Origin of the sequence: Ramlibacter lithotrophicus, assembly GCF_012184415.1 — a bacterium.
GTDB lineage: Bacteria > Pseudomonadota > Gammaproteobacteria > Burkholderiales > Burkholderiaceae_C > Ramlibacter > Ramlibacter lithotrophicus.
Map to the genome: position 1 here is coordinate 836,701 of NZ_VTOX01000001.1, position 55,563 is coordinate 892,263.

Sequence of the window (55,563 nt, forward strand, 5' to 3'; positions counted from 1 at the left end):
CGGGCACCAACGGGTCGCTGGCGAGCGCCAACGCCTTCATCGGCATGGGCTCGGTCGCCGTCGAATCGGTCCGGATGATCAAGGGCAACGACGGCACCACGCTGGCGCTGGATTGACCCGCGCATCGGCACGTAAACCGGACGCCGTCGCACCGGCGGCGTCCTTCCGAGGAGTCGGAGATGCAAACGAGCCGGAACATTCTGTCGCGCGCGTGGACCCTGGCGGCCGTCGCCGCCGTCATGGGATGTGGTGGCGGCGGTGACGACGAAGGACGCCACGCCGTGCCCGGTGCGGCGCCGCCGGCGACCCAGGCCCGCGCCGCAGCGACCGCCGCCCTGCCGCGCCCCATCGACGATCGCGCACTCGCCCCCGCAGCGTCCTCCCCTGCCGGCGGCGGGCCAGCCGCGCACGGCGCCACCCTGCTCGACCCGCTGGTGGCGAACCGGGTCCAGGCCGAGCTCGACGCGGTGGAACGGGGCCTGCAGGTCGTGCCCGAGACGGATCCCAGCAAGTTCGAAGCGCTGGAGGTGATCCGTGACTTGCGCAGGGAGCTGGACAAGGACCGGCCGAACCGGCTGAAGGTGCGGGGGCTGCTGGGCGGGCTGGCCCAGGGGATCCCGTCACTGGAGGGCTGGAAAGGCGCAGGCAAGTTTCTGCCGCAACTCATTCCCCTCGTGTGATTGCGGGCCCACGGAGCAGCACCAGCACGCGCGCAGCCCGACAGCTCTTTTGAATGGGTGGACGCCATGGATACCAGCCGCTCGGCCCAAGACACCGACGCGGGAGCGCTCGAGGCCGCCGCAGCCGAGGAGCAGCGCCTCTGGCTCCTGATCGCCGATCCGCACACGCCCCCGACCGAGCGCGTGAAAGCGTATGCCGGCTGGCTGCGAATCACCGGCGTCCTGCGCGAGCTTGGCGCCGCTCCCGAATACCCGAAACGCCCGGGCAGTTCCGCATGAGGACGCCCGACAAGGCTCCGGCGCGCATCAGCGCCGCCCGCTGCAGGTGGCGGCGCCTGGCCGCCACCTGGAAAGCGCGGGACATTTGTCACCTGCCATTTGCGAGGCTTGCCCCTTGCCCGGGACACGGCCAGCGCATACGGTGGGGAGTACAAATGGGAGAAGCAATGAGAACTGCCAGCGCGCCGTGGTCCTCACTCGAACGGGCGGCCGAGGGGGTCGTCGCCCACGTCCCGGCGGCACGCCACGAAGATGCGCGAGCCGCCGAAGCCGGCGCCGCCGCCACGGCCGACGCTGCCGCCGCCCCGGCCGGCTGCGCGAGCGCGCCGCTCTGGCCCTGCTTCATGGCCGGCCAGATCGAGAAGCCAGTGCGCGTGATCGTGGTCGACGACGATGCACACATCCGGCGGGTGATCGCGCAGGAACTGATGTGCGATCGCCGGACCATCCTCGTTGCAGAGGCCCCGTCGCTGCGCGAGGGAAAGCGGGTGGTGCGCGAGCATGACTTCGACGTGCTCCTGGTGGACCTCAACCTCGGCGACGGACGGGGTTATGACCTCATCGCCTACGCCAAGGAGCTGCGCAGCAGCGTGGAGGCGGTGGTCGTGTCCGTGCTCGAAGCCGACGACGACGTGATGCGTGCCTTCGAACTCGGGGCCTCCGGTTTCCTCGTGAAGAACTCGTGGTTCGGCGGATTCGCCCAGGCCGTGCTGCAGGTCGCCAACGGCGGCGCCTCGATCACGCCCAGCCTGGCGCGGCGGATGCTGCTTCGATTCGACCGCGGAGGCGTGCTTCGGAACCTCACTTCCGGGGCACGGACCCGCGGGAGACTGAGCGAGCGCGAACGCGAGGTCCTGCGGATGATCTCCAGCGGCATGACGAGCGCGGAAATCGGAACGATGCTGGGCATCAGCCATCTCACCGTGAACACCCACGTGAGGAAGATCTACAGCAAGCTCCAGGTACGCAACCGCGCGCAGGCCGTCCGTTTCGCGACCGCGTCGGGGCTGCTCTGATGAGGGAGCTGCACCGAAGCGGGTACCTCCAGAATGACTTGGACCTGGTCGAAATGGCTGTTCGGCGCCGGCATCAGTCTCGTGGTGTGCCGCGCGTTGATCGAGCTGGTGTCGCGACTGGACCCGTGCATCCACGTCGGCACGGCGATCGGCCTCCTGATCGAATCCACGCTGCTGGCCTTGCTCGTGATGGGCTTTGCCACGCAGCTTGCGGGGGACCAGCGGGTGATGCGCGCGGAACGGGCGCGGATCGCCAGCGACCTTCACGACGGCCTGGGATTCCACCTCACCACCGCCCTCTCGCTGGCCGGCGAGGCGCGCAAGGCGAACTCCGAGCCGTGGCTGATCGTGGAACTCGCGCTGCTGGAGCTGCACTCGGTGATCCACTTCGCGCACTCCGGCGGCGAGTCGGTCGTGCAGTCGCTGGGCAGCCTGCGGTATCGGCTGCAGAAGGTGGTCGAGCGCGAGGGCGTCGACCTGGTGTGGCAAGTCCGCCACGACATTCCGGACGACGTCCTCGCCGGCGCGCCCGCCTATCACTTCATCAAGATCGTGCAGGAGGCGCTGAGCAACGTGCTGCAGCATGCGCGTGCGACGCGCCTGATCGTCCAGGTCGGCTCGCCTCCGCCGGGCAGGATGTTGACGCTGAGGATCGTCGACAACGGCCGCGGCATCACGCAGCGCGACCTGACCAGTCACGGCCGCGGGATGGACGGCATGTCCCGGCGCGCGCGGCTGCTCGGGGCCAAGCTGACGATCGCGCCCATGCCGGAAGGCGGCACCTGCGTCCACCTCTCGGTCCCATTGCCCTGCCGCGCGTGCGATCCATAGCCGGACGTCCGCGCCGAACCGGCCCGGTGCGCTTCTTCACCGAAGCAAGTGAAAAAGGGCCGACGCTTTCGCGTCGGCCCTTGTCTTCGGTGCGAATCTGGTGGGTGATACATGGATCGAACATGTGACCCCTGCCGTGTGAAGGCAGTGCTCTACCGCTGAGCTAATCACCCCTTGTTTTTCCGTTTCCGGAAAGCCCTGGATTATGCCACAGGTCGAGCGCGGTCCTGCCGCCAGAGCGTCTTGCCGCCGCTCGCCTTATCGAGCAGCTTCAGCACTTCCTCGTGCGCCGCCGTCTCCTGGTCGCTCGCGAGCAGCACCGGCAGCGTGAACTGGCGCAGGTCCACCCGCGTCGTGATCGCGCCGATGGCGTCGGCCGCATCGACGTCGATCAGCAGCGCCTCCTGGCCGCGCGTGAGGTTGATGTACACATCGGCGAGCAACTCGGCGTCGAGCAAGGCGCCGTGCAGCGTCCGGCTGGAGTTGTCGACGCCGAGGCGGTCGCACAGCGCGTCCAGGCTGTTGCGCTTGCCGGGATACATCTCCTTGGCCATCGCCAGCGTGTCGGTGATGCGACCGACGAAACTGGTGAACCCCGGCTTGCCGAGCAGGTCCAGTTCCTTGTCGAGGAACGCGACGTCGAAGGCGGCGTTGTGGATGATGATCTCGGCGCCGGCGAGGTACTCCACCAGTTCGTCGGCGATCGCGGCGAACTTGGGCTTGTCGCGCAGGAATTCGTTGCTGATGCCGTGGACCTTGAGCGCGTCCTCGTGGCTGTCGCGCTCGGGGTTCAGGTAGAAATGCCGGTTGTTGCCGGTCAGCTTGCGCGACACGAGCTCGACGCAGCCGATTTCGATGATACGGTCGCCGGCTTCGGCCGACAGGCCCGTGGTTTCGGTGTCGAGGACGATCTGGCGCATGGCTGGCGATTATGCTTGAGGGCTGCGATCCAACGGGAGCAAGACATGTTCGATCTGACGGGCAAGGTGGCGCTGGTCACCGGGGGCAATGGCGGCATCGGGCTGGGCATGGCGACGGGCCTCGCCGAAGCGGGCGCCACCGTGGTGCTGGCCGGGCGCAACGCCGTGAAATCGGGCGCGGCCGTCACCGCCTTGCGCGCGCGCGACAGGCTCGCCGATTCCATCGAGTGCGACGTCACCCGCGAGAGCGAGGTCGCGGCCCTGTTCCAGGAAGTCATGCTGCGCCACCTGCGGCTGGACATCCTCGTGAACAACGCCGGCACGACGGTGCGCAAGCCGCCGCACGAACTGGGCCTGGACGAATGGAACCGGGTGATGGACACCAACCTCACCAGCGCGTTCCTCTGCTGCCGGGCGGCGCACGCGCTCATGAAGGAAGGCGGCGGCGGCAAGATCATCAACATCGGCTCGATGCTGTCCATCTTCGGCGCGCCGTACGCGGCGGTGTACGGCGCCAGCAAGGGCGGCATCGTCCAGTTCACGAAATCGATCGCGACGGCGTGGGCCGCCGACAACATCCAGGCCAACGCGGTGCTGCCCGGATGGATCGACACCGAACTCACCCGCGGCGCGCGAGCGCAGGTGCCGGGTCTGAACGAGCGGGTGCTGGCCCGCACGCCGGCGGGGCGCTGGGGGGCGGCCTCCGACCTCGCGGGCATCGCCGTGTTCCTCGCGAGCAGCGCGTCCGACTTCATCACCGGCACCGCGATCCCGGTCGACGGCGGGTACTCGATCACCTGAGCGGCATGGCGGACGCGCTCGGCTGGTGGCTGGCGGCGATCACGGTCGCCGTCCTGCTCGCCTACCAGGTCCTGCTCGCGGCGGCGGGGCGGCGGCGGCCGCAGCGGCTGGCGCGCGCGGCCCATGCCACCTTGCGCGAACAATGGTTCGTCGCCGTCTCGGCGCAGAAGGGCTCGGAAGTGCTGGGCGTGCAGACCCTGCGCAACTCCCTCATGTCGGCGACCATGACCGCTTCGACGTCGGTGCTGGCCCTCATGGGGACGGTCACGCTCGCGGCGCCGTCGCTGGACGCGACCTTCAGGGGCACGGGTCTGCCGCAGTTCACGCCGCGGCTCGCGATGGAACTGGTCCTCATCGCGCTTCTGTTCGCCTCGCTGGTCGCTTCCGTGATGGCGGTGCGCTACTACCACCATGCCGGCTTCATCGTCGGCATGCCGGTTGAATCGCAGGCGCGGCGCGAGTGGTCGGAGGCGGGGGTTGCGTACCTCGGCAAGGCCGGCCGGCTCTATGGCTGGAGCCTGCGCTACCTGCTGCTGGTGGTCCCGGTCGTGGCCTTCATCCTGCACCCCGTGACGGGGCCGGTGGCGGCCGTGCTGGTCGCCGGCGTGCTGTACGGCTTCGACCGGTTTTCGCCGGCCGCGATCCGCTAACGCCGCGCGCCGGTCCGTCCGTCAGCCGGCCGACCGGCCCTTCTGGTACAGCGCGGCCGAACGGCGACCGGTGCGGCAGAACGCCAGCACCGGCTTCGGCAGGCTGTCCACCAGATCCGCCATCCGCCGCGCGTCGGCGTCGGAATGGCCGGACGGCGGCACCGGCAGGTGCCGGTAATGGAGGCCGGCCGCCCGCGCCGCGGCCTCGAGCTCGGCGCTGCGGGGCTGCGCGCGCCCGCCCTCGAAGTCGGGACGATTGTTGACGATGCTGCGATAGCCCGCTGCCGCGGCGGCGTGCATGTCGTCGGCGCCCAGTTGCGGCGTGATCGACAGTGCCTCGTCGACGCGCTCCACCGGAAGATGTACTGCATGAGTGTCCATGCCGCATGAGAGCACACGGCGGGCGGCCGCCGTGTCGGAAAGCGCCGGATCCGGTGTCGGCGCGATCAGGCAAACGGCATCAGCCGCGCTTTTCCTTCGCCAGGTTGATGGTGTAGCGCGGAATCTCCACCACCAGGTCCTGCTGGGCCACGATCGCCTGGCACGACAGCCGGGAGTCGGGCTCGAGGCCCCAGGCACGATCGAGCAGGTCTTCCTCGTTCTCGTCCATCTCGTTGAGGGACTTGAAGCCCTCGCGAACCACCACGTGGCAGGTGGTGCACGCGCAGCTCATGTCGCAGGCGTGCTCGATCTCGATGTCGTTGTCCAGCAGCGCCTCGCAGATCGAGGTGCCCGGCGTCACCTGCAACTCGGCGCCCTCGGGGCAGATTTCGGGGTGCGGCAGGACCTTGATCTTCGTCATAGCGTTTCCACGTTCTTGCCTGCCAGCGCCTGCTGGATGCTGTGATTCATGCGCGCGGCGGCGAAGCCTTCCGTGCCCTTGGCCAAGGCCCCGGTCGCCGCCTCGATCGCACCCGCGTCATGGCTCGACTGCGCGACCCGCCGCAACTGCTCCACGAGCTCGTCGATGTGCGCGCGCTCCTGCGCCCCCAGCAGCGTGCCGTCGGCGTCCAGCGCGCTGCGCGTCGCCAGCAGCATGCGGTCGGCCTCGACCCGCGCTTCGGCCAGGGCCCGCGCCTTCATGTCCTGTTCGGCCGTGGTGAAGCTCTCCTGGAGCATCCTGGCGATCTGTTCGTCCGACAGTCCATAGGACGGCTTGACGTCGATGCGCGCCTCGACGCCGCTGCCCTGCTCACGGGCGCTGACGTTCAGCAGGCCGTCGGCGTCCACGGTGAAGGTGACGCGGATGCGGGCCGCGCCGGCCGCCATGGCGGGAATGCCGCGCAGCTCGAAGCGTGCGAGGCTGCGGCAGTCCTGCACCAGGTCGCGCTCGCCCTGCACCACGTGCAGCGCCATCGCCGTCTGGCCGTCCTTGTAGGTCGTGAAGTCCTGCGCCTTGGCGGTCGGGATCGTCTCGTTGCGCGGCACGATCCGCTCGACCAGCCCGCCCATGGTCTCGATTCCCAGCGACAGCGGGATCACGTCGAGCAGCAGCAGGTCGCCCGCGGTGTTGTTGCCGGCGAGCTGGTTTGCCTGGACCGCGGCCCCCAGCGCCACCACCTCGTCGGGGTCCAGGTTGACGAGCGGTTCGGTGCCGAAGAACCCGGCCACGGCCCCGCGCACCTGCGGCATCCGGGTCGAGCCACCGACCATCACCACGCCCTTGACTTCATCGCGAGCCAGCTTCGCGTCGCGCAGCGCCTTGCGAACCGCGGCCATGGTGCGGGCAGTCAGGTCGGCCGTCACCGCTTCGAAGTCCTGCCGCGTCACGGGCACCTGGATCACGCGGCCTTCGAGTTCCACCCGCGCCACCGTGCGATCTGCCGCCGACAGCTGCTCCTTCGCCGTGCGCGCCGTCATCTTTACGGCCGCCTTGGCCGCCGGGCTGGCCGCCATGACCGCTGCCTTGCCGAGGATCCAGTCGGCGAGCGCACGGTCGTAGTCGTCGCCGCCGAGCGCCGAGTCGCCGCCGGTCGCGATCACCTCGAACACGCCGCGGGCCAGGCGCAGGATCGAGATGTCGAAGGTGCCGCCGCCGAGGTCGTAGACGGCGTAGATGCCCTCGCTCGCGTTGTCCAGTCCGTACGCGATCGCCGCCGCCGTCGGCTCGTTGATCAGCCGCAGCACGTTGATGCCGGCGAGCTTCGCCGCGTCCTTGGTAGCCTGCCGCTGGGCGTCGTCGAAATAGGCCGGCACCGTGATCACTGCGCCGTACAGGTCCGCATTGAAAGTGTCTTCGGCCCGGTAGCGCAGTGTCGCCAGGATTTCGGCGCTGATCTCCACCGGCGACTTGGTGCCGGCGCGCGTTTCCAGCGACACCATGCCGTGCGCGCCCCCTTCGGAGAAGCGGTGCGGCAGCTTCTCGCGATTGGCGATGTCGGCCAGGCCCCGGCCCATGAAACGCTTGACGGAAGCAACGGTGTTTTCGGGATCCTCGGCCTGGGCCGCGTGCGCGTCGTGCCCGATCTGCCGCCCGCCGCCCTGCAGGTAGCGCACCACCGAAGGCAGGAGCACCCGGCCCTGCCCGTCGGGCAGGCACTCGGCGACACCGTTGCGCACCGCCGCCACCAGGGAGTGCGTCGTGCCGAGGTCGATGCCGACGGCGATGCGCCGCTGGTGGGGATCGGGGGTCTGCCCGGGTTCGGAGATCTGCAGCAATGCCATGGGCCTGACTTTACCGTCCCAGTTGTTCAAAGCGGTCCTGCACGTCCTGGCCGAAGCGCTCGATGAACATGAGCGCTCTGACCTGCCCGGCGGCCGCGGCGGCGGCGTTGTCCCGATCGAGCAGCTGCTCGATGTCGCGCAGCACCTCCTGGCGCGACTGGCGCAACTGCACCTCCAGCCGCTCCAGCGCTTCCTCGTCCTGCGCTTCCTCCAGGGCTTCGCGCCATTCCATCTGCTCGATCAGGAATTTCGACGGCATGGCGGTGTTGTCCTGCGCGTTGATGGGCGCGCCGCGCAACTCGCACAGGTAGGCGGCGCGCTGCAACGGGTCCTTCAGGCGCTTGTAGGCCTCGTTGATGCGCACCGACCACTGCATCGCGACGCGCTGCGCCGCGGCGCCTTCGGCCGCGAACCGGTCCGGATGGGCCTGGCGCTGCAGTTCCTTCCATCTCGCGTCGATGGCGGCGCCGTCCTGCGCGAACCGCTCTGGCAGCCCGAACAGCTCGAAGTCGCTGGATTGCAGGTGAAGGTTCATGGTCGTCTGATGAAAAAGACCGCCGGCACCGGGGATGCGGGGGCGGTCTCTCGGGATCCGGGATGGGTCAGACGCGGAAGCTTTCCCCGCACCCGCAGCGGTCGCGCTCGTTGGGGTTGCTGAACTTGAATCCCTCGTTGAGCCCCTCGCGCACGAAGTCGAGCTGCGTGCCGTCGATGTACGCGAGGCTCTTGGGATCGATCAGCACCTTGACGCCGTGCTGCTCGAACACGATGTCCTCGGGGGCGAACTCGTCCACGTATTCGAGCTTGTACGACAGCCCGGAACAGCCGGTGGTCTTCACGCCCAGCCGCACGCCCACGCCCTTGCCCCGCTTCGCGAGATAGCGGGTGACGTGGCGAGCGGCGGCCTCGGTCAGGGTGATCGCCATTGCGCTTGTTTCCCCCGCCTAGTGCGTGTGCTTCTTCTTGTAGTCCTGGACGGCCGCCTTGATGGCGTCCTCGGCCAGGATCGAGCAGTGGATCTTCACCGGCGGCAGCGCCAGCTCTTCGGCGATCTCGCTGTTCTTCAGCGCGGCCGCCTGCTCGAGGGTCTTGCCCTTCACCCATTCGGTGACCAGCGAGCTCGACGCGATGGCCGAGCCGCAGCCGTAGGTCTTGAAGCGCGCGTCCTCGATGACGCCGGTCGCAGGGTTCACCTTGATCTGCAGCTTCATCACGTCGCCGCAGGCGGGCGCGCCCACCATGCCGGTGCCGACGCTGTCGTCGCCCTTGTCGAAGGAGCCGACGTTGCGCGGGTTCTCGTAGTGGTCGACGACTTTCTCGGAATAGGCCATTTCTCTCTCCTGTCTTGGTCAGGCGGACGCCGGTCCGCGTGCCTGGATGCCGGGTGACTCCGGAATCGCAGGGCCCGTGTTCTTCAGTGCGCGCTCCACTGGATGGTGGAGAGGTCGACGCCGTCCTGGTACATCTCCCACAGCGGACTCAGCTCGCGCAGCCGCGAGACGTTCTGCTTGATGGTGGCGACGGCGTAGTCGATTTCTTCCTCGGTCGTGAAGCGGCCGATCGTCATGCGCAGGCTGCTGTGCGCCAGCTCGTCGCTGCGGCCGAGCGCGCGCAGGACGTAGCTCGGCTCCAGCGAGGCCGAGGTGCAGGCCGAGCCGGACGAGACGGCCAGGCCCTTGATGCCCATGATCAGCGACTCGCCTTCGACGTAGTTGAAGCTGATGTTCAGGTTCTGGGCCACGCGTCGCTCGAGGCTGCCGTTGATGAACACCTGCTCGACGTCCTTCAGGCCGTCCAGCAGCCGCTGCTGGAGCACGCGCGCCTTCTCGTTGTCGCGCGCCATCTCGACCTTCGCGATGCGGAACGCCTCGCCCATGCCGACGATCTGGTGCGTGGGCAGCGTGCCCGAACGCATCCCGCGCTCGTGGCCGCCACCGTGCATCTGCGCCTCCAGCCGCACCCGCGGCTTGCGGCAGACGTACAGCGCCCCTATGCCTTTCGGGCCGTAGGTCTTGTGCGAGGCCAGGCTCATCAGGTCGACCGGCAGCTGCTTCACGTCGATGTCGACCTTGCCCGTCGCCTGCGCCGCATCCACGTGGAAGATGATGCCCTTCTCGCGGCACAGGGCGCCGAGCGCCGGGATGTCCTGGACCACGCCGATCTCGTTGTTCACGAACATCACGCTGGCCAGGATCGTGTCGGGCCGCAGCGCGGCCTTGAACGCATCGAAGTCGACCAGGCCGTCCTCCCGCACGTCGAGGTAGGTCACCTCGAAGCCCTGGCGCTCCAGTTCGCGCATCGGGTCCAGCACCGCCTTGTGCTCGGTCTTCACCGTGATCAGGTGCTTGCCGCGGCCCTTGTAGAAGTGCGCGGCGCCCTTGATGGCCAGGTTGTTGGACTCGGTCGCGCCGGACGTCCACACGATCTCTCGCGGGTCGGCGCCGATCAGGTCGGCCACCTGGCCGCGCGCCTTCTCGACCGCCTCCTCCGCTTCCCAGCCCCAGGCATGGCTGCGCGACGCCGGGTTGCCGAAGTGCTCGCGCAACCAGGGAATCATCGCGTCCACGACGCGCTGGTCCACCGGCGTCGTCGCGCCGTAATCCATGTAGATCGGGAAATGCGGGGTGGTATCCATGGTGACTTGGCGAGGGATGATGTCTTCAGCGGACCGGTCCGGCCTTGCGCATGCGCAAGCCGGAACCACTCGCTACGACTTGGCGAACGTGTTCCCCAGGGCGAACACCGAGTTCGGCGCGTTGACGCGGATCGGCTTGACCACGGGCTGGCTGGAGATCGCGCGCTTGACGGCCGGCTTGTCCTCGACCTGCACCCCCTTGGCGAGCTGCTCGTCGACCAGCTTCTGCAGGGTCACCGAGTCCAGGAACTCCACCATCCGCTGGTTCAGCGCGGCCCACAGTTCGTGGGTCATGCAGCGGCCGCCGTCGCCCTGGCAGTTTTCCTTGCCGCCGCATTGCGTCGCGTCCAGGGGCTCGTCCACCGACACGATGATGTCGGCCACGGTGATGTCGGCCGCCTTGCGCCCGAGGCTGTAGCCGCCGCCCGGACCGCGGGTCGACTCCACCAGTTCGTGGCGACGCAGCTTGCCGAACAGCTGTTCGAGGTAGGACAGCGAGATCTGCTGGCGCTGGCTGATCGCTGCCAGCGTGACGGGGCCGTTGTTCTGGCGCAGGGCCAGGTCGATCATCGCAGTGACCGCAAAGCGGCCTTTGGTTGTGAGACGCATCGCAAGCTCCTTCTGCTTGGGCCGTTCCTTCATTCGCCCCACGACGCCGCTGGCGCCCGGAGCCCGTCTCCGCCCTTTCGTCCGGCTTCCCCACCGGATTCCCGCCGCTCGTGCCAGCGAGTCCTTGGACTGTTCTTGAGTGTTTCGATCAAGTTTACCAGAAAACCCGCCGAGGCGCTCAGGTAATCGGGAAATAGATCGTCGGCTGCCGCCGAGGTTCCCGGCCCCAGGCGCGGCGGGCGCCGACGCCTCCTACGTCCGCTTCGCCGACGGCAGGACGACCACGTTGTCGTGCACGACCGCGCCGAACGCCTGCTGCTTCAGCACCGCCAGCCGGTCGCGGGTGGCGGCAGCCTTCTCGAACTCCAGGTTGCGGGCGTGCTCCAGCATCTGCTTTTCCAGCCGCTTGATCTCCTTGGCGATGTCCTTCTCGGACATGTCCTCCACCATCGCCCGCTGCAGTTCCTGCTTCTCCTTTTCCTTGCTGGCCTTCTCGCTGTAAACGCCGTCGATGAGGTCGCGCACCTGCTTGACGATGCTGCGCGGCGTGATGCCGTGCTCCTCGTTGTAGGCGATCTGTTTCGCCCGGCGACGCTCGGTCTCGCCGATGGCCTTCCTCATCGACTCGGTCATCTGGTCGGCATAGAGGATGGCCTTGCCGTTCAGGTTGCGGGCGGCCCGGCCGATGGTCTGGATCAGCGACCGCTCGGCCCGCAGGAAGCCTTCCTTGTCGGCGTCGAGGATGGCCACCAGCGAGACCTCGGGAATGTCCAGGCCCTCGCGCAGCAGGTTGATGCCGACCAGCACGTCGAAGGTGCCCAGCCGCAGGTCGCGCAGGATCTCGACCCGCTCCACCGTGTCGATGTCGCTGTGCAGGTAGCGCACCTTCACGCCGTTGTCGCCGAGGTAGTCGGTCAACTGCTCGGCCATGCGCTTGGTCAGCGTCGTGATCAGCACCCGCTCGTTCTTTTCGGTGCGCAGCCGGATCTCCTGCAGCACGTCGTCCACCTGGTGGGTCGCCGGGCGCACTTCCACCTCGGGGTCGACCAGCCCGGTGGGCCGCACGAGCTGCTCCACCACCTGCCCGGCATGCTCCTGCTCGTAGGCGGCGGGCGTCGCCGACACGAAGACCACCTGCCGCATGCGCGCCTCGAACTCCTCGAACTTGAGCGGCCGGTTGTCCAGCGCGGATGGCAGGCGGAACCCGTATTCGACCAGCGTCAGCTTGCGCGCCCGGTCACCGTTGTACATGGCGCCCAGCTGCCCGATCATCTGGTGGCTCTCGTCCAGGAACATCAGGGAGTCCTTGGGCAGGTAATCCGTGAGCGTGGACGGCGGCGCTCCCGGCGGCGCGCCGGACAGATGCCGGGTGTAGTTCTCGATGCCCTTGCAGTGACCGATCTCGCTGAGCATCTCCAGGTCGAAGCGGGTGCGCTGCTCCAGCCGCTGGGCCTCCACCAGCTTGCCGTCGGCGACCAGTTCCTTCAGCCGCTGGTCCAGCTCGATCTTGATCGACTCGACGGCCGACACCACCTTTTCGCGCGGGGTGACGTAGTGGCTCGACGGATAGACCGTGAAGCGCGGCACCTTCTGCCGGATGCGCCCGGTGAGCGGATCGAACAGCTGCAGCGATTCGATCTCGTCGTCGAACAGCTCGATGCGGATCGCCAGCTCGCTGTGTTCCGCCGGAAAGATGTCGATGGTGTCGCCGCGCACCCGGAACGTGCCGCGCGAGAAGTCCTGCTCGTTGCGCGTGTACTGCATCCGGATCAGTTGCGAAATGACGTCGCGCTGGCCGATCCTGTCGCCCACCCGCGTGATGAACCGCATCTGGGTGTAGTCCTCGGGGGCGCCGATGCCGTAGATGGCGCTCACCGTGGCGACGATCACGGTGTCCCGCCGCTCGAGGACGCTCTTGGTGGCCGACAGGCGCATCTGCTCGATGTGCTCGTTGATCGAGCTGTCCTTCTCGATGAACAGGTCGCGCTGCGGCACGTACGCTTCCGGCTGGTAGTAGTCGTAGTAGCTGACGAAGTACTCGACGGCGTTCTTCGGGAAGAACTCCCGGAACTCGGAATACAACTGCGCCGCCAGCGTCTTGTTCGGCGCGAAGACGATCGCCGGCCTGCCCAGCCGGGCGATCACGTTCGCCATGGTGAACGTCTTGCCGGAGCCGGTCACGCCCAGCAGGGTCTGGAACACCTCGCCGTCGCGCACGCCTTCGACCAGCTTTTCGATCGCCACCGGCTGGTCGCCGGCGGGCGGATACGGGAGGTACAACTCGAAGGGCGAGCCGGGGAACGTGACGAACTCGCCCCGCTTCTGCTCGGGAATGACTTCTGGAATCGCGGACATCTGTATTGAATGACCTGTATCAAGGCTCGCCGCCGCGGCGCGGGTGCCAGCGGTGCGGCCGCTAAAATCGAGGGTTGCCGGACAGGGTACCGCAAGCGCGCCCGCCGTGCCCACCACTCTTTCCAAGGATCCACATGTCTCTGTTCAACGCCGTCGAAATGGCCCCGCGCGACCCCATCCTGGGCCTCAACGAACAGTTCAATGCCGATTCGAACCCCGACAAGGTCAACCTGGGCGTCGGCGTGTACTACGACGACAACGGCAAGCTGCCCCTGCTGGAGTGCGTGAAGACCGCCGAGAAGCAGATGATGGAAGCGCCCAAGGCGCGCGGCTACCTGCCGATCGACGGCATCGCGGCGTACGACAGCGCCGTGAAGAACCTGGTATTTGGGGCCGGCAGCGACGCCGTCAAGTCCGGCCGCGTGGCCACGGTCCAGGCGCTGGGCGGCACCGGCGGACTGAAGGTCGGCGCCGACTTCCTGAAGCGGCTGAGCCCGAACGCCAAGGTGCTGATCAGCGACCCGAGCTGGGAGAACCACCGGGCGCTGTTCACGAACGCCGGCTTCGTCGTCGAGGCGTATCCCTATTACGACGCCGCCCGCCGCGGCATCAACTTCGACGGCATGCTCACGGCGCTGAACGCGGCGCCGGCCGGCACGATCGTCCTGCTGCACGCCTGCTGCCACAACCCGACCGGCTACGACCTGACGGCCGGCCAGTGGGACCAGGTGGTCGCCGTGACCAAGGCAAGGCAGCTGGTGCCGTTCCTGGACATGGCGTACCAGGGTTTCGGCGCCGGCATCGCCGAGGACGGCGCCGTCATCGGCAAGTTCGTGGCGTCGGGCCAGGATTTCTTCGTGTCCACCTCGTTCTCCAAGAGCTTCAGTCTCTACGGCGAGCGCGTCGGCGCGCTGTCGGTGCTGTGCTCGAACAAGGAAGAGGCCGACCGCGTGCTGTCGCAGCTGAAGATCGTCATCCGCACCAACTACAGCAACCCGCCGACCCACGGCGGCCAGGTGGTGGCCACCGTCCTCAACACGCCCGAACTGCGCGCCTTGTGGGAGAAGGAGCTCGCCGCCATGCGCGTGCGGATCAAGCAGATGCGCACCGCGATGGTGCAAAAGCTCAAGGCGGCCGGCGTGAAGCAGGACATGAGCTTCATCGAACAGCAGGTCGGCATGTTCAGCTATTCGGGCCTCACCAAGGACCAGATGGTGCGCCTGCGCAGCGAGTTCTCGGTCTACGGGACCGACACCGGGCGCATGTGCGTCGCCGCGCTCAACAGCAGGAACATCGACTACGTCTGCGCCTGCATCGCGAAGGTGGTCGGCTGAGCGGAGCTGGCCAGTCCGGCACGTAGGCCCAGCCGCACGGCGGTATCAGCGGGAATGCCGATGGCGCCGCCCGGTCGGGGTGCTATATTGCACCGCAACAAGAGAGGGCCGAGCCATGCTGTACCACATCTACGAAGCGCAGCGAAACGTCATGGAGCCGTTCGCGGATTTCGCGCAGGCGGCCTCCAAGCTGTACAGCAATCCACTCTCGCCATTCGGCCAGAACCCCTTCGCCCAGCGGGTGTCGGCGAGCTACGACCTCATGTACCGGCTCTGGAAGGACTACGAGAAGCCGGAGTTCGGCATCACGACGGTGGACGTCGACGGCACGCCCGTCGCCATCCATGAGCGCGTCGAGCTGGACAAGCCCTTCTGCGAACTGCGCCGGTTCAAGCGCTTCTCCGACGACCCGGCGACGCTCGCCAGGCTGAAACAGCAGCCGGCCGTGCTGATCGTCGCGCCGCTGTCGGGGCATTACGCGACGCTGCTGCGCGACACGGTGCGCACCATGCTGCAGGACCACAAGGTCTACATCACCGACTGGAAGAACGCCCGCCTGGTGCCGCTGGACCAGGGCGAGTTCCACCTGGACGACTATGTCGGCTACGTGCAGGAGTTCATCCGCCATCTGCAGGCCAGCTACGGCAACTGCCACGTGATCAGCGTCTGCCAGCCCACCGTGCCGGTGCTGGCGGCGGTGTCGCTGATGGCGTCGCGCGGCGAGGTGACGCCGCTGACGATGACCATGATGGGCGGCCCGATCGACGCGCGCAAGTCGCCGACGGCCGTCAACAACCTGGCCATGAACAAGAGCTACGAGTGGTTCGAGAACAACGTGATCTACCGCGTGCCGACCACTTTTCCCGGCGCCGGGCGGCGGGTCTACCCCGGCTTCCTGCAGCACACGGGCTTCGTCGCGATGAACCCGGACCGCCACCTGTCGAGCCATTACGACTACTTCCGCAACCTGATCCAGGGCGACGACGCGAGCACCGAGGCCCACCGCAAGTTCTACGACGAGTACAACGCGGTGCTGGACATGGACGCCGATTACTACCTGGACACGATCCGCGTCGTATTCCAGGAGTTCGCGCTGGTGAACGGCACCTGGGACGTGATCAACGACGAAGGCGAACTGGAGCGCGTGCGTCCCGAGGACATCAGGACGACGGCGCACTTCACGATCGAGGGCGAGCTCGACGACATTTCCGGATCGGGCCAGACCGAGGCCGCCCACGCCCTTTGCTGCAACGTGCCGAAGTCGCGCCAGAAGCACCTCGAGGTGAAGGGCGCCGGCCACTACGGCATCTTCAGCGGCCGCCGCTGGCGCGAGGTGGTGTACCCGCAGGTGCGCGACTTCATCCTGCAGTTCAATGAAGGCCCGTCGGTGCCGGTGCGCGGGCGCAACGGCGCGGCGGCCGACGCGGCGCCGGCCGCGAAGAAGGCACGCCGCGCCGCCGCCGCCTGAAGTGAGCCCGCAGGCCAGGCGGCTGCATGCCGCCCTGCCCCAGACCCAGTGCACCCGCTGCGGCTATCCGGATTGCGCCGGGTATGCCGAGGCGATCGCCGCCGGTGGGGCTGCGGTCAACCAGTGTCCGCCCGGCGGCGCCGAGGGCGTCGCGCGGCTGGCGGCGCTCACCGGGCAGCCGGTCCTGCCGCTGAATCCCGCGCACGGGAGCGAAGGGCCGCGCACCGTCGCCGTCATCGACGAGAACTGGTGCATCGGCTGCACCTTGTGCATCAAGGCCTGCCCGACCGACGCGATCCTCGGCAGCAACAAGCGGATGCACACCGTCATCGAGCGCTATTGCACCGGCTGCGAGTTGTGCGTGCCGGTCTGCCCCGTCGACTGCATCGCGCTCGAGAACGTCACGGGCGAGCGCACCGGCTGGCAGGCCTGGTCGCAGGCGCAGGCCGACGAGGCCTTGCGACGGTACGAAGCGCGCCTGGCCAGGCTGGCCCGCGAGGGCGAGGAACATGCGGCGCACCTCGAAGCGAAGGCCGAGGCGAAACTGGCGGACCTCCCGGCCCAGACGCACGGCGCCGAAGGCGGCGAACTCGATCGCAAGCGAGCGGTGATCGAAGCCGCCCTGGCGAAAGCCCGCTCGCGCCGGCCTCCGGGCCCCTAGCCTCCGGCCCCTACCCCAGCGCGTCGTTCACCTGCTCGCGAAACTCGGCAAGCCCCATGGCGTTGTCGATCTCGCGCGGCAACGCGTCGCGGGCGCTGAAGACCCCGAGCAGCTTGTCGCCGGGGCCCACCACCGGCAGGTGGCGAAAGCCCCGCTCCAGCATGATCAGCACCGCCTCCGCCACCGGCTTCTCGGGCGGCACGCACAAGGGGTTGGGCGTCATGATGTCGGCCAGGCGCGTCGCCTGCGGATCACGCGCCTTCGCCAGCACCCGCGTCATGAGATCGCGCTCGGTGACGATGCCCACCAGCGTGGCCGGCGGCTCCGTCACCAGCACGCTGGTGCAATTGCCGCCGGTCATGATGCAGGCGGCCTCGTAGACGCTCGCCTGCGGTCCGAGGCTCACCACGTGCTTCTGCGTCATCGACTGGAATACCGTGCGTTCGGCCATGGTGCAGCCTCCGTTCCGTGTGAGGCGCCGCTAGCGCAGCGACGCGTTGATCTGCTCCAGCGCCCCGGCGCCGGGACACAGCTGCGGGGCCTCCAGCAGGTTGAGCGGGGTTTCGCTCGTGTTCAGCGCGTTGTGCAGGTCGGTCGCCAGCGGGTCCACGTACAGCAAACCCGTGACGACCTCGCCGCGCGCCTGGTGCGTCTGCATGTAGTTCATCGCCGCGTTGCGGTCCGTCGGGTTGTAGTCCGAGTGGAGCTTGCGCAGGCGCAGCAGCGACCCGTCGTGCTGGCGCACTTCCACCAGTTCGCCGGGGGCGTACTCGGTCGTGATCTCGCTGCGCGGCGTGATGAAATCGATGCGGCTCACCGCATCGTTGTGCTGGCGGATGTAGTCGTAGCTCTTGGTGCTGCCGGCGTGGTTGTTGAAGGTCACGCAAGGGCTGATGACGTCGACGAACGCGGCGCCACCGTGCGACATGGCGCCCTTGATCAGCGGCACCAGCTGCGCCTTGTCGCCAGAGAAGCTGCGCGCGACGTAGGTGGCGCCCAGTTGCAGGGCCAGCGCCACCAGGTCCACCGGGCTGTCGCTGTTGACCACGCCCTTCTTGCTCTTCGAGCCGCGGTCGGCCGTGGCCGAGAACTGGCCCTTGGTCAGGCCGTACACGCCGTTGTTCTCGACGATGTAGGCCATGCACACGCCCCTCCGCATGGCGTTGGCGAACTGGCCCAGGCCGATCGACGCCGAGTCGCCGTCGCCGGAGACGCCCAGGTACAGCAGGTCGCGGTTGGCCAGGCTCGCGCCGGTCAGCACCGACGGCATGCGGCCGTGCACGGTGTTGAAGCCGTGCGACGCGCCCAGGAAATAGTCCGGCGTCTTCGAACTGCAACCGATCCCGGACAGCTTGGCCACCCGGTGCGGCTCGATGTCCAGCTCCCAGCAGGCCTCCACGATGGCCGCGGAGATCGAGTCGTGCCCGCAGCCGGCGCACAGCGTCGAGACGCGGCCTTCGTAGTCGCGGCGGGTGTAGCCGACCTTGTTGCGGGTCAGCGAGGGATGGTGCAATCGGGGTTTGGCGATGTAGGTCACACGAGCTCCTTGCGGCGCGGCTGGCCGGCGGCGGGGGCGTTGGTTTTCTCGACGTGCTGGCGGATGGCGCGCGTGATGAAGCGCGCCGTGATCGGCGTGCCGTCGTAGTGCAGCACCTTGACCAGCCGCGCCGGATCGATTTCCAGCTCGTTGACCAGCATCTGGCGCATCTGCGCGTCGCGGTTCTGCTCCACCACGAACACCTTGTCGTGCTCGGCGATGAAGCGGTCGACCGACTCGGGGAAGGGAAACGCCTGCAGGCGCATCGCATCGAGATGGACGCCTTCCTGCTCCAGCACGTCCAGCGCCTCCTGCATGGCGGGGCTGGTCGAGCCGTAGTAGATGACGCCCAGCGAGGCCTTCTTCGACGCCTGGCGCACGATCGGCTGCGGCACCAGGTCGGCGGCCGTCTTGAACTTGCGCAGCAGCCGCTCCATGTTGTACATGTAGTCCGGACCGCGCTCGGAGTAGCGGGCGTACGGGTCGCGCGTGGTGCCGCGGGTGAAGTAGGCGCCCTTGGTCGGGTGGGTGCCCGGCAGCGTGCGCCAGGGGATGCCGTCGCCGTCCACGTCCTTGTAGCGCCCGAAGTCCTTGCCGGCTTCCAGCTCCTCGGCCGTCATGACCTTGCCGCGATCGTAGCTGCGCCCTTCCTCCCACGCGAACGGCTTGCACAGCCGCTGGTTCATTCCGATGTCGAGGTCGGTCATCACGAACACCGGCGTCTGCAGGCGGTCCGCGAGGTCCAGCGCCGCGGCCGAGTGCGTGAAGCACTCGTGCGGATCCTCCGGCAGCAGCAGCACGTGCTTGGTGTCGCCGTGCGAGGCGTACGCGCAGGCGAGCAGGTCGGACTGCTGGGTGCGCGTGGGCATGCCGGTCGACGGCCCGCCGCGCTGCACGTCGATGATGGTCACCGGGATCTCGGCGAAGTACGCGAGGCCGATGAACTCCGTCATCAGCGAGATACCGGGTCCCGACGTGGCCGTGAAGGCGCGGGCGCCGTTCCAGCCGGCGCCGACGACCATGCCGATCGAAGCCAGTTCGTCCTCGGCCTGCACGATCGCGAAGTTGTTGCGGCCGGTCGCGGAGTCCACGCGGTACTTGTCGCAGTACTTCTGGAACGCCTCGGGCACCGACGACGAAGGCGTGATCGGGTACCAGGCAGCGACCGTGGCGCCACCGTAGACGCAGCCCAGCGCAGCCGCGCTGTTGCCGTCGACGAAGATGCGGTCGCCCACGTTGTCGCAGCGGCGCACCTTGATGCCCAGGGGCTGCAGGTGTTCGGTCGCGAACTCGCGGCCCAGTTGCAGGGCGCGGATGTTGGAGTCCAGCAGCCGCTCCTTGCCCTTGTACTGCTCGGCGAAGAGCTTCTCGAACACGCCGCCTTCCATCTCCAGCAGCACCGACAGCGCGCCGACGTAGATGATGTTCTTGAACAGCTGGCGCTGCCGCGGGTCCGAATACACGGCGTTGGTGATCTCGGTCAGCGGCATGCCGATGACGTGCAGGTCCTCGCGGAACTTCGACGGCGGCAAGGGCCGTGTGCTGTCGTAGAACAGGTAGCCGCCCGGATCCACCTCGGCGACGTCGGCATCCCAGGTCTGCGGGTTCATCGCCACCATCATGTCGACGCCGCCGCGACGGCCGGCGTAGCCCTTCTCGCACACCCGGGCCTCGTACCACGTGGGCAGACCCTGGATGTTGCTCGGGAAGATGTTGCGCGGGCTGACCGGCACGCCCATGCGCATCACCGCCTTGACGAACAGCTCGTTGGCGGAGGCCGACCCCGAGCCGTTGACGTTGGCGAACTTGATGACGAAATCGTTGACCGCTTCGATCCGTTTCATGCGGCCTCCCGTGCCGGCTCGCGCTGGTCCCGGCAGCCGGGTCCAGCCTTTGTCATGTTCAACAGGAACTTCTGCATGTCCCACGCCCCCGTGGGACAGCGCTCGGCGCAGAGCCCGCAGTGCAGGCACACGTCCTCGTCCTTCACCATCACCCGGCCGGTCTTGAGCCCGCCGGAGACGTACAGGGGCTGCGACTTGTTGAGGGCCGGCGCCTTCAGGCGCTGTCGCAGGTCGGCCTCCTCGCCGTTCACGGTGAACGTCAGGCTGTCCATCGGGCAGATGTCCACGCAGGCGTCGCACTCGATGCAGGCCGACTCGGTGAACACCGTCTGCACGTCGCAGTTGAGGCAGCGCGCGGCCTCCTTGACGGCGGTCGCCACGTCGAAGCCGAGCTCCACCTCGATCTTGATGCTGGCCAGCGCCTGTTCGGCCTTGGCCCACGGCACCTTGAACCGGTTGTCGGTCGAGGTGTCGTTGTCGTAGCTCCACTCGTGGATGCCCATCTTCTGGGACACGAGGTTCACCGTCGGGGGCGGCCGCACCGCCACGTCCTCGCCGTGCAGCAGCCGGTCGATCGAGACCGCGGCCTCGTGGCCATGCGCCACGGCGGTGATGATGTTCTTGGGACCGAAGGCCGCGTCGCCGCCGAAGAAGACGGTGGGAACCGTGGACTGCAGCGTGTCCTTGTTCAGGACCGGCAGGCCCCACTCGTCGAACGCGATGCCGCAGTCGCGCTCGATCCAGGGGAAGGAATTCTCCTGTCCGACGGCCACCAGCACATCGTCGCATTCGAAGAACGCGTCCGGCTGCCCGGTCGGCACCAGGCTGCGCCGCCCCTTCTCGTCGTAGACCGCCTTGACGATCTCGAACGTCATGCCCTTCAGCTTGCCGCCCTCGTGGACGAAGGCCTTCGGCACGTGGTAGTTGATGATCGGGATGCCTTCGTGCATCGCGTCTTCCTTCTCCCAGGGCGACGCCTTCATCTCCTCGAAGCCGCTGCGCACGATCACCTTGACGTCGCTGCCGCCGAGCCGGCGCGCCGACCGGCAGCAGTCCATGGCGGTATTGCCGCCGCCCAGGACGATCACGCGCTTGCCGATGGTCTTGACGTGCCCGAACGAGACTGACGCGAGCCAGTCGATGCCGATGTGGACGTGCAGCGCCGCCTCGGTACGGCCGGGGATCTGCAGGTCGCGCCCGCGCGGCGCGCCGCAGCCGACGAAGATCGCGTCGTAACCTTCGGCCATCAGCGCCTTCATCGATTCGATGCGCTGGTTGTTGCGGAAGTGCACGCCCATGTTGAGGACGTAGCCGGTCTCTTCGTCGAGCACGGCCTCGGGCAGGCGAAAGCGCGGGATCTGCGTGCGCATGAAGCCGCCGGCCTTGGGCTCGCCGTCGAAGACCGTGATGTCGTAGCCGAGCGGCGCCAGGTCACGCGCCACCGTGAGCGAGGCCGGGCCCGCCCCGACACACGCGATGCGCTTGCCGTTCTTCGGCGCCACCCTGGGCATGCGCCCGGCGACGTCTTCCTTCATGTCGGCGGCGACGCGCTTCAGGCGGCAGATCGCCACCGGCTCCGGATGCTCGCCGTTGTTCTCCTCCACCCGGCCGCGCCGGCACGCCGGCTCGCAAGGACGATCGCAGGTGCGCCCCAGCACGCCCGGAAAGACGTTCGACGTCCAGTTGATCATGTAGGCATCGCTGTAGCGACCCTGCGCGATCAGGCGGATGTATTCGGGGACCGGGGTGTGCGCGGGACAGGCCCACTGGCAATCGACGACTTTGTGGAAATACGCGGGATTGGCGATATCTGTTCGGTGCAAACTGACCTCCTAGCCGTGTCCACGCTGCCCGGGAGCCGGGCCTGGGTGTGCGCGGACAGTCTACGCGACACGTGCAGGACTGGACGCTCGGGGTCAACCCCAAGCGCAATGTGGGAGGTCAGTTCGTGTCGTGCAATGCCGCCTCCCATGGGCTGGCATTTGACCTTCGGCTGTCCATGGGCGCATTGACACTCATCAAGTGCCCCGGGCCCCTGCGCATCAGTTGCGCGAACCGCCTTGCGCGAGGGCGGTGAAAGCGCGGATCACCTCCGGCGGCGCCTGCACCAGTTCGATCAGCACGCCTTCGCCGCCGACCGGAAACTGCTCGTTGCCCCTGGGGTGCACGAAGCAGATGTCGAAGCCGGAGCCGCCGCGGCGGATGCCGCCCGGGGCGAAGCGCACGCCCTGGGCCTGCAGCCACGCCACGGCGCGCGGCAGGTCGTCGATCCAGAGGCCGACGTGGTTCAGCGGCGGCTGGTGCACGGCCGGCTTCGCGTCCGGGTCGAGCGGCTGCATCAGGTCGACCTCGACCCGCAGCGGCCCCTCGCCCATCTGGCAGATGTCCTCGTCGACGTTCTCGCGCGCACTCCTGTACGTGCCGGCGACTTCCAGGCCGAGCAGGTCGACCCACAGCGCGCGCAGCGCCTGCTTGTCCGGCCCGCCGACGGCGATCTGCTGGATCCCAAGCACCTTGAACGGACGGTCGGTCATGATGGTCCTCCTTGAACCGGCCGGGGCCTGGTGCCGGCCGTCGATGCCCATGATGCAGGCATGGTTGTCCGTCGTGCCTTCGCTTTCATGCGAACTCGATGATCGGCTGGTCGACGGCCAGGCTCTCGCCCCTGCCGGCCAGCACCTTGCCGACGACGCCGTCGGCCGCCGCGAACAGCACGTTCTCCATCTTCATCGCCTCGATGACGGCGAGCCGCTCCCCGGCCTGCACCTTCTGGCCCGGCTGCACCGCCACGTCCACCAGCAGCCCGGGCATCGGCGACAGCAGGAAGCGGCTCATGTCGGGCGGCGCCTTGTAGGGCATCAGCGCATGCAGTTCGGCGGCCCGCGGCCCGAGCACCATCGCGTCCACCCGGGCGCCGTTGTGCGCCACCCGGATCGCCAGCGGGTTCTGGCCGACGCCGCGCTCCACCTGCGCGGTGAACGGCTGCCCGTTGACGGTGCCGCGGAGGCGGTATCCGCCGAGGTGCCAGTTGCTGCAGATGTCGTAGCGGCGTCCGCCGATCGTGACCGCGCTGGAACCCGACGTGGCCTGGAAATCGTGGACCCGCGCCGGCAGGCGGCGGTGCTTGCCCTCGGCATCGAGCAGGACGACCACGAACTCCTCGCCGACCTCGACCTCGTGCCCCGGCATCTGGCCGCTGATGCCGGCCGCGCGCTGAAAGACCCTGCGTTGCACGTACGCCGCCAGCGCCGCGAGGAAGTCGGGGTCCTCGTGCGGCACGTCCTCGGCCCGGAAGCCGTGGGCGTAGTGCTCGCCGATGAAGCCCGTGTTGAAGTCGCCCGCCACGAAGCGCGGATGCGCCAGCAGGGCCGCCTGGAACGGAATGTTGCTGGAGATCCCGCGTATCACGAAGCCGTTGAGTGCCTCGCGCATCTTCGCGATCGCCTCGTGCCGGGTCGCCGCGTGGACGATGAGCTTGGCGATCATCGAGTCGTAGTACATCGGGATCTCCCCGCCGTCCTGCACGCCCGTGTCCACGCGCACGCCCATCAGGTGCTCCGTGTCGCCGGCCCACATCGTCTCCCTGGGCGGCTGGAACCGCACCAGCCGGCCCGTGCTGGGAAGGAAGTTGCGGAACGGGTCCTCGGCATTGATGCGGCACTCGATCGCCCAGCCGTCGCGCCGGACGTCGGCCTGCGCGATCGGCAGCTTCTCGCCGGCGGCGACCCGGATCATGAGTTCGACCAGGTCCAACCCGGTGATGCACTCGGTCACCGGGTGCTCCACCTGCAGGCGGGTGTTCATCTCGAGGAAATAGAAACTCTGGTCCTTGCCGACCACGAACTCCACGGTGCCCGCGCTCTCGTACCTGACGGCCCTGGCCAGCGCCACGGCCTGCTCGCCCATGGCCTTGCGCGTGGCATCGCTGATGAAGGGCGACGGCGCCTCCTCGATCACCTTCTGGTGGCGCCGCTGGATCGAGCACTCGCGCTCGTTCAGGTAGACCACGTTCCCGTGGCTGTCGCCGAGCACCTGGATCTCGATGTGGCGCGGCTCCTCGACGTACTTCTCGACGAAGACGCGGTCGTCGCCGAAGCTGTTGCGCGCCTCGTTGCGGCAGGAGGTGAAGCCGTCGAATGCTTCCCTGTCGTTGAAGGCGACGCGCAGTCCCTTGCCGCCGCCGCCGGCCGAGGCCTTGATCATCACCGGGTAGCCGATGCCCCTGGCGATCTCCACGGCGTGCTCGGCGGTCTCGATGGCATCGTTGTAGCCGGGGATGATGTTGACCCTCGCCTCCTGCGCCAGTTTCTTGGAGGCGATCTTGTCGCCCATGGCCGCGATGGAGTAGTGCTTGGGCCCGATGAAGACGATCCCCTCCTCCTCCACCCGGCGCGCGAAGCCTTCGTTCTCCGACAGGAAGCCGTAGCCGGGATGCACCGCCTGCGCCCCCGTGGACTTGCAGGCGGCGATGATCCGGTCGGCCTGCAGGTAGCTCTCGCGGCTGGGTGCGGCACCGATGTGGACGGCTTCGTCGGCCAGCTCGACGTGGCGCGCGTCGCGGTCGGCGTCCGAATAGACGGCGACGGTCTTGATGCCCATGCGGCGCGCCGTCTTGATGACGCGGCAGGCGATCTCACCGCGGTTGGCGATCAGTATCTTCTCGAACATTCAGGTCTCCTCAATCGCGGCAACAACATCCGAACGCAAAAGCCGCGAAAACTTCGCAGAAGCCGCAGAAGAAAACCCCAGAACGTTCTTCATTGTCCTTTTTGCGGCTTCTGCGTGACTTCTGCGGCTTCTGCGTACGGAGGTTCCGCATTGCTTCTTCACAGCGGGATGTTCCCGTGCTTGCGCCACGGGTTCTCCAGCTTCTTGTCCCGCAGCATCACCAGCGACCGGCAGATCCGCTTGCGCGTCTCGTGCGGCAGGATCACGTCGTCGATGAAACCGCGGGCCCCGGCCACGAACGGGTTCGCGAAGCGCGCCGCATACTCGGCCTCGCGCGCCTTCAGCTTGGCCGGGTCGGCCTTGTCCTCGCGGAAGATGATCTCCACCGCGCCCTTCGCCCCCATCACCGCGATCTCGGCGTTGGGCCACGCGAAGTTCACGTCGCCGCGCAGGTGCTTGGAGCTCATCACGTCGTAGGCGCCGCCGTAGGCCTTGCGCGTGATCACGGTGATCTTCGGCACGGTGCACTCGGCGTACGCGTACAGCAGCTTGGCGCCGTGCTTGATGATGCCGCCGTATTCCTGGCTGGTGCCAGGCATGAAGCCCGGCACATCAACGAACGTGATCACCGGAATGTTGAACGCGTCGCAGAAGCGCACGAAGCGGGCCGCCTTGATCGAGCTCCTGATGTCCAGGCACCCGGCCAGCACCAGCGGGTTGTTCGCCACGATGCCCACGGTCTGCCCTTCCATGCGCCCGAAGCCGACCACGATGTTCTTGGCGTATTCCGGCTGCAACTCGAAGAAATCGCCGTCGTCCACTGTCTTGACGATCAGCTCCTTCATGTCGTAGGGCTTGTTGGGGTTGTCGGGGACCAGCGTGTCCAGCGACCGGTCCATCCGGTCCGCGGGATCGTTGCTGGGCCGCTTGGGCGCCTTCTCGCGGTTGTTCAGCGGCAGGTAGTTGTACAGGCGCCGCAGCATCAGCAGCGCCTCGACGTCGTTGTCGAAGGCCAGGTCGGCCACGCCGCTGCGCGTGGTGTGGGTGACGGCCCCGCCCAGTTCCTCCGCCGTCACTTCCTCGTGGGTCACGGTCTTGACCACCTCGGGACCGGTCACGAACATGTACGAGCTGTCCTTGACCATGAAGATGAAGTCGGTCATGGCCGGCGAATACACGGCGCCGCCGGCGCAAGGCCCCATGATCATGCTGATCTGCGGGATGACGCCCGACGCCATCACGTTGCGCTGGAACACGTCGGCATAGCCGCCGAGCGAAGCGACGCCCTCCTGGATGCGGGCGCCGCCCGAGTCGTTCAGGCCGATCACCGGCGCGCCGACCTTCATCGCCTGATCCATCACCTTGCAGATCTTCTCGGCATGGGCCTCCGACAGCGCGCCGCCGAACACGGTGAAATCCTGGCTGAACACGAACACGAGGCGGCCGTTGATCATGCCGTAGCCGGTCACCACGCCGTCGCCGGGGACCTTGTTGCCCTCCATCCCGAAGTCGGTGCAGCGGTGTTCGACGAACATGTCCCATTCCTCGAACGTGCCCTCGTCCAGCAGCAGTTCCAGCCGCTCGCGGGCCGTCAGCTTGCCCTTGGAGTGCTGCGCATCGATGCGCCGCTGCCCGCCGCCCAGCCGCGCCGCGGCGCGCTTCCTTTCGAGTTGTTCGAGGATGTCATGCATGTCGTTGTTCTCCGATGTCTGGTGCCGGGGCGCCGCCCGCCGCTGGCGGCGCGGAGCCCTCGGTCGCGATGTTCTCCGGTCCGCCTGACGCCTGGCTTGCGCCGTCCTGCCACGCCTGGACCAACCGGCGCGCGGCGGTCGAGGCTGGCAGGCGGCCGCCACCCACGTCGGCCAGCATCTGCGGCAGCAGCTGCCGCACCCGCGGGTGCTGGCGGAAGTGGCGTTTCAGTCCCGCGTCGATGCGCTCCCACATCCAGCCCAGCGCCTGCTGCCGGCGGCGCTCTGCCCATCCGCCGTTGGCTTGCTGGATCTCGCGAAAGCGCGACACCGCGTCCCAGAACGGCGCAAGACCCTCGCCGCGCAAGGCGCTCAATTGCAGGACCTGCGCTTGCCAGACGGACTGGTCGTGCCGCGCGTGGCCCGGATGTCCGTGCTGGCCGAAGATGCGCAGCGCGCTGGTGATCTGAGCGCGGGCGCGGGTCGCGGCGTCGGCGTCGAGGTCGGCCTTGTTGATGACGACCAGGTCGGCCAGCTCCATCACGCCTTTCTTGATGGCCTGCAGGTCGTCGCCGGCGTTGGGCAGCTGGAGCAGCACGAACATGTCGGTCATCCCGGCGGCGGCCGTTTCGCTCTGGCCGACGCCGACGGTCTCGACGATCACGATGTCATAGCCGGCCGCTTCGCACACCAGCATCGCTTCGCGCGTCTTCTCGGCCACCCCGCCGAGCGTGCCGCCGGAAGGGCTGGGCCGGATGTAGGCCTGCTCGTGCACGGACAGCTTCTCCATGCGCGTCTTGTCACCCAGGATCGAGCCGCCCGAGACGCTGCTGGACGGATCGATCGTCAGCACCGCGACCCGGTGGCCGCGCTCGATCAGGAACAGGCCGAGCACCTCGATGAACGTGCTCTTGCCGACGCCCGGCACGCCGCTGATCGCGATGCGGAACGAGCGGCCGGTGTGGGGCAACAGCGCCGTGAGCATCTCGTCGCCCTGGGCGCGATGGTCGGCGCGGGTCGATTCCAGCAGCGTGATCGCCTTGGCGATGGCGCGGCGCTGGGCCGGGCCGCGCGCCGTCAGCACCTGCCCGGCGTGGTTCATGGCGGTGCCCACCGCGCCCTTTCGCCCGCGATCAGGTCGGCCAGGCGCTGCGCCCACAGCGGATACAGGGCGGCGCCGGGATGGAATCCGTCCGGCGCCAGCAGCGACGGGTCCGCAGCCCAGTGCAGGGAGCAGAAGCCCAGGCCCTCGTCCCCGGCCCAGCCGCGCAGCGCGGCGTCGAGCCCGGACGCGTACCGGCCCAGGTACCAGCGCAGCGGCTGCGGCATGGCTGTGAGCAGCTCCATCGGCGGCAGGCCGCAGACGACCGCCCAACGTGCTCCGGTGCGCTGCCGCACCTGCGTCCACAGGCGCGCCGTCTCGGCCACGAAGCCGCGCGCCGCCTGCTGGGAGGTGACGTCGTTGACGCCCAGCACCGTGACCACGACGTCGGCCGCGGCCACGTCGGAGCGCCCCACCAGCGCCTGCGCGCCGCGCGTGTCCAGCCCGGTTTCGGCCAGCAACTGCCACGCGACGGCGCCGTCGAGGCGCTGCGCGAGCACGTTCGCCAGGGGCAGCGCCAGCGCCTGCGACTGGTGCTGCAAGCCGACGCCGGCCGCGGAGGAATCGCCCACCAAGAGCAGCCGCAGCCGCGGTTCGCCGCCGCCCGCGACGCCGTGGCGCGGCCCGGCCGGCTCCGGCAGCCGCAGCGCCGTCCGCCGCACGGCGCGACCCTGGCGCAGGAGCACCGGGCCGAGTGCGAACTTGGCGGCCAGCAGCATCACGCGGCGAGCGACTGCTTGATCTGCTCCAGCACGTCCTTCGCGCTGGCGGGGATCGGCGTGCCGGGCCCGTAGATGCCCTTGACGCCGGCCTGGTAGAGGAAGTCGTAGTCCTGCTGCGGCACGACCCCGCCGACGAAGACGACGATGTCGCCGCCGCCCTGCTCCCGCAGCGCCGCGATGATCGCCGGCACCAGCGTCTTGTGGCCGGCGGCCAGCGTGCTGACGCCTACCGCGTGCACGTCGTTCTCGATCGCCTGGCGCGCGCACTCCTCGGGCGTCTGGAACAGCGGCCCGATGTCGACGTCGAAGCCGAGGTCCGCGAACGCCGTGGCGACGACCTTCGCGCCGCGGTCGTGACCGTCCTGGCCGAGCTTGGCGATCATCACCCGCGGCCGGCGCCCCTGGTCCTCGGCAAACGCCGCGATCTCGCCCTTGAGCTTCTCCCAGCCTTGCGCCGAGTCGTATGCAGCTGCGTACACGCCAGTCACCTTCTGCGTATCGGCGCGATGGCGCCCGAACACTTTCTCCAGGGCTTCCGAGACCTCGCCCACCGTGGCACGGAGACGCACGGCCTGCACCGTGAGCTCCAGCAGGTTCCCGGTCCCGTCGCGCGAGGCGGTCGTGAGCGCAGCCAGCGCCGCCTCCACCTTCGCTGCGTCGCGCGTGGCGCGGATCTCCTTCAGGCGGGCGATCTGCTGCTCCCGCACCTTGTGGTTGTCGACCTCGCGGATCACGAGCGGCTGCTCCTCGCCCAGCCGGTACCTGTTCACGCCGACGATGACGTCGCGGCCCGAGTCGATGCGCGCCTGCTTCTCGGCGGCCGCGGCCTCGATCTTGAGCTTGGCCCAGCCCGAGTCGACGGCGCGCGTCATGCCGCCCATCGCCTCGACTTCCTCGATGATCTTCCAGGCGGCGTCGGCCATGTCCTGGGTCAGCTTCTCCATCATGTAGCTGCCGGCCCAGGGGTCGATCACGTCGGTGATGTGCGTCTCTTCCTGGATGATCAGCTGGGTGTTGCGCGCGATCCGGGCACTGAATTCCGTCGGCAGCGCGATCGCCTCGTCGAACGAGTTGGTGTGCAGCGACTGCGTGCCGCCGAACACCGCCGCCATGGCCTCGATCGCCGTGCGCACGATGTTGTTGTACGGGTCCTGCTCCGTCAGCGACCAGCCGGAGGTCTGGCAGTGGGTGCGCAGCATCAGGCTCTTCGGGTTCTTCGCGCCGAAGCCGGACATGATGCGCCACCACAGCAGGCGTGCCGCGCGCATCTTCGCGACTTCCAGGTAGAAGTTCATGCCGATCGCCCAGAAGAAGGAGAGGCGGCCGGCGAAGGCGTCGACGTCCAGGCCCTTGGCGATCGCCGTCTTCACGTACTCCTTGCCGTCGGCCAGTGTGAAGGCGAGCTCGAGCGCCTGGTTGGCGCCCGCCTCCTGCATGTGGTAGCCGGAGATCGAGATCGAGTTGAACTTCGGCATGTGCCGCGCGGTGTACTCGATGATGTCGCCGACGATCCGCATCGAAGGCTCGGGCGGATAGATGTACGTATTGCGGACCATGAACTCCTTGAGGATGTCGTTCTGGATGGTCCCCGAAAGCTGCTCCTGCCCGACGCCCTGCTCCTCGGCCGCCACGATGTAGCCGGCCAGCACCGGCAGCACCGCGCCGTTCATCGTCATCGACACGCTGACCCTGTCGAGCGGAATGCCGTCGAACAGGATCTTCATGTCCTCCACGGAATCGATCGCCACGCCGGCCTTGCCGACGTCGCCGGTGACCCGCGGGTGGTCACTGTCGTAGCCGCGGTGCGTCGCGAGGTCGAAGGCCACCGACACGCCCTGCCCGCCGGCCGCCAGCCCCTGGCGGTAGAACGCGTTGGACTCCTGCGCCGTGGAGAAGCCGGCGTACTGGCGGATGGTCCACGGACGCGCCGCGTACATGGTCGCCTGCGGTCCGCGGACGTACGGCGGAAACCCGGGCAGCGTGTCGGCGTACGGCAGCCCGCGGAGGTCGGCGCCGGTATACAGCGGCTTGACCACGATCCCGTCGGGCGTGACCCAGTTCAGCGCCGCCAGATCGCCGCCGGGCGCGGACCTGGCGGCGGCCTGGGCCCAGGTTTCGAGGGTGACGGGCGGGATGGGCGGTTCGCTCTGGCTCATGGGTCGTTCCGGGCTCGGTGGGCGGTTGCGGCCATTGTGCGTCCGGCCGGCCGCCGCTGAAACGCACATCTTAGCGCATGTCATTCATAATTATTGATAAATCATCCTGGCAAGCCTAGAATCCGCCGCCATGGCACCTCTTTCGCTCGCGCCCCGTGCCCTCTACGAGGAAGTGGCGGAGCAGTTGCGCCAGCGCATCTTCCGCCGCGAACTGGAGCCGGGCGGCTGGATCGACGAGGTGAAGCTGGCGCAGCAGTACGGCATCAGCCGCACCCCGCTGCGCGAGGCGCTGAAGGTGCTGGCCGCCGAGGGCCTGGTCACGATGAAGGTGCGGCGCGGCGCGTACGTCACCGAGGTGTCGGAGGACGACCTGCGCGACGTCTATCACCTGCTCTCCCTGCTGGAGAGCGACGCCGCGGGCGTGGCCGCCGAGCGCATCAGCGACGACCAGCTGCGCGAGCTGCAGGACCTGCACCACGACATGGAAGCGGCGGCCGGCGACATCGAGCGCTTCCTGGCGCTCAACGAGCGCTTCCACATGCGGCTGCTGGAGATCGCGGGCAACCGCTGGCGCAACCAGATGGTGGCCGACCTGCGCAAGGTCATGAAGCTGAACCGGCACAACTCGCTGCTGAAGTCGGGCCGCGTGCAGGAGTCGATCCGCGAACATCGAGCCATCATGCGGGCGCTCGCGAGGCGCGACGCGCGCGCCACCACCGACAAGATGCAGCTGCACTTCCGGCACGGGCTCGAAGCAGCCGGCTGAGGCGCCGCACCGCGCAGGCGGGGCCTACGTGGTATCACTGATCGCGTTATCACCTACGCAACCTGTCAGCGAGCTTGCATGGGACCCGGGAAGCAGGCGTTTCCCAGGTTGACACTGCATTTGCCCGACTCATAGCATTGACCCGTTTCAAATCACAGACCACGGAGAGAAAAGAACATGCTCGGACTTCTGAAGCGCATCGGCGTGACGTGCGCGACCCTGGCATTCGCCACGGCCGCCTTCGCCCAGAACATCTCGATCGGCACCGGCGGCACCGGCGGCGTCTACTACCCCATGGGCGGCGGCCTCGCGGCCGTGCTGTCCAAGTACGTGCCCGGCATGCAGGCCACGGCCGAGGTCACCGGCGGCTCGGTCGACAACCTCAAGCTGATCGGTACCGAGAAGCCGTACATCGGCTTCACCATGGCCGACGCCGGCCTCGACGCCCTGAAGGGCCAGGACAAGTTCAAGGGCAACCAGGTGCCGCTGCGCACGCTGATGGTCCTCTACCCGAACCGCATGCACCTGGTGTCGGTCGAAGGCAAGGGCGTCAACAAGATCGGCGACCTCAAGGGCAAGCGCATCTCGACCGGTTCGCCCGGCAGCGCCACCGAGGTGATGGCCTTCCGCATCCTGGAGGCCGCCGGCATCGACAAGGACAAGGACGTCAAGCGGGAGCGCCTGGGCGTAGCCGAGTCGGTCAACGCGATGAAGGACAACAAGATCGACGCCTTCTTCTGGGTGGGCGGACTGCCGACGGCGGCCGTCACGGACCTGGCCAACACGCCCGGCACCAAGATCAAGATGATCGACCACTCGGAAGTCGTGGCCAAGATGAACCAGAAATACGGCAACCTGTACGTCGAGGACTCCATCCCGAAGAGCGTGTACAAGGGCATGGACGCCGACAACAAGCAGGCCACGGTGATGAACCTGCTGGTGACGCACCAGAAGATGGACGACAAGACCGCGTACAACATCGTCAAGGCGGTGTTCGACCACAAGCCGGACCTGGTCGCCGTGCACAAGGAAGCGGAGAACTTCAAGCTCGAGAACCAGAAGGCCGCCGCGTCGCCGATCCCGTTCCACCCCGGCGCCGTCAAGTACTTCGCCGAAAAAGGCATCAAGATCAACTGACCAGGGTGATTTCCAGCGCCCCGCCACCCCGGCGGGGTTTTTGTTTGAGCAGTCGAAACTTGCACGCCAGAACATGACCGGGAACCGCGAACACCCGCATATGACCGACCAGTCCGCCGCCGTGGCCAGCGAAGCCGCGGTCGTGAGCGAAGAGGCCCTGCACAAGGCCCAGGAGTTCATCGAGGAAGAAGAAGGCGCCGCCAACCGGCTGACCGGCTGGCTCGCCGCCCTGCTCTCGGTGCTGGCCGTCGGCGTGTCGATCTACCACCTGTACGCCGCCTACGGCATCGTTCCGGCCCAGGTGCTGCGGCCGATGCACGTGGCGCTGGTGCTGTTGCTGACGTTCCTGCTGTTCCCGGTGGCGAGGCGTTTCCGCCATCGCGTGATGTGGTGGGACTTCGTCGCCGCCGCGCTGGCGATCGCGTCCATCGCGTACATGATCCAGGGCGGCGACGACTTCATGGATCGCAACACGACGCCCGGCGGGTGGGACATCCTGTTCGGCGTGGCGTTGATCGCGCTGGTCATGGAGGCCATGCGGCGCACCAACGGCTGGATCATGCCGGCGGTGACGGGTGCCTTCATCCTGTACGCGCTGTTCGGCGCGTACCTGCCGGAGCCCTGGACCCACAAGGGTTACGAGGTGGGTCGCCTCGTCGGCCATCTCTACATGACGCTGGAGGGCATCTTCGGTGTCGCGGTGGATGTGTCGTCGTCCCTGATCATCCTGTTCACGATCTTCGGCGCGTTCCTGCAGTACTCGGGCGCCGGCAAGTTCTACATCGACTTCTCGTTCTCGGCCATGGGCGGCAAGTCGACCGGGGCCGGCCGCACGGTCGTGCTGGCGTCGTTCCTGCTCGGCGGCCCCTCCGGCTCCGGCGTCGCCACCACCGTCACGCTCGGCTCGGTGGCCTGGCCGATGCTGGCCAAGGTGGGCTACGAGCGCAACGCGGGCGGAGGGCTGCTTTCGGCCGCCGGCCTGGGCGCCATCATCTCGCCGCCGGTGCTGGGCGCCGCCGCGTTCCTGATCGCCGAGTTCCTCAAGATCTCGTACCTCGACGTGCTGCTCATGGCGGTGATCCCGACCATGCTGTTCTACTTCGCGCTGTTCCTCATGGTCGAGATCGACGCGCGCAAGTACGGCATGCACGAGGCCGTGTTCGAGAAGGTCGACACCGTCTGGCACCTGACCCGCCGCTACTGGTTCCACTTCCTGTCGCTGATCTCGATCGTGGCGTTCATGATGTGGGGCTTTTCGCCGGTGCTCTCCGTGTTCTGGGCCACCGTTGTATCCGCCGTCACCAGCTTGCTGCGGCCGGAAACTTCGCTCATTCCGTACGACGTGTTCCGCGGCCGCGGACCGATCCTGCGCCAGCTGTGGGGATCGGGTCTGGTCAAGGCGCTGGAGAACGGCACCATCGGCGTGCTGAACGTGGCCGCCACCTGCGCCGGGGCCGGCATCATCGTCGGCGTGGTCACCCTCACGGGCCTGGGGCTCAAGTTCAGCTCCATCGTGATCGACCTGGCCGGCGGGTCGCTGCTGCTCACCGCGGTCTACACCTCGCTGGTGGTGTGGATCGTCGGGCTGGCCGTGCCCGTGACGGCGTCGTACATCATCTGCGCCGTGATCGCGGCGCCGGCCCTGATCAAGCTCGGCGTGCCGGACTTCGCCGCCCACATGTTCATCTTCTATTACGCCGTGCTGTCCGAGGTGTCACCGCCCACGGCGCTGTCACCGTTCGCGGCGGCCGCGATCACCGGCGGCGATCCCTACAAGACGACGCTTCAGTGCTGGAAGTACACCGTGCCGGCCTTCCTGGTGCCGTTCATGTTCGTGCTCGACCCGAGCGGCCTGGGCCTGTTGCTGATGGGGTCGACCAAGGCGCTGGCCACGGCCAACTGGTGGATGATCGCGGAAGTGACCTTCACCGCCGCGGTCGGCGTCGCGGCCCTGGCGGCTGGCTTCCAGGGGTGGGCGTTCAAGAAGACCACGAGCGTGGAGCGCGTCATGTTCATCGTGGCCGGCTTCGCGCTGGTCTATCCCAGCGTCGTCAGCGACGTGCTGGGATTCGGGCTGGTGATCGCGGCGCTGGCGTTGCAGTTGTTCCGCACGCGGACGGTGCCGGCGGCCTGAGCCGGCAGCCTCAGGGCCGCCTGGCGACCCGGTCGAGCGCCGCGATCACCTCAGCGAGGCTGTGGCGGCTGACGAGGGCGAGCACGCCGCGCTCGGCGGCCTCGTCCGCCGGCAGCGCCTCCTGTCCGGCCTCGATCCGCCGCTCGCGGTAGACCAGACACTGCGCCTCGCACACGGTGACGCACAGGGGCTCGGCCAGCGGCGGTTCGTCCTCGCACATGTCGCACTTCAGGGGCAGGCCGGAATCGGGCTCGATGAAGAAATCGCGCGACGGACAGGCCGCGCGGCAGAAACTGCATTCGCTGTAGCGCTTGCCCTCGAGCCGGTAGAAGTGCCGGCCGTCGCACTCGGCGCGGGTGAGATTGCCCGCGCGCACCGGCACGTACTCGTCGTTGACCTCGTCGGTCACGACCCGGATGCGCGAACGCGCCGGATTGACGCTGCCGTAGCGCGGCCTGGCGTGGAACGCGGAACAGGCCATCTCGCAGGCCCGGCAGCCGGTGCATTTGCCGAGGTCGATCAGGATTTCCTTCACGACGCGGCCGGCTTCGGCGGCGCTCACGGCAGGATCCCCCGCCGTTCCAGATCGTCGGCGGTCCCGGCCATGTCGAGACCCTCCAGGGTGGCGCGGGTCGGAATCCCCTCGCTGTTCCAGCCCTTGAAGGCGTAGTAGCGGCCCAGCAGTTCCTGCTCGTAGGCCTCGTCGCGCACGGCCCAGTGGTCCTCGGGCGGACGTTCGTCCCTGCGGCGCAACCCTCGCCGCACGTTGATGGCGCGCACCAGGGTGCGGATGCGCTGGAACGTCTTCCACAACCGCTCCTTGTCGATCGCCATGCCGGTGGCCGCCGACAGCACCCGCGGGATGTTGTTCATGTGGTACGCCACGCCGCCGCCGAACTGGCCGCGAAACGACGACACGAAACCGCACAGGCCGGTGGCGTCGTCGATGTAGTGCATCGCCTCGTTCCAGTCGACGATCTCGCAGGTCGCGTCGTCGGAGATGTCGTCGCGCTTCTCCCACTCCAGGAAGTACTTCTTGAACTTTTCATGAGGCACGGCTTCCCACTTCGCTACGAAGGCCTCGCGCTGCTCGCGGGTCGGCAGCGGGTCCTGAGGGAAGGAGCCTTCGATCTGCGTGATGCTCATCTTCTCGCCCGTGGCGATCATCAGGAAATAAGCCGGATTCAATTTGCCCAGCTTGATCGGCAACTGCTCGAACTTCTTGGTGGTGTTGTGGTCGTAGGCCTGCGCGCCCTTCCCGATCCGCCGCGCTGCGTGCGACACGCCATCGGCCAGCACGTCCCCTATGCCTTCGCGGCGCACGATCTTTTCCAGCAGGTAGAAGAACCGGCCATGGCTGTCTTCAGGCATGCCGGGAAAATCCTGGTCGGCCAGGATGCCCGCCTCCAGCAGTTCCAGCGCGAAGGCGATCACCTGCGGCGTCGAATACGAGTCGACCCCGTATTCCTGCGCCATGCCCAGGATCTCGTAGGTGAAGTCCAGTTCCAGGAAGGCCGCCATGTGCCAGGTGTCCTTGCCGAAGCACTTGTAGCCGAAGCGCGGACGTCCCGGCCAGGCGATCACGTTGCGGCACTTCTTCGCGCAGTTGAAGCAGCCGGTCTGCCGGTCCAGGTGGTCGTACTTCCACCTGGTCCAGCGCTCCTGCAGCTCGGCACTCCAGAAATGCTTGCGCCGCGTCCGCGCGTTGCCCCAGGCGAAATGGTCGGGGTGGAAGCTGTCGTCCTCGTCCACTGCCATCCAGTCGCCGTTGCCGTCGCCGCCGCCGATCTTGCGGTGCAGCGCCTGGCTCAGCGCGAACAGCTCGGCGGGATGCGCGACGTTGAGGTCGCGCGTGCCGCGGACCGCGATTGCCTTCAGCCGCTTGTCGCCCATGATCACGCCGACACCGCGCGAGGCGCTCGCGTGGTTGTGGTCGATCGACGCCATGTAGACGCGGTTCTCGCCTGCCAGCCCGATCGCCGCCACCTGCACCGCCTGGTCTTTCAGTTCCGCTTTCAGCAGGTCCTGGGTTTCGGTAGTGCCCTTTCCGCGCAGGTGCGTGGCATCGCGGATCTCGACCCGGTCGTTGTGGATGAACAGGTAGACCAGATCGGGCGCCTTGCCGCGGATGATGATGCGGTCGTAGCCGGCGAACTTCAGCTCGGGCCCGAAGAAGCCGCCGAACAGCGAATGCGACATCAGGTTGGTCTGCGGCGAGAAGGTGTTCACCACCGTCCGGTTGGCGCTCGGGGCCGGCGTGCCGTTCAGCAGACCCGTGCTGAAGATCAGCAGATTGTCCGGGGAGAAGGGGTCGGTGTCGGGCGGCACCCGGTCGAACAGGATCCGTGCGGCGACACCCTGCCCGCCCAGGTACAGCTCGGTGTCCCGGATGTCGGTGGCGACCTTCTCGATGCAGCCGGTCGAGAGGTCCACCTCGAGATTGAATCCGGTCTCCGCATACCGCATCGCTTCTCTCCTCAGGCCAGCACCGGCAGGCAGAACGCGATGTCCCGCGCCAGACCGCACGCGCGGCACGTGCAGCGCGCCTTGAGCGTCTCGCACTTCAGTCCGCGCTCGAGGCAATGGGAGATGTCCAGCCCGCCCCGGCACTGCGGACAGGTACGCGGCGTGACCACGGTCACCTCGAGCTGCCGCACCCGATTGCCGTCGCGCGTGCGAAAGTCTCCATGCAGCACCAGCGCGTGCCGCTCGAAAGCGGCGATGCCGCATTGCTCCAGCTCGGCCAGGAGGTCGTCGAAGAACGCGACGGTCCGCTCCGACCGCGCAAGTGCCAGCTGCCGGCCGCTCTCGGTGAACATCGACCATGGCGCGGCGTGCGCGTACGTGAGCTCGCGACTGAGCGTTTGCGCGAGCGCGTCGACGAGCCCGCGCCCGCGCAGCGTCGCTTTCGTGAAGAATGCACCGACGCCGAGCGCGCCGAGCTTGTCGAGCCGGTCGGCGTCCTGCACGACGCGGCAGGGGCCGATGCACGGCAGACGGTCGTCATACAGCGCCCGCAGCGCCCCGGTGACGTCGTCGATCGCGCCGCGCTGCATGCCGTGCTCGTCCAGCAGCGCGGCCGCCAGCCGGGCGGCGTGCTCTTCCTCCGGCACCTCGTCCTGGTGGTATCCGCCCTCGTGGAACTTGCCGGCGTCGTGGAACAGCGCGATCAGCACCGGCAACCAGGGATCGACCCGTTCGCGCAGTGCCAGCGCATGAGCGATCGCTGCGGTGCGCTGCGTGTGTTCGAGGAGGAACGCGGAAGGCGCCTGTCCGGTGCGCTGGTTGTAGCGCGACTCGCCGTCGACGAGCGCGGCCTCGATGCGTGCATGCAATCCCGGCAAGCGCGACTCCAGCAGGTTGCGCACCTCGTCCATCGAAGCTCTCCTGTCTCCTCTCGATTTGCCTGCACTGCTTCGCGCTCGATTCTGTCACCGACATACCTGATCGGGGCGCTCAGGTACAGGGGCATTGCGCCGAAGTTTGATGGAGATCAGTTGACGCCGGACAGCCAAATACGCCTAATGGTACGGGATTACCGGTTTGCGGCGGAAACGATGCAGACCGGCCGCGAAGTCCCGTTGAACGAGCCGCCGCGCCGCGCTGCTGCACGAGAGCCGCGAGACGCACGGACCTGAGGAGACCAGGCAGATGCGGTATGCAGAAACAGGATTCAACCTGGAGATCGATCTGTCCCGCGGCAGCATCGACCGGGTGGAATCGGATCTCGAACACACGCGGCTGCACCTTGGCGGACTCGGCACGAGCGCCAGAATCCTGTGGGACCGGGTGCCCGCCGACACCGACGCCTTCTCCGAGGACAACCTGCTCATCTTCGCGACCGGGCTGTTGTGCGGCACCGCCGCCCCTGGCGCCAATCGCACCATCGTCTCGACCTTCTCGCCGCAGACGCAGCTGCTCGCCTATTCGATGATGGGCGGCTTCTGGGCGCCGGAGCTCAAGCACGCCGGTTTCGACAAGGTGATCATCCGCGGCAAGTCCCCCGAGCTGGTCTACCTCTGGATCCACAACGACGAGGTCGAGATCCGCGACGCCGCGCACCTGCGCGGCAAGGGCGCGATCGAGACCGCCGAATGCATCCGCCAGGAGCTCGGCGAACCGGAAGCGCAGGTGGCCGCCATCGGCATGGCCGGCGAGAACCGCGTGTTCTACGCGTCCATCGAGCAGGGCCGCTCCAGCGCCAGCCGCGGCGGGATCGGCGCCGTGATGGGCGACAAGGGGCTGAAGGCGATCGTCGTGCGTGGCACGCGGGACGTCAACATCGCCCGCCCGGCTGAGTTCATGGGACTGTGCGACGACGTGCTGAAGTACATCGCGTTCCGCGCCGAGCATCCCATCCCCGGCGTGCCCGCGATCCTGCAGGGGCTGGGCTCGCCGCAGGAGATGGCGATCCACGACGAAGAGTGGCACACCACCAGCTTCATGTGGGGCAACGCGCGCACCCGGCGCAAGGACTTCTGGACCCACGAGATCGAGGAGAAGTGGCGCCGCACGCAGGAGAGCGTGCGCACGCGCCTGATCAGCTGCTACAACTGCCCGATGAAGTGCGGCGCCACGATCTCGGTGCCGGGCCAGCCGACGTACATGATGAAGTGCTACTCGAAGCTGACCTACACAATGGCCGCCTATTCCGACCTGGAGTTCGGCTTCCGGATCGCGCAGCGCGCGACCGAGTACGGCGTGGACGGCTTCTCGACCCCGCAGGTGATGGCGTTCGCGCTGGAACTGCTGGAAGCCGGCATCCTCACGGATGCCGATTTCCCCGGCATGCCCGCCGACGTCGAAGGCCGCTTCTTCTGGCTGCTCGACCGCATCGTCCGGCGGGAAGGCATAGGCGACGTGCTCGCCGACGGGGTCTACTGGGCGGCGCGGCGCATCGGCAAGGGCGCCGAGAAGTTCGACCACAACACGATCAAGAAGCACGAGCAGCTGCCGCTGAAACTGGGGATGCTGAACCCCGTCTACTACCTCATGTACTCGACGGGCGAGAAAATCAACATCACGCAGATCGAGGGGCAGTTCCCGCAGGCGCCCTTCCCGACCATGGAGGAGCGAGAGGCCTTCGTGAAGGACTGGTTCCAGGTGCCGCATCCGAAGTTCAAGCAGTACCTGCTTGACTGGGAGCCGCGCGGCGAGCAGTCCAACCCGCTCTATCCCAGCATCGAGGCCAGCTGTGACATCGTGGACTGGCAGGAGAAGATGCACTACATCGACGACGCGCTGGGCATCTGCGCCGGCCTGTCGTCCTTCCCGCTGAAGCCGCCGTATCACATCCACAACTTCCCGAAGTTCGTCTCGGCCGGTACCGGCTTCGAGTTCGACGACGCGCAACTGTGGAAGGCCGCCACGCGCAATCGCACCTTGCTGCGCGCCATCAATGTGCGGCGCGGCATGCGGCGCGCCGACGACAAGCCGCCGGAAGACCACTGGAAGAAGCGCTTCCCGGACCTGGAGAAGAACCTGCTGGACGCGTATTACAAGCTCAAGGGCTGGAACAGCGACGGCATCCCGACGGCGGAATCGCTGCGCGAGCTGGATCTCGACTCCGTCGCCGAAGACCTGGAGCACCGGGGAATTCTCCATGGCTAAGATCAGGAAGACGATCAAGTCGATCACCATCGACGTCGACAAGTGCAACGGTTGCCGCGCCTGCGAGGTGATCTGCTCGCTGTTCCACGCGACGCCGCGCTACAGCAGCAACAACCCGGCGCGTTCGCGCATCCGCGTCGTGCGCGAGCCGCTGCGCGACATCTACCTGCCGGTCTATGCCGGCGAGTACACGCAGGCGGAATGCACCGGCCGCGACACCTACGTGATCGACGGCAAGAAGTACAACGAGTGCGACTTCTGCCGGGCGTCCTGCCCCTCGCGCGACCTGTTCAAGGAGCCCGACTCGGGCCTGCCGCTCAAGTGCGACATGTGCGAGGACACGCCGCCCCTGGCCAAGCCGAAGTGCGTCGAGTGGTGCGTCGCCGAGGCGCTGGTCTACGAGGAGCGCGAGGAAGAGGTCGACGAGCCTGAGCCCGCCCCCTCGGACGTCGAGATCGGACTGGGCGCGCTGATCGACAAGCACGGCCTGCAGCAGGTGCTCGAGTCGCTCGCCCGCGTCGGCAAGCCCTAGCCCTGACCGACCATGGAAACGGTCACCCCCTTCAAGGAGATCGTCGACGCCATCAAGGCGAGCGGCGGCGACGCGTTCAAGTATTGCTACCAGTGCGGCATGTGCGACACGGTCTGCCCGTGGAACCGCGTCGGCAGCTTCAGCATGCGCAAGCTGGTGCGCGAAGCCACGTTCGGCCTCACCGAGATCGAGAGCGAGGACATCTGGCGCTGCACCACCTGCGGCAAGTGCCCGCAGGTCTGCCCCCGCGGGGTCAGGCAGATCGAGTCCGGCATCGCGCTGCGGCGCATCGCCACCGAGTACGACGTCTTCCCGAAGGCCGTGGAGCCGATACGCACCATCGCGGCCAACCTGCGCGCCGAGGGCAACCCGTTCGGCGAGGATCGCGCGAAACGCACGAAGTGGGCGGACGGCCTCCAAGTGCCGCAGTTCGCCGAGGGCATGGAGTTCCTGTACTCGCCCGGCTGCTATCTTTCGTACGACCCGCGGGCGAAGAAGATCGCCCGCGCCACCGTCGAGATCCTCAACCGGGCCGGCGTCGAGTTCGGCATCCTGGGCCCGCAGGAAAGCTGCTGCGGCGAGAGCATCCGCAAGACTGGCGACGAGGCCTTGTTCAAGAGCCTGGCGCGGCAGAACATCGCTACCCTGGTGGACCGGGGCGTGAAGAAGATCCTCGTGTCCTCGCCGCACTGCTATCACACCTACACCCATGAATACCCGGAATTCATGGTGCACTTCGAGGTGGTCCACATCTCGCAATTGCTGAACCGCCTGCTGGCCGATGGCCGGCTGCAATTGAAGACGGAGTACGCGAAGACGGTCACCTGGCATGACCCCTGTTACCTCGGCCGCCACAACGGCGTCTACGACGAACCGCGCGAGGCACTGAAGAAGGTGCCGGGGCTGCAATTGAACGAGATGGCCGAGTCGCGCAAGGACAGCTTCTGCTGCGGCGGCGGCGGCGGCCGCATCTGGATGGAAACGCCCAAGGCCGAGCGCTTTTCCGACGTGCGGCTGGGCCAGGCGATCGGCGTGGGCGCGCAGGTGCTGATCACCGCCTGCCCCTACTGCATCACCAACTTCGAGGACAGCCGGCTGAACGTGAAGAACGGCGAGGCGATCGAGGTGAAGGACATCACCGAAGTCATCCGGGACGCCCTGTAGCCGACCATCAAGGAGCACGACGTGGCGCACACCCTGGAATACGCCCTGGACGATGCGCACGAAGCGCTGAGCCAGCGTTTCCTTCGCCCTGGCGACAATCTGCGCGGCGACGTGATGGTGGTCGGCGGCGGCATCAGCGGCATCCAGGCCGCGCTCGATCTCGCGACCGCCGGCTTCAAGGTCTACCTGGTGGAGAAGACGCCAACCATCGGCGGCAAGATGTCGCAGCTGGACAAGACCTTCCCCACCAACGACTGCTCGATGTGCATCGAATCGCCCAAGTTCATCGAGTGCGACCGCCACCCCAACATCGAGATCATGACCTATACCGAGGTCGCCGGCGTCGAAGGCACGCCCGGCAACTTCACGGTGACGCTGACGAAGAAGCCGCGCTATGTCGACGAGGACAAGTGCACCGGCTGCACGGTCTGCGTGGAGTATTGCCCGGTCAAGATCCCGGACCCGTTCAACCAGAACCTGTCGCTGAACAAGGCGGTGCACATCTACTTCTCGCAGGCCGTGCCGCTGGTCACGTACATCGACGAAACCTGCCTGTACCTGAAGGACAAGACCTGTTCGATCTGCACCGGCGTGTGCGAGAACGACGCCATCAACTTCAACCAGACGCCCCAGAAGGTCGAGGTGAAGGTCGGCGCGATCGTCCTGTCGCCCGGTTACGAGATCTTCGATCCGAAGATCCGGGGCGACTACGGCTACGGCACCTACGAGAACGTCGTCACCAGCATGGACTTCGAGCGCCTGCTGTGCGCCACCGGGCCGCACGAAGGCCACATCCTGCGGCCGTCGGACAAGCACCATCCGCAGAAGGTCGCCTGGATCCACTGCGTCGGCTCGCGCCAGGTGACGCCCGGCGGCAACAGCTATTGCTCGGCGGTGTGCTGCTCGTACACGCAGAAGCAGGTGATCCTCGCCAAGGACCACGTGCCCGACATGCAGGCGATGATCTTCCACAACGACATCCGGTCGTATGGCAAGGACTTCGAACGCTTCTACCAGCGGGCAGAGAAACTGCCCGGCGTGATGTTCGTCCGCAGCTACGTCTCGGTCTCGGGCGAAGACCCGGTGACCAGGAACGTGAAGATCCGCTACTCGACCACCGACGGCGGCGTGAAGGAAGAGGAATTCGAACTGGTGGTGCTGTCGGTCGGCCTGAATCCGCCGGCCGGCGCCAGCGAGCTGGCGCGGAAGTTCGGCGTCGAGCTGGGGCCGCAGGGCTTCTGCAAGACCAATCCCGTCAATCCGATCGAGACCACGCGGCCCGGCGTCTTCCTCAGCGGCGCTTTCCGCGGCCCGATGGACATTCCCGAGGCAGTGATGACGGCCAGCGCGGCCGGTGCGCTGTCCGGGCAGTTCCTGAAGGCGCGGCGCGGGCGGCTCAGCACGGCGCGCGTGTACCCGATCGAGCGCGACGTCAGCGGCGAGGAAGCCAAGATCGGCGTCTTCGTGTGTCGCTGCGGCGCCAACATCGGCCGGGTGGTGGACGTGCCCGGCGTGTGCGACTACGCCAAGACCCTGCCCAACGTGGTCCACGTCGAGGAGAGCCTGTTCGCCTGCGCCACCAACACGGCCAAGGCCATCGGCGACACGGTACGCGACAAGGGGCTGAACCGGGTGGTGATCGCGGCCTGCACGCCGCGCACCCATGAGCCGCTGTTCCGCGACACGCTGCGCGAGGCCGGCATCAACCAGTATTTCTTCGATATGGCCAACATCCGCGAGCATTGCTCCTGGGTGCACTCCAAGGAGCAGGCCGACGCGACGAAGAAGGCCAAGGACATCGTGCGCATGTCGGTGGCGCGCACTTCGCTGCTGGAGCCGCTCCAGGAGTTCTCGCTGCCGGTGAACAAGGCGGCGCTGGTGGTCGGCGGCGGCGTCGCCGGCATGACCAGTGCCCTGACGCTGGCCGAACAGGGCTTCCAGGCCTACCTGATCGAGAAGGCGTCGGACCTGGGCGGCATGGCTCGCCGCATCCATTACACGACCGATGGCCTGGACGTGCAGGCTTACCTGAACGACCTGAAGAAGAAGACCTACCGGCACCAGCTGATCCGCGTCATCACCGACGCGACGATCACCGAGGTATCAGGGTACGTCGGCAATTTCGTCACCAAGGTCAGGACGAAGGGCCGGATTGTCGAGCTCAAGCACGGCGCGGCCATCATCGCCACCGGCGCCGACGAGTACAAGCCCACCGAATACCTGTATGGCCAGGACGCGCGCGTGATGACCCAGCTGGAGCTGGAGGGAAAGATCGTCGCCGGCGACGAGCACGTCAAACAGGCGCGCAGCGTGGTGATGATCCAGTGCGTCGGGTGCCGGCAGGAAGACCGCAACTACTGCTCGCGCGTCTGCTGCAGCGGGGCGATGAAGAACGCGCTCAAGCTCAAGGCCGGCAACAAGGACATCGACATCCACGTGCTCTTCCGCGACATGCGGACCTACGGCTTCGCCGAGGACTCGTACCGCGCGGCGGCCGGCCAGGACGTCAAGTTCATCCGCTACGAGCCGCAGGACAAGCCGCGGGTGGAGGTCGACGGCGCCGGCTTCAAGGTGACGGTGCGCGATCCGATCCTGGACAAGCGGCTGGCGCTGGAAGCCGACACCATCGTGCTGGCGGCGGCGGTGATTCCTTCGGCTGGGGCCGAAGACACGGCGCGCCTGTTCAAGGTGCCGCTCAGTCCGGACGGCTTCTTCCAGGAGGCGCACGTCAAGCTTCGGCCGGTCGACTTCGCCGCCGAAGGCGTCTATCTCTGCGGCACAGCGCAATACCCCAAGCACCTGTCCGAGGTGATCGGCCAGGCCTACGGCGCCGCCGGCCGCGCGCTGACGCTGCTGACCCACGACACCGTCGTCGCCTCAGGCTCGGTCTGCGAGGTGAACGAGAACATGTGCGTCTCCTGCGGCGCCTGCATCACCTCCTGCAGCTACGGCGCGATCGAGTTCCACGCCACGCCGCGCGGCAAGAAGGCCGTGATCAACCCCGTGCTGTGCAAGGGCGACGGCCTGTGCAACGCCAAGTGTCCGACCGGCGCGGTGTTCCTGAAGCACTACACCGACGCCGAGGTGTTCGGACAGATCGAGGCCGCGCTGGCCGGCTGAGAGGAAGGAAGTCCATGGCGACCGCATCCGAGTTCAAGCCGACGATCGTCGGGTTCCTGTGCAACTGGTGCTGCTACGGCGGCGCCGACCTGGCCGGCGTCTCGCGCTTCCAGTACCCGCCCTACCTGCGGGTGATCCGCCTGATGTGCTCTGGCCGGGTCGACCTGCAGTTCATCTTCCGCACGTTCGCGAAGAAGGCGGACGGGGTGTTCATCGGCGGCTGCCACCTGAACGACTGCCACTACAACCCGGAAGGCAACTACGACGCGATGGGCAACACGCTGATGGCCAGGCGCATCCTGGAAAAGCTCGGCGTCAACCCGGAGCGGTTGCGGCTGGAGTGGGTGTCGGCCGGCGAAGGCACCCGCTTCGCCGAGATCATGAACGAGTTCTCGGCCAAGGTGAAAAGCCTGGGCCCGCTGGGCTCCTCGGAAAAGGTTCCGGTCGCCGAGCTGGCCTCGCGCCTGCAGGTCGCCGAGGAACTCGTCCCCTACATCAAACTGGTGGAACGCGAACGACTCCGCGTGCCGGTGCGCACCGAAGAAGGCTACAAGCAGTTCTTCGGCAGCGAGCGTTTCGAGCAGCTGTTCGACGAGCTGATCCTCGACAAGCTGGTGATGAGCCGGATCATGGGCCTGGTGCGCAGGCACCCGCTGCAGGCCCACGAGATCCCCGGCAACCTGGACCTGGACCCCGCGGAGGTGGCTCGCCACCTGCGACAGCTGACCGAGCGCGGACTGCTGAAGTTCGACCGCGGCCAGACGCTGGTGGCCGCCGTCTGATAGCCGCCCGCCCTCGAAACGCCAACGGAAATCGACCCATGGACAGCGCCCAGATCGACGCGATGCTCGAGAAGCACCGGGGCCAGCCCGGCGATCTCATCCACGTGCTGATGGAGATCCAGCACCAGAACCACTGGCTGCCGCGCGAAGTGCTGCAGCAGGTGGCCGATGCCCTCGAGATCCCCTTCAGCCGGGTGATCCGCATCGCCACGCTGTACAAGACCTTCAGCCTCACGCCCAAAGGCCGCAACGAGGTGCATGTCTGCAACGGCATCTCGTGCCACCTGCGGGGCGCGAAGAAGTTGATGGAGGCCGTGGAGCGAGTCACCGGCGTCAAGGCCGGCGAGACCGACGCCAACTGGCGCTTCAGCCTGGAGGCCGGCGCCTGCCTGGGCACGTGCAGCATCGGCCCGGAGATCGTCGTCAACGGCAGGCACCATGCCCGGATGACGCCGGCCAAGGTCGAGGAAGTACTCAAGGACTATCCGTAGGACGGCCCACATGACCAGGCTCCACTCCGCTGCCGAACTGGAACAGTTGCGCGCCAGCATCCTCGCGGCGCGCGACCCCGCCCGCCCTTCGATCGCCGTGTGCGCCGGCGCGGCCTGCCACGGGCTCGATTCGCAGCGCGTGGCGCAAGCCTTCCAGGCCGAGGTCGCCCGGTCCGACGAAGGCGCGGGTGTCGAAGTCCGCGTCACGGGTTGCCACGGCTACTGCGAGAAGGGACCGAACGTGGTGGTCGGCCCGCAGGAGATCTGCTACTTCGAGGTCAAACCCGCCGACGTGCCGGAGATCGTCGAGAGCGCGCGCAGCGGCCGGGTCGTCGAGCGCCTGGTCTACCGGCATCCGGTCACCGGCGAGAAGGCCGTGCACCTGAACGAAGTGCCGTTCTACAGGCACCAGACGCGCCTGCTGATCGGCGACAACACCCGCATCGACCCGATGCGAATCGACGATTACATCGCGGTGGGCGGCTATGCGGCGCTGGCCAAGGCCTTGTTCCGGATGAAGCCGGAACAGATCGTCGACGAGGTGAAGAAGGCCAACCTGCGCGGGCGCGGCGGCGGCGGCTTCCCGGCCGGCCAGAAATGGGAGACCGCGCGGAACGCACCGGGCGACGAACGCTACGTCATCGTCAACGGCCACGAGGGCGAACCGGGCGCGTTCATGGACCGGGCCCTGTTCACCGGCAACCCGCACAAGGTGCTGGAAGGGCTGATCATCGGCGCCGTGGCCATCGGATCGCACAAGGGTTTCATCTACACCCGGCACGATTCGCCGCAACTGATCGCGCACATCCGGCAGGCGCTGGCCCAGGCCGAGGAATACGGGTTGCTCGGCGACGACATTCTCGGCTCGGGCTTCGACTTCCACGTCGAGCTGCACTTCGACGTCGGGATCTTCGTCTCGGGCGAGTCTAGCGCCCTGATGCGGTCGATCGAGGGCATGCCGCCGGAACCCCGCCCCAAATACATCCGCACCTCGGTGGCGGGCATCTGGGACCGGCCGAGCAACCTCAACAACGTGGAGACCTGGGCCAACGTGCCGCAGATCATCGAGAAAGGCGCCGACTGGTACGCCTCCATCGGCACCGAAGGCAGCAAGGGCACCAAGCTCGTGTCGCTGTCCGGCAACGTGGTCGACAGCGGCGTGGTGGAAGTGCCCATGGGCACGCCGCTGCGCACCATCGTCCACGACATCGGCGGCGGCGTCGCCGGCGGCAAGCAGGCCAAGGCCGTGCATTTCGGCGGGCCGATGGGCGGTTCGATCCCGGCCAGCCTCATCGATGCGCCGCTGGACTTCGACGCCCTGGCCAAGCTGGGCGCGCCGATCGGCGCCGGCGGCCTGCTGGTGATGGACGAGGACACCGACATGGTGGAGGTGGCGCGCTACTTCCTCGAGTGGCTCACCCAGGAATCCTGCGGCAAGTGCGTGCCCTGCCGCGAAGGCATGTGGCAGACCATGAAAGTGCTGGAGAACATCGGCAAGGGCCGCGGCCGGAACGGCGACATCGCCCGCCTGGAAGACCTCAACGACGTCACCGGCGCCGCCTGCCTGTGCGCGCTGGGCAAGACGGCGGCCGACCCGCTCAAGAGCATGTTGCGCTACTTCAGGGACGAGTACGAGGCCAGGATCGCCCGCGGCGAGGGCAACAGCAACGCAGCAGCGGGGAGCGCAGCCAAATGAGCGACGTGGTCATGCAGATCGACGGCCGGGAAGTCACGGCCGGCAGCGACATGACGGTCCTGCAGGCGGCACGCGCCGCCGGGATCCACATCCCCACCCTGTGCCACCACGAGCAGCTGGAGCCGTTCGGCGGCTGCCGCATGTGCATGGTGGAAGTGGAGGCAAAGGGCCGCAAGAGCTACGTCGTGTCGTGCCTCTATCCGGTGGCCAAGGACCTGGTGGTGCGCACCCGCTCCGAGCGCGTGGACAAGATCCGCCGCGTGATCCTGGAGGAACTGCTGGCCCATGCGCCGAACTCGCCCGAGCTGGTCGAACTGGCGCGCGAGTACCAGGCCGACGCGAACCGCTTCGAGATGGACCCGTCGTTCTGCATCCTCTGCGGCCTGTGCGTGCGCTACTGCGCCGAGGTGAAGGCCAAGCACGCGGTCGATTTCATCGAACGCGGCGCGCAGCGCGAGATCAGCTTCATCCCGGAAATCGCGCAAAAGGAATGCTGGGATTGCCAGGAATGCTTCGCCCTGTGTCCAACGTCGTATGCGCAGGCGGCGTACTTCCTCACCGAGGCACTGGCGTTCCCTGGCCGACGCAAGCAGGGCGCGGTCGCCGGCTGACGGCCGGGGCGCTGTCGCTCAGTCCAGCCGCTTGTCGAAGGCCAGTCGCTGCGACTGTTCGAAGCTGACGTCGTAGAAGAAGCCGAGCAGATCGAAGTTCTCGCGGGCGACGACCGTTTCCACGCGGTCGACGCCCAGCGCCTTGACGTTGACGAAGAGCTGCGACAGCAACGCGTGCCCGACGCCGCGATGGACGTAGTCGGGATCCACGCCGATCGTGTCCAGCACCGCCACCGGCTCCACGCGGCCGGCGTCGCCAAAATCGGCGCGCGCCGTGATGAAGCCCACGGAGATCCCGTCCACCAGCGCCACCAGCGAGAGCCGGACGCTGGCGTCGCTCATCGCCTCTTCCAGCACCTCCCGGATGTAGGCGTCGCGGCGACGGCCCGTGATCCGGCCGTCGATGCGGATGATGTCCTCCAGGTCGGAGACCTCCAGCGCCCGCACGTCGACCTGGCTGCGCGCGAGCGCCTCGAAGTCGTTGGCGGCGGCTGCGCCGTAGTTCACTTCGCCGGTCGAAAAGCCGGTCGCGTGCTCGGGCGCCAGCGTCTTGTCGCCGTCATGGGCCGCGACGCGATTGCCCTGCATCGCGCAGTCCAGCACCATGGTCTGTGAGAGCTCGAAATCGGCGGCATCGAAGAACTGCACGATCGCGTGGTCACGCCAGGCCGCCGTCGTCCGGATCTGGGGCGCGCCCAGGCGCCTCGCCTCCGCTTCGAGCTTGCCCAGCAGCGCCGAGCCGATGCCGCGGCCCTGCTCCGCCGGCGCCACCGCCACCGCTTCCAGCAGCAGGGCGGGCTCGGCGCGGCCGAACTCGCCCACCTGCTTGCGCGCCTTGATGAATCCGACGAAGCGGCCGTCGCATTCCGCGGAGAACTGGACGTGCTTGTGGGTCTGGTCCAGCGCCGCCTTCAGGCGTCGCTGGAAATAGAGCCGCCGCGGATGGCCCACGACGGTGGCGTCGAGCGCGACGACCGCTTCCATGTCTTCCGCCCTGGTGCGGCGAAGCGAGATCCGGGCGTCCTGCTCGGTGCTGATGGCCATGGCAGTCTCCTTGCGGTCGCAACGCGACCGCACGAGTCTAGCTGTGGCGAGCGGCGCGCTTCTTGACGTGCCGCAACCGTCTGGCGCGACGCGGCGGGCGCCGTCAGAACGCGGCGATGCCGGTCTGCGCGCGCCCCAGGATCAGCGCATGCACGTCGTGCGTGCCTTCGTAGGTATTGACCGCCTCGAGGTTCACCAGGTGGCGCGCCACCCCGAACTCGTCGCTGATGCCGTTGCCGCCCAGCATGTCGCGCGCCAGCCGCGCGATGTCCAGCGCCTTGCCGCAGGAATTGCGCTTCATGATCGAGGTGATCTCCACCGCGGCCGTGCCTTCGTCCTTCATCCGGCCCAGGCGCAGGCAGCCCTGCAGGCCCAGCGTGATCTCGGTCTGCATGTCGACCAGCTTCTTCTGGATCAGCTGGTTGGCCGCCAGCGGCTTGCCGAATTGCACGCGGTCCAGGACGTACTGGCGCGCGGTGAACCAGCAGTCCTCGGCCGCGCCCAGCGCGCCCCAGGCGATGCCGTACCGCGCGCTGTTCAGGCAGGTGAACGGTCCCCTCAGGCCGCGCACGTCGGGGAAGGCGTTTTCTTCCGGGCAGAACACGCCGTCCATGACGATCTCGCCGGTGATCGAGGCGCGCAGGCCCACCTTGCCGTGGATGACCGGGGCCGTGAGCCCCTTCCAGCCCTTCTCCAGCACGAAGCCGCGGATCGCGCCTTCGTCGTCCTTGGCCCACACCACGAACACGTCCGCGATCGGGCTGTTGGTGATCCACATCTTGGTGCCGGTGAGCTGGTAGCCCCCGGCCACCTTTTTCGCCCGAGACAGCATGCTGCCCGGATCCGACCCGTGATTCGGCTCGGTGAGGCCGAAGCAACCGATCCACTCGCCGGTCGCGAGCTTCGGCAGGTATTTCCGCTTTGTCGCTTCGGTGCCGAATTCGTTGATCGGCACCATGACGAGCGACGACTGCACGCTCATCATCGAGCGATAGCCGGAGTCGATCCGCTCCACCTCGCGGGCGACCAGGCCGTAGCAGACATAGTTCAGGCCGGCGCCGCCATAGGTCTCGGGGATCATCGAACCCAGCAGGCCCAGCTCGCCCATCTCCAGGAAGATCGAGGGATCCGTCTGCTGGTTGCGGAAGGCCTCGACGACGCGCGGCGCCAGGCGCTCCTGGCAGTACGCGTGCGCCGCGTCGCGTACCGAACGCTCGTCGTCGGTGAGCTGCTGGTCGAGGAGCAGCGGATCGGCCCAATGGAAGGAAGGTTTGTTCGAAATGCTCACTTGAGGTCTCCCGGGGGATGCGGCAAGGCTGTGACAGCGTGCCTGCCTGCCTGAGGTGTGGTCGGCCGCCCTGCTCGGGCCCGTACGACCGGTGTCGCACTATAAAATTTCGCGGAGGCGGCCACAAGCGATTAATAAGCACGCCTTAGTGCGTTTCTGGAACTTCACCCATGCGCAGAAAAATTCCCACGACGGTCGCCCTCGCCGCCTTCGAATCGGCGGCGCGCCACCAGAGCTTCACCAAGGCGGCGCACGAACTTTCGGTGACCCAGAGCGCCGTCTGCCGCCAGATCGGCGTGCTCGAAGACCTCCTCGGGGTGAAGCTGTTCCGCCGCAGCAAGCGCGGCGTCACGCTGACCGAGGCCGGGGCCGGCTACGCGCGCAGCGTGCGCTCGCGGCTGGACGAAATGGAACGCGACACCCTCGAACTCATGGCCAACGGCGCGCAGGGCACCAGCCTCGACCTCGCGGTGGTGCCCACCTTCGCCACCAACTGGCTGCTGCCGCGCCTGGCGGGCTTCCGCCGCACGCACCCGCACATCGTGGTGAATCTCACGGCGAGCACCCGGCCCTTCCTGTTCGAGGACAGCGCGGTGGACGCGGCGATCTACGCCGGCGAGGCAAGCTGGCCCGGCACGCAGGGGCATTTCCTGATGCGCGAGAACCTGATCGCGGTGGCCAGCCCCGCACTCATCGCCCCGCGCAAGGCGCTCACCGCCTCCCAGGTGGCACGCCTGCCGTTGCTGCAACAGAGCACCCGCCCGCATGCCTGGCGCGACTGGTTCCAGTCCCAGGGGCTGGACGTGGAAAACGACCTCGCCGGCCCGCGCCTGGAACTGTTCTCCATGCTTGCGCGGGCCGCGATCCACGGCATGGGGGTGAGCCTGATACCGAAGTTCCTGGTGGAAAGTGAGCTCGAGACCGGCTCCCTGGTGCAGGTCGTGGACCACGACTACCTGAGCGATCGCTCCTACTACCTGATCCACCCGCAGCGCAAGGGGGGCGATCGCCAGGCGCTCGCGGCCTTCCGCGAGTGGATCGAGCTGGAGGCGCGGCAGTATCGCGAACCGATGGGCCTGGGGTGAGGAGCCTGGGCTCCCAGGCCCGATGCGCCCGCAATTGCGGCCGGGCTTGATCTGCGTCGAACTGGCGGCCGGGGCGCGGTGCTAGCGTAGCCTGTCCGTTCCCGCTGCGTCGACCTGCCGCGCGGCAGCATCGCGCGGCGAAGTTCGACAAGACGCTCTCGGCACGACCTCACGCAACCCAATCCAAGAAGGGATTCGCTATGGCAGATGTTCTGGCTCCGCTGGCGGGAAAGATCCTGGCCGTTCTGGTCGAACCCGGCTCGAAAGTCGAAGAAGACGATGAACTCATGATCATCGAGGCGCTGAAGATGGAAAACCACGTGTATGCCCCCAGCAGCGGCACGGTGAAGGAAATCAAGGTCAAGGTCGGCGACAGCGTCGAAGACGAGGCCCTGCTCCTCGTGCTCGAATGACCGCCGCCTGCAAAGAATCGAGGGAACGATGCATTTCGAACTCACCGAAGAACAGCGCCTGATCCAGGACACCGCGCGGCGCTTCGCCGCGGAGGAGATCGCACCGACCCTGGAGCAGGAAGAGGCCAGGCACGAATTCCGTCCCGACCGCGTCGCCAGGATGGGTGCGCTCGGCTTCTTCTCGTGCGCGCTCCCGGAGGAACTGGGTGGCAGCGGCATGGGCTACATGGAGTCGGTCCTCATGGCGGAGCAGATCGCCAGGATCTCGGCCTCCTGGCGGCTGCCGTTCAACATGCAGAACCTGGGGCCGGCGCTCACGGTGACAAAGTTCGGCACGGCGGCGCAGAAGAAGAAATACGTGCCCGGCTGGGTGGCCGGCACGCAGCTCGGCTTCTTCGCCATGACCGAGTCGAACACAGGCTCCGATGTCGCCAGCATGAAGACGCACGCGATCGACAAGGGCGATCACTGGGAAGTCCACGGCAGCAAGATGTGGATCTCGCAGGCCCACGTGGGTGATGCCGGCCTGCTCTACGCCTACACCGACCGGTCCAGGGGCAACAAGGGCATGACGGCGTTCATCATCGAGCCGAAGAACTGGAAGGGCTGTACCGCGCGCGCGATCGAGACCAAGCTCGGCCTGAAGTGCGCTCCCACCGGCGAATTCGCGTTCGACGGCATGAAGGTGCCCAAGGAAAACGTGCTGGGCGAGCCGGGCGACGGTTTTCGCATCTGCATGTGGCAGTTGAACCAGACGCGCATCGGCTGTGCGGCCGGCGCGCTCGGCGTCGCCGGCGGCGCGCTGGACATCGCCGTGAAGTACGCCAACGAGCGCACCCAGTTCGGCAAGCCGATCTCGCAGCACCAGATGATCCAGGCGCAGATCGCCGAAATGGCCGTCGAGCATCAGGCGGCGCAGATGCTTGTGTACAGGGCCGCCTGGCTCAAGGACAACGGCAAGCCGAACCAGTACGAAACGTCGGTCGCGAAGTACGCGGCATCCGAGGCAGCGGTGCACGCGGCCAACGAGTGCATGAAGATCTACGGCTCGTTCGGCTTCTCGACCGAGTATCCGGCGGAACGCTTCTACCGCGACGCCAAGTCGCTCCAGGTGGTGGAAGGCACGTCCAACATCCAGAAGATCATCATCTCGGGCATGGCCACCGGCGCGACGCCCAATCGGGAATAGGGACACCGGCCAACGCAGGGCAGGACGAGGGGCAGAGCCGGCACGCTTTGCCCTTTTTTTTCGGCAGCGCTCCATCCACTTCGAGGAAGCATCCGCATGAGACCGTATTTCGACAAAATGCCCGGCTTCGGCAAACCGCTGAAGGAAAACCGCATCGCCCGTACGCAGGAGAGCCGGGCGCAGCTGGAAGCGGTCGAGGGCGAGATCGCAGCCGCGAAGAAAGCGGTGGAGGAAGTCGGCATACCCACGGCCAGGATCAACGAGCGCGGCGGCCTCACGGTGTGGCAGCGGCTGGAATACCTGGTCGATCCGGGCACCTGGCAGCCGCTGCACAGCCTGTACAACCCCGAGGAGAACGAGGAAGGCACCACCAACGTGGTGGACGGCCTGGGCCAGATCGGTGGCAAGTGGGCCGTGATCATCGGCTTCGACAACAAGGTCCTTGCCGGCGCCTGGATCGCCGGACAGCCGGACAACATCCTGCGCGTGACCAACCTGGCCAAGCGGCTGCACATTCCGCTGGTGTGGCTGGTGAACTGCAGCGGCGTGAAGCTCCCCGACCAGGAGAAGTTCTATGCAGATCGCCGCGGTTCGGGCGCGCCCTTTTTCCGGCACGCCGAACTCGAGCAGGCGGGCATTCCAGTGCTCGCCGGCATCTACGGCACCAACCCGGCCGGCGGCGGTTACCAGGCGATCAGTCCCACGATCCTGATCGCACACAAGGACGCCAACATCGCCGTGGGTGGGGTCGGCATCGTGTCGGGCATGGCACCGCAAGGTGGATTCGACGTCGCCGGGCTGGAGCAGCTGATCGCAGTCACGCGCAACATGAAGGACAAGCCGCCCGGCAGCGTATCAACCCACTACGATTCGACCGGCTTCTTCACGCGCGTGTACGACGAGGAAAAGGGCGTGCTCGACGGCATCAAGGAATACATGCGCATGATTCCGGCCTATGACCCGAAGTTCTTCCGTGTAACCGAGCCCGCGGAACCGCAGCTTCCGGCCACGGACCTCTACCACCTGCTGCCGTTCAACCAGAAATCGGACTACTCGTTCGACGACATCCTGGCGCGGCTGGTCGACGGCAGCGAGCACATGGAATTCCGGCCCGGCTACGGGCCGGAGGTATACACCGGCCTGGTGAAAATGGACGGCATGCTGGTCGGCGCCATCGGAAACCGGCAGGGGCTGCTCCCCAAGGGGTACCCGGAGTACGCGGACTACCCCGGCATCGGCGGCAAGCTGTACCGCCAGGGCCTGATCAAGATGAACGAGTTCGTGACGCTCTGCGCGCGCGACCGTGTCCCGGTGATCTGGTTCCAGGACACGACCGGCATCGACGTGGGCGATGTCGCCGAAAAGGCGGAGCTGCTCGGGATCGGACAATCGCTCGTGTACTCGATCCAGCAGGCCGACGTGCCGATGATGCTGGTGGTACTCAGGAAGGGGAGCGCCGCGGCCCACTACATCATGGGCGGGCCGACGGCCAATCGCCAGAACGCCTTCACACTGGGGACCGCCGCCACCGAGATCTACGTCATGCACGGAGAAACCGCGGCGGTGGCCACCTACTCGCGCCGCGCGATCAAGGACAAGGATGCCGGCAAGCCGCTCGAGCCGCTGGCGCAGAAGATGAACGAAATGGCGCAGAGCTATCTGGATACTTCAAGGCCGGCGTACTGCGCCCGCCATGGTTTCGTCGACGAAATCGTGGATCTGAAAGCGCTGCGCGGCTACCTCAAGGCCTTCGCGGGGGCGGCGTACCAGAATCCGAAGTCGATCTGCCCGCGCCACCAGATGCTGCTGCCGCGGATCATCAAGGGCTAGTTATCCCTGAATGGTGCAACAAGGACCGGCAGAGCCGGATCCTTTTCGCAG

At 67.3% G+C, this 55,563-nt stretch carries 50 protein-coding genes and 1 tRNA gene (1 of these 51 only partly in view); 25 read left to right on the forward strand and 26 right to left on the reverse strand.

Annotated features, from left to right (window positions below):
- From RAMLITH_RS03930 to RAMLITH_RS03950, 5 genes are all read left to right on the forward strand, one after another.
- Window positions 1-116 carry the 3' portion of a hypothetical protein gene (locus tag RAMLITH_RS03930; protein WP_168105990.1) on the forward strand. The gene continues 673 nt to the left of window position 1, outside the view, so only the last 116 of its 789 coding nucleotides appear in the window; the start codon falls outside the window, past its left edge; its stop codon occupies window positions 114-116.
- Between the two features lie 63 nt (window positions 117-179).
- Window positions 180-680, forward strand: a complete 501-nt coding sequence (locus RAMLITH_RS03935) for a hypothetical protein (RefSeq protein ID WP_168105991.1) — start codon at window positions 180-182, stop codon at window positions 678-680.
- A 66-nt stretch (window positions 681-746) separates the two neighbouring features.
- Window positions 747-959 carry a hypothetical protein gene (locus RAMLITH_RS03940; RefSeq protein ID WP_168105992.1) on the forward strand — a complete coding sequence of 71 codons (213 nt, stop codon included), beginning with the start codon at window positions 747-749 and terminating at the stop codon, window positions 957-959.
- Window positions 960-1,303: 344 nt separating this feature from the next.
- A complete protein-coding gene (locus RAMLITH_RS03945; RefSeq protein ID WP_168106453.1) occupies window positions 1,304-1,975 on the forward strand; it encodes a response regulator transcription factor in 672 nt (223 codons plus the stop codon).
- A gap of 33 nt (window positions 1,976-2,008) precedes the next feature.
- A complete protein-coding gene (locus tag RAMLITH_RS03950) occupies window positions 2,009-2,806 on the forward strand; it encodes a sensor histidine kinase (RefSeq protein WP_168105993.1) in 798 nt (265 codons plus the stop codon).
- 98 nt (window positions 2,807-2,904) lie between these two features.
- Here RAMLITH_RS03950 and RAMLITH_RS03955 read toward each other — a convergent pair.
- Together RAMLITH_RS03955 and dnaQ are read right to left on the reverse strand one after the other, a co-directional pair.
- A tRNA-Val gene (locus RAMLITH_RS03955) sits at window positions 2,905-2,979 on the reverse strand.
- 30 nt (window positions 2,980-3,009) lie between these two features.
- Window positions 3,010-3,726 (reverse strand): DNA polymerase III subunit epsilon, encoded by a 717-nt coding sequence (gene dnaQ / locus RAMLITH_RS03960; protein WP_168105994.1) that lies wholly within the window; start codon window positions 3,724-3,726, stop codon window positions 3,010-3,012.
- Between the two features lie 45 nt (window positions 3,727-3,771).
- Here dnaQ and RAMLITH_RS03965 point away from each other — a divergent pair, with 45 nt between their 5' ends.
- Together RAMLITH_RS03965 and RAMLITH_RS03970 are read left to right on the forward strand one after the other, a co-directional pair.
- Window positions 3,772-4,527 (forward strand): SDR family NAD(P)-dependent oxidoreductase, encoded by a 756-nt coding sequence (locus RAMLITH_RS03965; RefSeq protein ID WP_168105995.1) that lies wholly within the window; start codon window positions 3,772-3,774, stop codon window positions 4,525-4,527.
- 5 nt (window positions 4,528-4,532) lie between these two features.
- Window positions 4,533-5,177 (forward strand): DUF599 domain-containing protein, encoded by a 645-nt coding sequence (locus RAMLITH_RS03970; RefSeq protein WP_168105996.1) that lies wholly within the window; start codon window positions 4,533-4,535, stop codon window positions 5,175-5,177.
- A 21-nt stretch (window positions 5,178-5,198) separates the two neighbouring features.
- Here the strand turns inward: RAMLITH_RS03970 and RAMLITH_RS03975 are convergent, their stop codons facing one another.
- The 9 genes from RAMLITH_RS03975 to uvrB form a co-directional block, all read right to left on the reverse strand.
- The gene (locus RAMLITH_RS03975) at window positions 5,199-5,558 is read right to left on the reverse strand and encodes a protein tyrosine phosphatase family protein (RefSeq protein ID WP_168105997.1); all 360 of its coding nucleotides are present in this window, start codon (window positions 5,556-5,558) and stop codon (window positions 5,199-5,201) included.
- Window positions 5,559-5,637: 79 nt separating this feature from the next.
- Window positions 5,638-5,979, reverse strand: coding sequence for an ISC system 2Fe-2S type ferredoxin (gene fdx, locus RAMLITH_RS03980; RefSeq protein ID WP_168105998.1), 342 nt, complete (start codon window positions 5,977-5,979; stop codon window positions 5,638-5,640).
- On the reverse strand, window positions 5,976-7,841 hold the full coding sequence (hscA, locus tag RAMLITH_RS03985) for a Fe-S protein assembly chaperone HscA (protein WP_168105999.1): 1,866 nt from the start codon (window positions 7,839-7,841) through the stop codon (window positions 5,976-5,978). The genes fdx and hscA overlap by 4 nt, the downstream gene beginning before the upstream one ends.
- A 10-nt stretch (window positions 7,842-7,851) precedes the next feature.
- Complete coding sequence (gene hscB, locus RAMLITH_RS03990; protein WP_168106000.1) at window positions 7,852-8,376, reverse strand: Fe-S protein assembly co-chaperone HscB; 525 nt, start codon at window positions 8,374-8,376, stop codon at window positions 7,852-7,854.
- 67 nt (window positions 8,377-8,443) lie between these two features.
- A complete protein-coding gene (iscA, locus tag RAMLITH_RS03995) occupies window positions 8,444-8,767 on the reverse strand; it encodes an iron-sulfur cluster assembly protein IscA (protein WP_168106001.1) in 324 nt (107 codons plus the stop codon).
- Window positions 8,768-8,785: 18 nt separating this feature from the next.
- Window positions 8,786-9,172, reverse strand: a complete 387-nt coding sequence (iscU, locus tag RAMLITH_RS04000; RefSeq protein WP_168106002.1) for a Fe-S cluster assembly scaffold IscU — start codon at window positions 9,170-9,172, stop codon at window positions 8,786-8,788.
- 83 nt (window positions 9,173-9,255) lie between these two features.
- Window positions 9,256-10,476: an IscS subfamily cysteine desulfurase gene (locus RAMLITH_RS04005; protein ID WP_168106003.1), complete on the reverse strand. Its 1,221-nt coding sequence runs from the start codon at window positions 10,474-10,476 to the stop codon at window positions 9,256-9,258.
- A 72-nt stretch (window positions 10,477-10,548) separates the two neighbouring features.
- Window positions 10,549-11,085 carry a Fe-S cluster assembly transcriptional regulator IscR gene (gene iscR / locus RAMLITH_RS04010; protein ID WP_168106004.1) on the reverse strand — a complete coding sequence of 179 codons (537 nt, stop codon included), beginning with the start codon at window positions 11,083-11,085 and terminating at the stop codon, window positions 10,549-10,551.
- Window positions 11,086-11,337: 252 nt separating this feature from the next.
- The gene (gene uvrB, locus RAMLITH_RS04015; protein WP_168106005.1) at window positions 11,338-13,440 is read right to left on the reverse strand and encodes an excinuclease ABC subunit UvrB; all 2,103 of its coding nucleotides are present in this window, start codon (window positions 13,438-13,440) and stop codon (window positions 11,338-11,340) included.
- A gap of 134 nt (window positions 13,441-13,574) precedes the next feature.
- Between uvrB and RAMLITH_RS04020 the strand changes: the two genes are divergently transcribed.
- The 3 genes from RAMLITH_RS04020 (at window position 13,575) to rsxB (ending at window position 16,903) form a co-directional block, all read left to right on the forward strand.
- Window positions 13,575-14,774 carry an amino acid aminotransferase gene (locus RAMLITH_RS04020; RefSeq protein ID WP_168106006.1) on the forward strand — a complete coding sequence of 400 codons (1,200 nt, stop codon included), beginning with the start codon at window positions 13,575-13,577 and terminating at the stop codon, window positions 14,772-14,774.
- Between the two features lie 115 nt (window positions 14,775-14,889).
- Window positions 14,890-16,242: a polyhydroxyalkanoate depolymerase gene (locus RAMLITH_RS04025; RefSeq protein ID WP_168106007.1), complete on the forward strand. Its 1,353-nt coding sequence runs from the start codon at window positions 14,890-14,892 to the stop codon at window positions 16,240-16,242.
- Between the two features lies 1 nt (window position 16,243).
- Window positions 16,244-16,903 (forward strand): electron transport complex subunit RsxB, encoded by a 660-nt coding sequence (gene rsxB / locus RAMLITH_RS04030; protein WP_337786098.1) that lies wholly within the window; start codon window positions 16,244-16,246, stop codon window positions 16,901-16,903.
- 10 nt (window positions 16,904-16,913) lie between these two features.
- On the opposite strand, the gene RAMLITH_RS04035 is transcribed toward rsxB, so the two are convergent.
- The 10 genes from RAMLITH_RS04035 to scpA form a co-directional block, all read right to left on the reverse strand.
- Window positions 16,914-17,354 (reverse strand): CBS domain-containing protein, encoded by a 441-nt coding sequence (locus tag RAMLITH_RS04035; RefSeq protein WP_168106009.1) that lies wholly within the window; start codon window positions 17,352-17,354, stop codon window positions 16,914-16,916.
- A 30-nt stretch (window positions 17,355-17,384) separates the two neighbouring features.
- Window positions 17,385-18,440, reverse strand: coding sequence for a thiamine pyrophosphate-dependent enzyme (locus tag RAMLITH_RS04040; protein ID WP_168106010.1), 1,056 nt, complete (start codon window positions 18,438-18,440; stop codon window positions 17,385-17,387).
- A complete protein-coding gene (locus tag RAMLITH_RS04045) occupies window positions 18,437-20,284 on the reverse strand; it encodes a 2-oxoacid:acceptor oxidoreductase subunit alpha (protein ID WP_168106011.1) in 1,848 nt (615 codons plus the stop codon). The genes RAMLITH_RS04040 and RAMLITH_RS04045 overlap by 4 nt, the downstream gene beginning before the upstream one ends.
- Window positions 20,281-22,107: an FAD-dependent oxidoreductase gene (locus RAMLITH_RS04050; RefSeq protein WP_168106012.1), complete on the reverse strand. Its 1,827-nt coding sequence runs from the start codon at window positions 22,105-22,107 to the stop codon at window positions 20,281-20,283. The genes RAMLITH_RS04045 and RAMLITH_RS04050 overlap by 4 nt, the downstream gene beginning before the upstream one ends.
- Before the next feature lie 219 nt (window positions 22,108-22,326).
- On the reverse strand, window positions 22,327-22,818 hold the full coding sequence (locus tag RAMLITH_RS04055) for a VOC family protein (protein ID WP_168106013.1): 492 nt from the start codon (window positions 22,816-22,818) through the stop codon (window positions 22,327-22,329).
- A gap of 85 nt (window positions 22,819-22,903) precedes the next feature.
- A complete protein-coding gene (locus tag RAMLITH_RS04060; protein ID WP_168106014.1) occupies window positions 22,904-24,952 on the reverse strand; it encodes an acetyl-CoA carboxylase biotin carboxylase subunit in 2,049 nt (682 codons plus the stop codon).
- A gap of 158 nt (window positions 24,953-25,110) precedes the next feature.
- On the reverse strand, window positions 25,111-26,643 hold the full coding sequence (locus tag RAMLITH_RS04065) for an acyl-CoA carboxylase subunit beta (RefSeq protein ID WP_168106015.1): 1,533 nt from the start codon (window positions 26,641-26,643) through the stop codon (window positions 25,111-25,113).
- Window positions 26,636-27,742: a methylmalonyl Co-A mutase-associated GTPase MeaB gene (meaB, locus tag RAMLITH_RS04070; protein ID WP_168106016.1), complete on the reverse strand. Its 1,107-nt coding sequence runs from the start codon at window positions 27,740-27,742 to the stop codon at window positions 26,636-26,638. Before meaB ends, RAMLITH_RS04065 begins: the two co-directional genes overlap by 8 nt.
- Window positions 27,739-28,461, reverse strand: a complete 723-nt coding sequence (locus tag RAMLITH_RS04075; protein ID WP_168106454.1) for an SGNH/GDSL hydrolase family protein — start codon at window positions 28,459-28,461, stop codon at window positions 27,739-27,741. Before RAMLITH_RS04075 ends, meaB begins: the two co-directional genes overlap by 4 nt.
- Window positions 28,461-30,620, reverse strand: coding sequence for a methylmalonyl-CoA mutase (gene scpA / locus RAMLITH_RS04080; protein ID WP_168106017.1), 2,160 nt, complete (start codon window positions 30,618-30,620; stop codon window positions 28,461-28,463). Before scpA ends, RAMLITH_RS04075 begins: the two co-directional genes overlap by 1 nt.
- Before the next feature lie 130 nt (window positions 30,621-30,750).
- Here scpA and RAMLITH_RS04085 point away from each other — a divergent pair, with 130 nt between their 5' ends.
- The 3 genes from RAMLITH_RS04085 (at window position 30,751) to RAMLITH_RS04095 (ending at window position 34,657) form a co-directional block, all read left to right on the forward strand.
- Window positions 30,751-31,386, forward strand: a complete 636-nt coding sequence (locus tag RAMLITH_RS04085; protein ID WP_168106018.1) for a GntR family transcriptional regulator — start codon at window positions 30,751-30,753, stop codon at window positions 31,384-31,386.
- Between the two features lie 177 nt (window positions 31,387-31,563).
- On the forward strand, window positions 31,564-32,523 hold the full coding sequence (locus RAMLITH_RS04090; protein ID WP_168106019.1) for a TAXI family TRAP transporter solute-binding subunit: 960 nt from the start codon (window positions 31,564-31,566) through the stop codon (window positions 32,521-32,523).
- Window positions 32,524-32,623: 100 nt separating this feature from the next.
- A complete protein-coding gene (locus RAMLITH_RS04095) occupies window positions 32,624-34,657 on the forward strand; it encodes a TRAP transporter permease (protein WP_168106020.1) in 2,034 nt (677 codons plus the stop codon).
- Window positions 34,658-34,667: 10 nt separating this feature from the next.
- Here RAMLITH_RS04095 and RAMLITH_RS04100 read toward each other — a convergent pair whose 3' ends face one another.
- Genes RAMLITH_RS04100 through RAMLITH_RS04110 form a run of 3 tightly spaced genes read right to left on the reverse strand, consistent with a single transcriptional unit; the run spans window position 34,668 to window position 38,034 of the window.
- On the reverse strand, window positions 34,668-35,219 hold the full coding sequence (locus RAMLITH_RS04100; RefSeq protein ID WP_168106021.1) for a 4Fe-4S dicluster domain-containing protein: 552 nt from the start codon (window positions 35,217-35,219) through the stop codon (window positions 34,668-34,670).
- On the reverse strand, window positions 35,216-37,123 hold the full coding sequence (locus RAMLITH_RS04105) for an aldehyde ferredoxin oxidoreductase N-terminal domain-containing protein (RefSeq protein ID WP_168106022.1): 1,908 nt from the start codon (window positions 37,121-37,123) through the stop codon (window positions 35,216-35,218). Before RAMLITH_RS04105 ends, RAMLITH_RS04100 begins: the two co-directional genes overlap by 4 nt.
- A gap of 11 nt (window positions 37,124-37,134) precedes the next feature.
- On the reverse strand, window positions 37,135-38,034 hold the full coding sequence (locus RAMLITH_RS04110) for an HD domain-containing protein (RefSeq protein WP_168106023.1): 900 nt from the start codon (window positions 38,032-38,034) through the stop codon (window positions 37,135-37,137).
- A gap of 274 nt (window positions 38,035-38,308) precedes the next feature.
- On the opposite strand from RAMLITH_RS04110, the gene RAMLITH_RS04115 reads away from it, so the two are divergent.
- From RAMLITH_RS04115 to RAMLITH_RS04150, 8 genes are read left to right on the forward strand one after another with little or no spacing between them, the layout of a single operon-like run.
- Window positions 38,309-40,267 (forward strand): aldehyde ferredoxin oxidoreductase N-terminal domain-containing protein, encoded by a 1,959-nt coding sequence (locus RAMLITH_RS04115; protein ID WP_168106024.1) that lies wholly within the window; start codon window positions 38,309-38,311, stop codon window positions 40,265-40,267.
- Window positions 40,260-40,799 (forward strand): 4Fe-4S dicluster domain-containing protein, encoded by a 540-nt coding sequence (locus RAMLITH_RS04120; protein ID WP_168106025.1) that lies wholly within the window; start codon window positions 40,260-40,262, stop codon window positions 40,797-40,799. The genes RAMLITH_RS04115 and RAMLITH_RS04120 overlap by 8 nt, the downstream gene beginning before the upstream one ends.
- A 12-nt stretch (window positions 40,800-40,811) precedes the next feature.
- Entirely contained in the window at window positions 40,812-41,963 is a 1,152-nt protein-coding gene (locus RAMLITH_RS04125; protein WP_168106026.1) for a (Fe-S)-binding protein, read from the forward strand.
- 21 nt (window positions 41,964-41,984) lie between these two features.
- Window positions 41,985-45,083 (forward strand): CoB--CoM heterodisulfide reductase iron-sulfur subunit A family protein, encoded by a 3,099-nt coding sequence (locus RAMLITH_RS04130; protein WP_202883233.1) that lies wholly within the window; start codon window positions 41,985-41,987, stop codon window positions 45,081-45,083.
- Between the two features lie 14 nt (window positions 45,084-45,097).
- Window positions 45,098-45,865: a hydrogenase iron-sulfur subunit gene (locus tag RAMLITH_RS04135; RefSeq protein ID WP_168106027.1), complete on the forward strand. Its 768-nt coding sequence runs from the start codon at window positions 45,098-45,100 to the stop codon at window positions 45,863-45,865.
- Between the two features lie 38 nt (window positions 45,866-45,903).
- Entirely contained in the window at window positions 45,904-46,356 is a 453-nt protein-coding gene (locus RAMLITH_RS04140) for an NADH-quinone oxidoreductase subunit NuoE family protein (protein WP_168106028.1), read from the forward strand.
- A gap of 10 nt (window positions 46,357-46,366) precedes the next feature.
- Window positions 46,367-48,052, forward strand: a complete 1,686-nt coding sequence (locus RAMLITH_RS04145) for a (2Fe-2S) ferredoxin domain-containing protein (RefSeq protein ID WP_168106029.1) — start codon at window positions 46,367-46,369, stop codon at window positions 48,050-48,052.
- Window positions 48,049-48,663, forward strand: coding sequence for a 2Fe-2S iron-sulfur cluster-binding protein (locus RAMLITH_RS04150; protein WP_168106030.1), 615 nt, complete (start codon window positions 48,049-48,051; stop codon window positions 48,661-48,663). The genes RAMLITH_RS04145 and RAMLITH_RS04150 overlap by 4 nt, the downstream gene beginning before the upstream one ends.
- An 18-nt stretch (window positions 48,664-48,681) precedes the next feature.
- Here RAMLITH_RS04150 and RAMLITH_RS04155 read toward each other — a convergent pair whose 3' ends face one another.
- Both RAMLITH_RS04155 and RAMLITH_RS04160 read right to left on the reverse strand, forming a co-directional pair.
- A complete protein-coding gene (locus RAMLITH_RS04155; protein ID WP_168106031.1) occupies window positions 48,682-49,707 on the reverse strand; it encodes a GNAT family N-acetyltransferase in 1,026 nt (341 codons plus the stop codon).
- A gap of 103 nt (window positions 49,708-49,810) precedes the next feature.
- The gene (locus RAMLITH_RS04160; RefSeq protein WP_337786099.1) at window positions 49,811-50,995 is read right to left on the reverse strand and encodes an acyl-CoA dehydrogenase; all 1,185 of its coding nucleotides are present in this window, start codon (window positions 50,993-50,995) and stop codon (window positions 49,811-49,813) included.
- 170 nt (window positions 50,996-51,165) lie between these two features.
- Here RAMLITH_RS04160 and RAMLITH_RS04165 point away from each other — a divergent pair, with 170 nt between their 5' ends.
- From RAMLITH_RS04165 to RAMLITH_RS04180, 4 genes are all read left to right on the forward strand, one after another.
- Entirely contained in the window at window positions 51,166-52,080 is a 915-nt protein-coding gene (locus RAMLITH_RS04165; RefSeq protein ID WP_168106032.1) for a LysR substrate-binding domain-containing protein, read from the forward strand.
- 200 nt (window positions 52,081-52,280) lie between these two features.
- On the forward strand, window positions 52,281-52,493 hold the full coding sequence (locus RAMLITH_RS04170) for an acyl-CoA carboxylase biotin carboxyl carrier protein subunit (RefSeq protein ID WP_168106033.1): 213 nt from the start codon (window positions 52,281-52,283) through the stop codon (window positions 52,491-52,493).
- 28 nt (window positions 52,494-52,521) lie between these two features.
- On the forward strand, window positions 52,522-53,682 hold the full coding sequence (locus RAMLITH_RS04175) for an acyl-CoA dehydrogenase family protein (RefSeq protein ID WP_168106034.1): 1,161 nt from the start codon (window positions 52,522-52,524) through the stop codon (window positions 53,680-53,682).
- Window positions 53,683-53,778: 96 nt separating this feature from the next.
- Window positions 53,779-55,512 carry an acyl-CoA carboxylase subunit beta gene (locus tag RAMLITH_RS04180; protein WP_168106035.1) on the forward strand — a complete coding sequence of 578 codons (1,734 nt, stop codon included), beginning with the start codon at window positions 53,779-53,781 and terminating at the stop codon, window positions 55,510-55,512.
- Window positions 55,513-55,563: the final 51 nt, after the last annotated feature.

What these genes read in the sequence shown, in the direction of transcription:
- RAMLITH_RS03935 (WP_168105991.1), top strand. Translation starts at nt 180, where the DNA reads ATGCAAACGAGCCGGAACATTCTGTCGCGCGCGTGGACCCTGGCGGCC.
- RAMLITH_RS03940 (WP_168105992.1), top strand. Translation starts at nt 747, where the DNA reads ATGGATACCAGCCGCTCGGCCCAAGACACCGACGCGGGAGCGCTCGAG.
- RAMLITH_RS03945 (WP_168106453.1), top strand. Translation starts at nt 1,304, where the DNA reads ATGGCCGGCCAGATCGAGAAGCCAGTGCGCGTGATCGTGGTCGACGAC.
- RAMLITH_RS03950 (WP_168105993.1), top strand. Translation starts at nt 2,009, where the DNA reads ATGACTTGGACCTGGTCGAAATGGCTGTTCGGCGCCGGCATCAGTCTC.
- dnaQ (WP_168105994.1), bottom strand. Translation starts at nt 3,726, where the DNA reads ATGCGCCAGATCGTCCTCGACACCGAAACCACGGGCCTGTCGGCCGAA.
- RAMLITH_RS03965 (WP_168105995.1), top strand. Translation starts at nt 3,772, where the DNA reads ATGTTCGATCTGACGGGCAAGGTGGCGCTGGTCACCGGGGGCAATGGC.
- RAMLITH_RS03970 (WP_168105996.1), top strand. Translation starts at nt 4,533, where the DNA reads ATGGCGGACGCGCTCGGCTGGTGGCTGGCGGCGATCACGGTCGCCGTC.
- RAMLITH_RS03975 (WP_168105997.1), bottom strand. Translation starts at nt 5,558, where the DNA reads ATGGACACTCATGCAGTACATCTTCCGGTGGAGCGCGTCGACGAGGCA.
- fdx (WP_168105998.1), bottom strand. Translation starts at nt 5,979, where the DNA reads ATGACGAAGATCAAGGTCCTGCCGCACCCCGAAATCTGCCCCGAGGGC.
- hscA (WP_168105999.1), bottom strand. Translation starts at nt 7,841, where the DNA reads ATGGCATTGCTGCAGATCTCCGAACCCGGGCAGACCCCCGATCCCCAC.
- hscB (WP_168106000.1), bottom strand. Translation starts at nt 8,376, where the DNA reads ATGAACCTTCACCTGCAATCCAGCGACTTCGAGCTGTTCGGGCTGCCA.
- iscA (WP_168106001.1), bottom strand. Translation starts at nt 8,767, where the DNA reads ATGGCGATCACCCTGACCGAGGCCGCCGCTCGCCACGTCACCCGCTAT.
- iscU (WP_168106002.1), bottom strand. Translation starts at nt 9,172, where the DNA reads ATGGCCTATTCCGAGAAAGTCGTCGACCACTACGAGAACCCGCGCAAC.
- RAMLITH_RS04005 (WP_168106003.1), bottom strand. Translation starts at nt 10,476, where the DNA reads ATGGATACCACCCCGCATTTCCCGATCTACATGGATTACGGCGCGACG.
- iscR (WP_168106004.1), bottom strand. Translation starts at nt 11,085, where the DNA reads ATGCGTCTCACAACCAAAGGCCGCTTTGCGGTCACTGCGATGATCGAC.
- uvrB (WP_168106005.1), bottom strand. Translation starts at nt 13,440, where the DNA reads ATGTCCGCGATTCCAGAAGTCATTCCCGAGCAGAAGCGGGGCGAGTTC.
- RAMLITH_RS04020 (WP_168106006.1), top strand. Translation starts at nt 13,575, where the DNA reads ATGTCTCTGTTCAACGCCGTCGAAATGGCCCCGCGCGACCCCATCCTG.
- RAMLITH_RS04025 (WP_168106007.1), top strand. Translation starts at nt 14,890, where the DNA reads ATGCTGTACCACATCTACGAAGCGCAGCGAAACGTCATGGAGCCGTTC.
- RAMLITH_RS04035 (WP_168106009.1), bottom strand. Translation starts at nt 17,354, where the DNA reads ATGGCCGAACGCACGGTATTCCAGTCGATGACGCAGAAGCACGTGGTG.
- RAMLITH_RS04045 (WP_168106011.1), bottom strand. Translation starts at nt 20,284, where the DNA reads ATGAAACGGATCGAAGCGGTCAACGATTTCGTCATCAAGTTCGCCAAC.
- RAMLITH_RS04055 (WP_168106013.1), bottom strand. Translation starts at nt 22,818, where the DNA reads ATGACCGACCGTCCGTTCAAGGTGCTTGGGATCCAGCAGATCGCCGTC.
- RAMLITH_RS04060 (WP_168106014.1), bottom strand. Translation starts at nt 24,952, where the DNA reads ATGTTCGAGAAGATACTGATCGCCAACCGCGGTGAGATCGCCTGCCGC.
- RAMLITH_RS04065 (WP_168106015.1), bottom strand. Translation starts at nt 26,643, where the DNA reads ATGCATGACATCCTCGAACAACTCGAAAGGAAGCGCGCCGCGGCGCGG.
- meaB (WP_168106016.1), bottom strand. Translation starts at nt 27,742, where the DNA reads ATGAACCACGCCGGGCAGGTGCTGACGGCGCGCGGCCCGGCCCAGCGC.
- RAMLITH_RS04075 (WP_168106454.1), bottom strand. Translation starts at nt 28,461, where the DNA reads ATGCTGCTGGCCGCCAAGTTCGCACTCGGCCCGGTGCTCCTGCGCCAG.
- scpA (WP_168106017.1), bottom strand. Translation starts at nt 30,620, where the DNA reads ATGAGCCAGAGCGAACCGCCCATCCCGCCCGTCACCCTCGAAACCTGG.
- RAMLITH_RS04085 (WP_168106018.1), top strand. Translation starts at nt 30,751, where the DNA reads ATGGCACCTCTTTCGCTCGCGCCCCGTGCCCTCTACGAGGAAGTGGCG.
- RAMLITH_RS04090 (WP_168106019.1), top strand. Translation starts at nt 31,564, where the DNA reads ATGCTCGGACTTCTGAAGCGCATCGGCGTGACGTGCGCGACCCTGGCA.
- RAMLITH_RS04095 (WP_168106020.1), top strand. Translation starts at nt 32,624, where the DNA reads ATGACCGACCAGTCCGCCGCCGTGGCCAGCGAAGCCGCGGTCGTGAGC.
- RAMLITH_RS04105 (WP_168106022.1), bottom strand. Translation starts at nt 37,123, where the DNA reads ATGCGGTATGCGGAGACCGGATTCAATCTCGAGGTGGACCTCTCGACC.
- RAMLITH_RS04110 (WP_168106023.1), bottom strand. Translation starts at nt 38,034, where the DNA reads ATGGACGAGGTGCGCAACCTGCTGGAGTCGCGCTTGCCGGGATTGCAT.
- RAMLITH_RS04115 (WP_168106024.1), top strand. Translation starts at nt 38,309, where the DNA reads ATGCGGTATGCAGAAACAGGATTCAACCTGGAGATCGATCTGTCCCGC.
- RAMLITH_RS04120 (WP_168106025.1), top strand. Translation starts at nt 40,260, where the DNA reads ATGGCTAAGATCAGGAAGACGATCAAGTCGATCACCATCGACGTCGAC.
- RAMLITH_RS04125 (WP_168106026.1), top strand. Translation starts at nt 40,812, where the DNA reads ATGGAAACGGTCACCCCCTTCAAGGAGATCGTCGACGCCATCAAGGCG.
- RAMLITH_RS04135 (WP_168106027.1), top strand. Translation starts at nt 45,098, where the DNA reads ATGGCGACCGCATCCGAGTTCAAGCCGACGATCGTCGGGTTCCTGTGC.
- RAMLITH_RS04140 (WP_168106028.1), top strand. Translation starts at nt 45,904, where the DNA reads ATGGACAGCGCCCAGATCGACGCGATGCTCGAGAAGCACCGGGGCCAG.
- RAMLITH_RS04145 (WP_168106029.1), top strand. Translation starts at nt 46,367, where the DNA reads ATGACCAGGCTCCACTCCGCTGCCGAACTGGAACAGTTGCGCGCCAGC.
- RAMLITH_RS04150 (WP_168106030.1), top strand. Translation starts at nt 48,049, where the DNA reads ATGAGCGACGTGGTCATGCAGATCGACGGCCGGGAAGTCACGGCCGGC.
- RAMLITH_RS04155 (WP_168106031.1), bottom strand. Translation starts at nt 49,707, where the DNA reads ATGGCCATCAGCACCGAGCAGGACGCCCGGATCTCGCTTCGCCGCACC.
- RAMLITH_RS04165 (WP_168106032.1), top strand. Translation starts at nt 51,166, where the DNA reads ATGCGCAGAAAAATTCCCACGACGGTCGCCCTCGCCGCCTTCGAATCG.
- RAMLITH_RS04170 (WP_168106033.1), top strand. Translation starts at nt 52,281, where the DNA reads ATGGCAGATGTTCTGGCTCCGCTGGCGGGAAAGATCCTGGCCGTTCTG.
- RAMLITH_RS04175 (WP_168106034.1), top strand. Translation starts at nt 52,522, where the DNA reads ATGCATTTCGAACTCACCGAAGAACAGCGCCTGATCCAGGACACCGCG.
- RAMLITH_RS04180 (WP_168106035.1), top strand. Translation starts at nt 53,779, where the DNA reads ATGAGACCGTATTTCGACAAAATGCCCGGCTTCGGCAAACCGCTGAAG.